Genomic DNA, 57193 nt, shown 5'->3' on the forward strand with positions numbered 1-57193 from the left:
CGGCTGCGCAGGGCGGCGCGGCTGGCGCCCTGCGCTCGGGCGCGGCGGCGGTGACGGCGCAGGCGGTAGCGCCACGCCGCAGCGACACACAGGAATCCGTGCAGCGGCCCGCGCAAGCGCTGGACGCGGGCCGCGCGCCGGCGTCGCAAGCGCCGGAATCAGCCGAGGCAGCGAGCACGACGACGGCCGTTGACGTATCCGTTGGCGACGCGTCGAGCAAGCCGGCGCACGAAGAGCACGAAACACACGCAGCGCCCGCGTCGTCCGCTACCGGCCGTGCCGATCATCTTCGGGAACCGACGGCTGGACACGACTCGTCGGCAGCCGCAGGCACCGCCGCCTCGATGCCGCAACAGGCGACCGACGGGACCGTGCCGGCGCCTGCCGACCGCGCGTCGGATCTCGCTGAAAGAAATTTGACTGCCGGCGATGTTGCTGAGGCCGGCGTTGTTGACGGCGCAACTGAATCTGCGGCGGCGTCGGTTCCAGCCTCAACCGCGTCGGCTTCGTCCGAGTTGCCGCGCCAGCCGCGTGCGGCCGACGTGCCGTCAACGCAATCGTCAACGCAGCAAGCTGACGAGCCGCGTCGCGCGAGTGGCGCGAGCGCAGCGCTCGATGTGTTGCGCAATGCCGGCCTGAAAGTGTCGGGCGAGCGCAGCCGTCCCGCCTCGGGCGCGTCTGCGAAAGCCGCGCCCGACGTGCCGCCGAAACCCGCCGCGCCGCGCGTGGTGGTGCCGACACCGAACCCCACGCGCCGCGCGCAGCAGCCCGCTGCCGCGCCCGCTCGCGATGCGGTGTTGCGCGCGAATTCGAGTGGCGCGACCGTGCCGCCCTGGGAAGACATTCCGCCGGACGCACCCGGTGCGCTCGACGACTACGTGCCGGCGTCGGCGGACGATGCATTCTTCGCGCCGCCGGACGACAGCTTCGCACCGGTCTTCGACATCGGCCACAACGATGTTCGCGTGAGCCCGGCTGCCGCGCCCGCGGTCGACACGCGTCCGTTGCCGCCCGCGGTGCCGCTTGATGCACTGGGTTTCGACCGTGACTGGCCGGCGCTCGCGGCCAGCCTGCCGTTGAAGGGCATTTCATATCAGCTTGCATTCAACAGCGAACTGATGGCGCTCGACGGCGCCACCTTGAAACTGAACGTGCCGGTGCCGCAGTACGCGGACGCCGCACAGGTGGCCAAACTGAAAGCGGCGCTGGCTGAGCGGCTCGCGCAGCCAGTGGAGGTGGTCGTCGAGGTCGGGCCGGCGCGTCGCACTGCCGCCGCGCTCGATGCGGCCGAGCGCGCGCAGCGGCAGCAGGAGGCCGAGCGCGAGATCGGCTCGGATCCGTTCGTGCAATCGCTGATTCGCGAGTTCGGCGCGAGCATCGTGCCGGGCTCGGTTCGTCCGTTGATGCCGGCCGCGCCGGGCCCGGACGCCGCGAGCGCCGCCCATTGATTTACCACGCGTGACGAGCGCGGCACCGCTTCGAGAAACGGGAGCCGACGCAAAGCTGAAGCGTTCTGCGCAATCCATACGATCAAGAAGGAGCATGTCCATGATGAAAGGCCAACTCGCCGGGCTGATGAAGCAGGCCCAGCAGATGCAGGAAAACATGAAGAAGATGCAGGAAGAGCTCGCGAAGATCGAGGTCGAGGGCCAGTCGGGCGCCGGTCTCGTGAAGGTGACGATGACCTGCAAGAACGACGTGCGTCGCGTGTCGATCGATCCGTCGCTGCTCGCCGACGACAAGGACATGCTCGAGGACCTGGTCGCCGCTGCGTTCAACGATGCGGTCCGCAAGGCCGAAACGACCGCCCAGGAGAAGATGGGCGGCATGACCGCGGGTCTGCCGTTGCCGCCGGGCTTCAAGCTGCCTTTCTAGAAAGCCGGGGGCCGTCGTTATTCCCGCCGTTGTCCGTGCGGTTGCTCCCGCAGTTGGCCCCGCGGTTGGCCCCGCGGTTGGCTCCTCAGCGGGCCCCTTCGTGATCCCTTTCGAGCCCGGCATTCGCGCCCAGGACCCGCATGAAACAACCCTCCGCCTTGTCGGCGCTCGTCGAAGCGCTGCGCGCACTGCCCGGTGTCGGGCCGAAGTCCGCGCAGCGCATCGCGTATCACCTGATGCAGCATGACCGCGACGGCGCGCAGAAGCTCGGTCGCTCGTTGCTCTATGCAACCGAGCATCTGCAGCACTGCGAGAGGTGCAATACGTTCACTGAAGCGCAGATCTGCGAGGTCTGCAGCGACCCGCAACGCGATCCGACGCTGTTGTGCGTCGTTGAAACGCCGGCCGATCAGGTGATGCTCGAGCAGACCATGACCTACCGCGGCCTCTATTTCGTGCTGATGGGACGCCTGAGTCCGCTCGACGGGATCGGCCCGAAGGAGATCCATTTCGACCGGCTGGTCAGGCGCGCGTCGGACGGTGTCGTCAAGGAAGTGGTGCTGGCGACCAATTTCACGAATGAAGGCGAAGCGACTGCCCATTATCTCGGGCAGACGCTCAAGGCGCGCGGCCTGGCGGTGACGCGTCTCGCGCGCGGCGTGCCGGTCGGCGGCGAACTCGAGTACGTCGATGCGGGCACGATCGCCCGTGCGATGCTCGACCGGCGCTCGATGTAACTCGATATTGTGCGGGCACGCGCTCGCCGTGCCGGTGCCGCTGAGCGCGTGCAGCTGACGTGACGGTAGCAGCCACCGCGGCAACTGAGGCGGTCGCGGCAATCGCGGTAACCCCGGCAACCGTGGCAGAAGAAAGTCGAAGGAGACACATGAGCGCAACGAACCCAGCGCAGACAACCCAGACCGGCGGCCCGCTCGCGGGCGTGAAGGTGCTCGAGCTCGGCACGCTGATCGCCGGCCCGTTTGCCGCACGCTTTCTCGGTGAGTTCGGCGCGGACGTGATCAAGATCGAAGACCCGCAGGGCGGCGACCCGCTGCGCAAATGGCGCAAGCTGTATCCGGAGGTCGGCGGCACGTCGCTGTGGTGGGCGGTGCAGGCGCGCAACAAAAAATCGGTGACCGTGAACCTGAAGGCCGACGAGGGTAAGGAGATTGTCCGGCGTCTCGCGAAGGAAGCGGACATCGTGATCGAGAATTTCCGTCCGGGGCTGCTCGAAAAGCTCGATCTCGGCTACGACGTGCTCGCGGCGGAAAACCCCGGTCTCGTGATGGTACGGTTGTCGGGTTACGGCCAGACTGGTCCGTATCGCGATCGCCCGGGGTTCGGCGCCATTGCCGAAGCGATGGGCGGTTTGCGGCATATCACCGGCTATCCGGATCTGCCGCCGCCGCGCATCGGCATTTCGATCGGCGATTCGATCGCGGCGCTGCACGGCGTGATCGGCGCGCTAATGGCGCTGCATCATCGGCAGGTCAATGGCGGCAAGGGGCAGGTCGTCGATGTCGCGTTGTACGAGGCGGTCTTCAACATGATGGAAAGCGTGGTGCCCGAGTATGGCGTGTACGGGATGGTGCGCGAGCGCACCGGCGCGTCGCTGCCGGGCATCGTGCCGTCGAATACCTATCCGTGCCGCGACGGCAGCATTGTGATCGGCGGCAATAGCGATCCGATTTTCAGGCGGCTGATGAGCGCGATCGGCCGCGACGATCTCGCGAACGATCCCGCGCTCGCCCATAACGATGGCCGCGTGCCGCGCACGCAGGACATTGACGGCGCAATCGCCGCATGGCTATCGACACGCACGATCGACGACGCGCTCGCGGTGCTGAACGCGGCCGACGTGCCGGCTGGCCGCATCTACAGCGTCGCGGACATGTTCACCGATCCGCAATTCATCGCGCGCCAGATGATCCAGACTTTCAAATGGCAGGACGGTGGTGAAATTCCGTTGCCCGCGGTGTCGCCGAAGATGTCGGACACGCCCGGCGCCACGCGCTGGCTCGGGCCGGCACTGGGCGCCCATACCGATGAAGTCCTGCGATCGCTGGGTTATGATGCGGGCCACATCGCAAGGTTGCATGCGCAACAGGTTGTGTGACCGGTTGCGCGCACCATAAGTACAACGAGAACCGGAGCTTGCAACGATGCAACGTAGAACCTTTCTGACCGGCACCGCGGCGCTCGCGGGCGCCGCGCTCGCGGCACAGACGCCGCTCGCCTTCGGACAGGCCAAACTCGAAACGCGCAAGGTCGCGATCGCAGTGGGCGGCAAGAACCTCTTTTACTACCTGCCGTTGACGATCGCCGAGCGGCGCAACTACTTCAAGGACGAAGGCCTCGACGTCGAGATTTCCGATTTCGCGGGCGGCTCGCAGGCGTTGAAAGCGGCGGTCGGCGGCAGCGCGGACGTCGTGTCCGGTGCGTTCGAGCATACGCTGCTGCTGCAGGCGCAACACCAGATGTTTCGCGAATTCGTGCTGCAAGGGCGTGCGCCGCAAATCGTGCTCGCGGTGTCGAAGAAAACGATGCCGAACTACAAGTCGATCGCGGATCTGAAGGGCAAGAAGATCGGCGTGACGGCGCCTGGTTCGTCGACGTCGATCATGGCGAGCTTCGTGCTCGCGAAGGGCGGGTTGACCGCGAAGGATGTGTCGTTTATCGGCGTCGGCGCGGGCGCGGGTGCGGTGGCCGCGATGGAGTCCGGGCAGATCGACGCGCTGGCGAATCTCGATCCGGTGATGACGAAGCTCGAACGCGCGGGTCAGATTCGCGTGATCTCCGACACACGCACGCTTGCCGATACGCATAACGTGTTCGGTGGCGACATGCCCGCCGGTTGCCTGTACGCGTCGCAAAGCTTTATCGACAAGAACCCGAACACGACGCAGGCGCTGACCAATGCGATGGTGCGCGCGCTCAAATGGCTGCAGACGGCAAGCGACAACGACGTGGCCAACACGGTGCCCGAGTCGTACCTGCTCGGCGACCGTGCGCTTTATCTCGCCGCGTGGGCACACGTCAAGCCGGCCATCTCGCCGGACGGGCTGATGCCGGCCGACGGTCCTGCGACGTCGCTGAGAACGCTGCAGGCGTTCGATGCGACCGTGCAGGGCAAGCCGATCGACCTGTCGAAGACGTGGACCAACGACTTCGTCAAACAGGCGCTCGCGACAGTCAAGGCCTAGGTGCGCGACGATGACGGTTTCCGCACTCGCGCTCGAGAACATCACCTGCACATTCGTATCGCGCGATGAGCGTGACGCACGCTATACCGCGATCAAGGATGCGACGCTGCGCGTTGCGCCGGGCGAGTTCGTGTCGGTCGTCGGCCCGACCGGCTGCGGCAAGTCGACCTTGCTGAACGTTGGCGCCGGGCTGCTCGCGCCGTCGGCGGGCACGGTCAGCGTATTTGGCGAACCGTTGAGCGGGCTCAACCGGCGCGCGGGCTACATGTTCCAGGCCGATGCGCTGATGCCATGGCGCTCCGCGCTCGATAACGTGACGGCCGGACTGTCGTTTCGCCACGTGCCGCGCGCCGAAGCCCGCGAGCGCGCGCAAGCGTGGCTCAAGCGCGTCGGTCTCGGCGGCTTCGGCGACCGCTATCCGCATCAATTGTCGGGCGGCATGCGCAAGCGCGTCGCGATGGCGCAGACGCTGATTCTCGACCCGGACATCGTGCTGATGGACGAACCGTTCTCGGCGCTCGATATCCAGACACGCCAGCTGATGGAAAACGAACTGCTCGATCTGTGGGCCGCGAAACGCAAGGCGGTCCTGTTCATCACGCACGATCTCGATGAAGCGATCGCGATGTCCGATCGTGTCGTGGTGTTGTCGGCGGGACCGGCGACGCGGCCGATCGGCGAGTTCACGATCGATTTGCCGCGCCCGCGCGACGTCGCCGAAATCCGTTCAGAGCCGCGCTTCGTCGACCTGCATGCGCAGATCTGGAGCGTGCTGCGCGACGAGGTATTGAAGGGCTATCAGCAGCAGCTGAAAGCGGTGTGAGCCGCAAGCAAGCCGGTGGAGTGCGCATGAATAGCGAAAGGACCTGACGACCGATGTGGAAAACACTCCGTCCGAACCGGGCGAACCTCGTGATCTGGCAATGGCTGCTGCTCGTGCTGTGCTTCGTGCTGTGGTACGTGCTGACGAGTCCGACGCTTTTGCCCGCGTTCTATTTCGATGACCCGAACAAGGCCGCGTTCCTGTTCGGCGAGCCGCAGAAAGTGCTGGTGCGGATCTGGCAATGGTTCACATCGGGTGAGATCTACATTCATCTGTGGATCACGCTCGTCGAGACGGTCCTCGCGTTCGTGATCGGCACGGTGCTCGGTCTCGCCGTGGGCCTGTGGCTCGCGTTGGCGCCGATCGCGAGCGCGCTGTTCGATCCGTACGTCAAGGCGGCGAATTCGATGCCGCGTGTGATTCTCGCGCCGATCTTCGGCGTCTGGTTCGGTTTGGGCATCGGGTCGAAAGTCGCGCTTGGCGTCACGCTGGTGTTCTTTATCGTGTTCTTCAACGTCTATCAAGGCGTGAAGGAAGTGAGCCCCGTCGTGCTCGCGAACGCGCGGATGCTCGGCGCGAATCGCCAGCAGTTATTGCGCAGCGTGTATCTGCCGAGCGCGATGAGCTGGGTGTTTTCGAGCCTGCATACCTCGATCGGGCTCGCGTTCGTCGGCTCCGTGGTCGGTGAGTATCTCGGCTCCGCGCGCGGCGTCGGCTACCTGATCCTGCAGGCCGAAGGCACGTTCGATATCAACACCGTCTTTGCCGGCATTCTCGTCTTGACCGCGTTCGCGCTGATTCTCGATGCGCTTGTCGGCGTGATCGAGCGGCGCTTCATGAAGTGGCAGCCGAAGAGCGGCGAGACCGAGCGGCTTTGAACCCGCCGCTGCGCAACCGCTCGTGACGCCCGCGCGAGCGGCACGCATTCACGGGGTGATGACCACCTTGCCGACCACGCGGCGCTGCGCGATATCGTTGAGCGCCTGCGCGGCCTGTTCCAGCGGGTAGTGCGCCGATACATACGGCCGCAGCTTGCCGCTCCTGATCCAGCCGGTCATTTCGGCGAACGCGGCCGTATTGCGATCGGCTTCGCGCTTCGCAAACTCTCCCCAGAACACGCCGACAATGCTTGCGCCCTTGAGCAGCGCGAGATTGAGCGGCAGCTTCGGTATTTCGCCGTTCGCAAAGCCGACCACCAGATAACGGCCGCGCCAGCCGATACTGCGAAACGCGGGCTCGGCATAGATGCCGCCGACCGGATCGTAGATCACGTCGGGGCCGCGGCCGTCGGTGAGCGCCTTGATGCGCTCGCGCAAGTCTTCGGTCGAGTAATTAATGGTCGCATCGGCGCCGTGCGCGACACACACGTCGAGCTTCGCATCACTCGACGCCGCGGCAATCACGCGCGCGCCGAGCGCCTTGCCGATTTCGACCGCGGCGAGGCCGACGCCGCCTGCCGCGCCGAGCACGAGCATCGTTTCGCCGGCCTGCAACCCGGCGCGATCGACCACCGCATGGTGTGACGTGCCATACGCAAGCGTAAACGCGGCAGCGATATCGAAGGGCGCATCGTCGGGCAGCGGCACGCATGCGTCGGCTGCCGCGCGCGCCTGTTCCGCATAGCCGCCATGCGCGACGTAGGCAACCACCCGCATCCCGGCATGCAACTGCGTGACGCCCGCACCCACCGCGCGCACGACACCCGCGACTTCAGCGCCGGGCGTGAACGGCAGGGGCGGCTTCAGCTGATACTTGTTCTCGATGATCAGCAGATCCGGAAAGTTGACCGCGGCGGCCTTCACGTCGATCACGACCTCGCCGGCCTCGGGCTGTAGAGGCGGGAGTTCGTCCAGCGTGAGCGTCTCGGGCGGTCCGAATCGATGACAACGGATAGCGCGCATTGCGTCTCCTTCTAGCGGTGTTCGCAAACAGGCGTTCGAGTGTAAAGCATGCTCGAACGACCGTGCGCTTCGTTGTGTCAGGTTTTGTGACATCGCGTGGTGAACCGGCATCGTGTCGAACCGCGCAGGCGGGTCGTGCATCGCTCGTGCCGCAGGCGGCACGCCGCAAAAGAGGCGATCGCACGTGGCACGCGAGGGGGCACGCGAGCGCGTGCGCGAGATCGCCGCCGGTCGCGCTGCACACGAGCGCGAGACCACCACGGCGTGTCGTCCGCGCGCCTTGTTTCCTCGGTTACAATCGCCGCATGCGAATCCTACTCAGCAACGACGACGGTTACCTCGCGCCCGGTCTCGCGGCGCTGCACGAAGCGTTAAAACCGCTTGCCGACGTCACCGTGATGGCGCCGGAGCAGAACTGCAGCGGCGCATCGAATTCGTTGACGCTGTGGCGGCCGCTGTCGGTGCTGCGTTCGGCGAACGGCTTCTACTACGTGAACGGCACGCCCACCGATTCCGTTCACATCGCATTGACCGGCATGCTCGACCATCAGCCCGATCTCGTCGTGTCGGGCATCAACAACGGCCAGAACATGGGTGAAGACACACTGTACTCGGGGACGGTCGCCGCCGCGACCGAAGGCGTCATGTTCAACGTGCCCGCCATTGCGTTCTCGCTGGTCGACAAGGACTGGGCCCATCTCGAATCGGCAGCGCGCGTCGCTGCGGAAATAGTCAAACATTATCTCGACGCGCCGTTGCCGGGGCATCCGCTACTGAACGTCAACATTCCGAACCTGCCTTACGATCAGCTGGGCGAGTGGCGTATCACGCGGCTTGGCAAGCGGCATCCGTCGCAGCCGGTGGTCCGCCAGACCAACCCGCGCGGCGAGCCGATCTACTGGATCGGCCCATCGGGTAGTGCGCGCGACGCGAGCGAAGGCACCGATTTCCACGCGGTCGCACAAGGTCATGTGTCGATCACGCCGTTGCAGCTCGATCTGACCCACACCGCGATGCTGTCCGCGACGCGCGACTGGGCAAGCGCCGGGAGCGGCGCTTCATGACGGGCGAGCGCGCAAAGCGCTTTCCGCTAGGCCTCGAAGACCTGGTGCGCGAACCGCGCCGAAGCGAAGTGCGCTCGGGTGACGCGCGCGTCACGAAGGTCGCGGCAGTCGAAAGCCGGGCGTCCGGTGCTTCAGGCGTCGCAGGACCGCAAGGTGCGCGTGCGGCTGCCGCCGGCAAGCGCAATGATGCTGCGCGGCAACCGGCGCTGCGCCTGCCGGCGACGCTCGAGCGTGCCGGCGCGCCGAACGTCCCACTGAACCGCGCGCATGCGCTGACGTCGGAACGGGTACGCGAGCGGATGGTCGAACGGCTGCGAGCGAACGGGGTTGCCGATCCGCGCGTGTTGAACGCGATGGCGACCGTGCCGCGCCATATGTTCGTCGATCCGGGGCTTGCGACGCAGGCTTACGAAGACGCGGCGCTGCCGATCGGCCATCACCAGACCATTTCGAAGCCGTCGGTGGTCGCGCGGATGATCGAGCTGGCCGCGGCGGGGCGCGAGCTCAACAGCGTGCTCGAGATCGGCACCGGCTGCGGTTACCAGGCGGCGGTGTTAAGCCAGGTCGCGCGCGACGTGTATTCGATCGAGCGGGTCAGGCCGTTATACGAACGCGCGAAGACGAACCTGCGGCCATTGCGCATTCCGAATATTCGCTTGCATTACGGCGACGGCCGCATCGGCTTGCCGGCGGCGGCGCCGTTCGATGCGATTGTGATCGCCGCCGCCGGGCTCGATGTGCCGCAGGCGTTGCTCGAACAACTGGCGATCGGTGCGCGCCTCGTCGCGCCGGTCGGCACGCAGGACGGTCAGACGCAGGTGCTCACGCTCGTCGAACGTACGGGGCCCACGCAGTGGCGGGAGTCGCGGCTTGATCGCGTTTTCTTTGTACCCTTAAAATCCGGAGTGATTTGAATCCGATGACTATCAGCAAGCTGCGCACGATGCAAAGAACCAGCACGAATGTCAGTCTTACCGTGGCTCAACGGGGTGTGTGCATACTCGCACTGTCGCTGCTCGCGGCCTGCGCGACGCGACTGGACAATGCGCCGGTCGTCGATCGGTCGGGCGCGCTCGGCACCGCGGCCACGCAACAGCCGGCGCAGCCTCCGGTGCCGCTCGGCCCGCCGCCTCCGGGTTATTACCGGGTAAAGCCGGGCGATACGCTGTATCGGATTGCGCTTGAAAACGGTCAAAACTATCGCGACATCGCCACGTGGAACAATCTGACGAACCCGAATCAGATCGAGGTCGACCAGTTGCTGCGGGTCGCGCCGCCGGGCGCGAATCCGACGGCGGTCACGCCGGGTGTCGCCACTGCGCCGATCGCCGGTGGTGCGGTGCAAAGCGCGCCGATCGGCCAGGCGCCGGGCGCCGGCACTTCGCCTGCGCCGGCTGCGGCGGGCGTCGCGCAGCCGCCGCTCTACGGCGCGACCAGCAACGCGCCGGGTGCGACCGCCACGACCATTCCGCCGCAGCCGCCGGCCGCGACCAGCGACGCCGCCGCCGGTCCCAGCGCGGTGACATTTGCATGGCCGGTGCGCGGTCCTTTGCTCAACACGTTTGACGATTCGAAAAACAAAGGTTTGAATATCGGCGGAAGCCTGGGTGAGCCGGTCAAGGCTTCTGCCGACGGCCGGGTCGTTTATGCGGGAAATGGGCTGCGCGGTTACGGCAATCTCATTATCATCAAACATGATGCAACGTACCTTACCGCCTATGCACATAACAGTGCTTTGATGGTAAAAGAGGGGGATGCGGTTACGAAGGGGCAGAAGATCGCCGAGATGGGAAACAGCGATTCGGACCGTGTGATGTTGCATTTCGAAGTTCGCCGGCAGGGTAAGCCTGTCGACCCACTGAAGTACTTGCCGCCGCAATAAGCGATTACGACCATGCCGAAATCGAAGCGCCGACCACCGCAAGCCGAGACTGAGACGATCAGCCGTGCCACGCATGCATCGGTGGAGGAGGCTGGCGCTTCGGATCTGGAAGATGACAGCATCGACGACCTCGACAATGGGGCCGCCGAGTCCGAAGACCGCCATGCAGCCGACGACGGCGAAGGCGGCGCGGACGCGCGCGAAGGCGCAAACGATGCCCCGTCGGACGCGGACGATTTCCGTGCGCTGCTGCAGGCCGAACTGACCGCGGACACCATTCAGCACTATCTGAACCGGATCAGCGTCAAGCCGCTCCTGACCGTCGAGGAAGAACAGCGTTTTTCGCGACTGGCGAAGGCCGGTGAGTTCGAGGCGCGGCAGGTGATGATCGAGCGCAATCTGCGGCTGGTCGTGAGCATTGCGAAGGGGTATCTGAACCGCGGTGTACCGCTGCTCGATCTGATCGAGGAAGGCAATCTCGGCCTGATGCACGCGATCGAGAAATTCGATCCGACGCGCGGGTTCCGTTTCTCGACCTATGCCACGTGGTGGATTCGCCAGAGCATTGAGCGCGCGATCATGAATCAGGCGCGCACCGTGCGGCTGCCGGTGCACGTGATTCGCGAACTGAACCAGGTGCTGCGCGCGAAGCGGCATCTGGAAAAGAACTCGATGAATTCGGGCGAAGCGGCGGACCGGCGCGACGCGAGCATTGACGACATCGCGTACCTCACCGGTAAAACCAGCGATGAAGTCACCGACATCCTCGCGCTGAACGAGCACACCGCATCGCTCGACGCGCCGCTCGATCTCGATCCGGCGAGCAGCCTGCTCGATCTGCTGTCCGACGACCAGAGCCAGTCGCCGGATGCCGAAGTGCAGCATCGCGAGCTGGAAACGCTGACGCGCGCATGGCTGGCGCGGTTGTCCGACAAACACCGCCATGTGATCGAACGGCGTTTCGGTCTGAACCATATCGAGCCGGCCACGCTCGAGGAACTCGCCGACGAAATGGGCCTGACACGCGAACGCGTGCGGCAGATCCAGCAGGAGGCGCTGGTCCGGCTGAAGCGCTTCTTCGCGTCCAACGGCGTACGCAAGGACGCTGTTCTCTAACCTGATGACTCCGATTCTCGTATTCGACATCGAGACGATTCCCGATGTCGCCGGCATTCGTCGGCTTGAAGATCTTCCCGCCACGCTATCGGATGCCGAAGTCGCCGAATTCGCTTTCGCGGCGCGCCGCGAAAAGACCGGCGGCGATTTCCTGCCGCATCATTTGCAGCGCATCGCGGCTATTTCATGCGTATTCCGCGACAACACCGGCTTTCGCGTGCGTTCGCTCGGCACGCCGACCGACGGCGAAGCGGTGCTCGTGCAATCGTTTTTCCGGGTGATCGAGAAGTACACGCCGCAACTCGTGTCGTGGAACGGCGGCGGCTTCGATTTGCCGGTGCTGCACTACCGCGCGCTGGTCAATGGCGTCACCGCGAGCCGTTACTGGGACCTCGGCGAAGACGACCGCGAGTTCAAATGGAATAACTACATCAGCCGCTATCACTCGCGTCACACGGACTTGATGGACGTGCTCGCGATGTATCAGGCGCGCGCGAATGCGCCGCTCGATGCGCTCGCGAAGCTGTGCGGCTTTCCCGGCAAGCTCGGGATGGATGGCGGCCAGGTCTGGCAGGCGTTTCAGCAGGGGCGTATTGAGGAAATACGCAATTATTGCGAAACCGATGTGGTCAATACCTATTTGCTGTATTGCCGGTTTCAGTTGATGCGCGGCGGTTTTTCGGCCGAAGAGTACGCCGATGAGATCGCGTTCGTGAAGAACTCGCTCGTGCAGGAGCCGGCGCCGCACTGGGCTCAGTATCTCGCGGCGTTCGACAGCTAATCTTTCGCGGCCGTATCGCGTTTGCGTTTTCAATCTTTTCTCTGGAGAGCGCGGCGGCATGGTTCGATGCTGCGGCGCGGCTCAATCGGCCTGCGAGCGGCCGTGATCACGCGGATCGCGCCGCTGCCCGAAGCGGTGCGATCCGCATTCCCGCACCGCAGCGGTGCGCGCGCCGTGTCCTTCGCGCTCGAACGCTCAGTCGATCTCCAGCACAATCGGCTGGTGGTCCGACGCGCGTGTCGCGCCGTCGATCTCACAGCTGCGTAGCCTGCCGCGCAAATCTTCAGTGACGAACACGAAGTCGCAGCTGAGCGGCCCGTCCTGCCATTGCTCGGTGTCGTAGACGCCGGCGGTGGGCGGCGGTGTCGCGCCCGGATGCAGCGTCGTCCACGCGTCGATCAACGACGGGCTGCCGTCGAGCGGTGCGAGCATGCGCCGATAGGCGTCGCTGCCGTACGCACTGTTGAAATCGCCGCAGACGATGGCGCTGACTGGCCGCGCGGTATCGACGAACGGCCCGATCGCGTTTTCCGCCGGCGCCGGGCGCGCCGCATGCGCAGCCGCCTCCTGCTGGAGGCGGCGCAACGCATCGACCTGCGCGAGCCGCTGGGGCAGCGAATAAAACTCGAGATGCGTGACGATCACGCGTAACGGCCCGCTCGGCGCACGCAATACGGCTTCGAGCGCGACGCGTTGCATCGACGGCGCCTCCGGGTCGGCGGGCCATGGCAGCGAATGGCGCAACACGCGCTCGACCGGCAGCCGCGTCGCGAGCGCATTGCCGAACTGCCGGCGCGGCGCGCTCGGCCCGTCGAGCTTCAACGGCGCCAGGTCCGCGCCGATCGCGTCGAGCACCGTGAAGCCCGGCAGCTCGTCGGCCAGTTCGGCGAACTGGTCGTCGCCCGGATGGCCGGCCAGCACGTTGAAGCCGCGTGTGACCTCCTGCATGCACAGCACGTCGAAGTCGGCAAGGCGCCGCGCCTCGCTCAGCATACGCGGCAGGCTGACGTCGCCGCGCGCGCCACGTCCCCACTGGACATTCCAGCTAATCAGTCGCATCGTCAAATCTCCGTCCGAGGTTGCCGTTCGTCTACAATCTCGCCTTCACTTCACAGTCTGTCAGGAAGTTGCTGGTGTCTCAAACCGTCCCTCGCCAAGCCTCACCTGCCGAAGCGCAAACCCGTGCGAATCAGGCAGCAAAACGCAAACCCGCTGCCGCGGGCGTCACCGCGCTGCCGCTCCCGCCAGCCACGCTACCGGTGCTCGACATCGAGTCGCTCGACATGGAAGCGCGCGGTGTTGGCCGCACCGTCACCGAAGACGGCACGCCGGGCAAGGTCATCTTCGTCGAGGGCGCGCTGCCCGGCGAACGCGTCACCTATTCGAGTTATAGAAGGAAGCCAAGTTTCGAGCAGGCGGTTGCGGTCGATATCCTGCGCGAAAGCGTGATTCGTACCAGGCCGCAGTGCCGCTTCTTTGGCACGTGCGGCGGCTGTTCAATGCAGCATCTGGATGTGCGTGCGCAGATCGCGGTCAAGCAGCGCGTGCTCGAAGACAACCTCGCGCACCTTGCGAAACTGCGCGCAGAGACGGTTTTCCGGCCGATCCATGGGCCGTCGTGGGGCTACCGCTACCGTGCGCGCCTGACGGTGCGCCATGTCGTGAAGAAGGGTGGCGTGCTGGTCGGTTTCCATGAACGCAAGAGCAGCTACGTAGCCGACATGACGAGCTGCGAAGTGCTGCCCCAGCCTGTTTCCGACCTGCTCGTGCCGCTGCGCAAACTGGTCGAAGGCCTGTCGATTCGCGATCGCATGCCGCAAATCGAACTCGCGGTCGGCGCGTCGGTCACGGCGCTCGTGCTGCGTGTGCTCGAGCCGATCAACGACGCCGACGAACAGCTGCTGCGCGAATTCGCCGACGCGCACAACGTGCAGTTCTGGCTGCAGCCGAAGGGACCGGACTCGGTCGTGCCGTTCTATCCGCTGGACGTGCAGCTCGATTACACGCTGCCGGAGTTCGGCATCCGCATGCCGTTTCTGCCGACCGATTTCACGCAGGTGAATCACCAGATCAACCGCGTGCTGGTTGGACGGGCGTTGCGACTGCTTGCGCCGGCGCGGTCCGATCGCGTGCTCGATCTGTTCTGCGGCATCGGCAACTTCACGCTGCCGCTCGCGAAACTCGCACGCGAAGTGGTCGGCATCGAAGGCAGCGAGACGCTGATCGCGCGTGCGTTGGCGAATGCGAAGGAAAACGGCGTCGACGGGCATACGTCGTTTGCGTGCCGCAACCTGTTCGAAGTCAGCGCCGACGATATGCGTGCACTGGGACACTTCGATAAATTCCTGATCGATCCGCCGCGCGAGGGGGCGCTCGCCGTATCGAAGGCGCTGGCCGATATCGCGCAAAGCGGGAGTGGTCCGTTGCCGCAGCGTATCGTGTACGTGTCGTGCAATCCGGCGACGCTCGCTCGCGACGCGGGTCTGCTCGTGCATGAAGCGGGTTATCGGCTGAAGGGCGCGGGCGTCGTGAACATGTTCCCGCATACGTCGCATGTCGAATCGATCGCGCTTTTCGAGCGGGACTGATCGCGCAACGGCGCACACCGCGCGACTGACAGCGCGGCGGCCGCTACGGTCTGCAAACAAAAACGCCACGGCATGCCGTGGCGTTTTTGTTTATACAGGTCAGTGTGGCTGCTTCAGAACTGCCACCATGACTTTTCCTTGCCTGGGCGCGCATGACCCGTGATGTACGGACTATCCGGGAACGTGCCTGCGAGTATGCGTTTCGTATCGTCGGCCAGCTGCGGCTGGTTGAGCTTGTCATACGACAGCCACATGATATGCAGCGCGTCTTCGATTGCCGGAGCGTTCTTGTACTCCTTGATCGCGAGTTGCGCGCGATTGATCGCGGCCACATACGCGCCGCGACGGTAGTAGTAGTCGGCGGCGTGCACCTCGTGCGAAGCGAGCGCGTTCACGATATAGCGCATGCGCTGCGCGGCATCCGGTGCGTACTTGCTTTGTGGGTACTTGTCGACGACGACCTTGAAGGCGTCATAGGACTCGCGCAGCGACTTCGGGTCGCGTTCGCTCATGTCCTGACCGGAGAAACGGCCAAAAAGGCCGAGGTCGTCGTTGAAGTGGATCATGCCCTTCAAATAGTACGCATAGGCGATATCGGGGTGATCCGGGTGGAGCTGGATAAAGCGGTCGATCGCCTGATCAGCCGCGGCGGTTTCACTGTCCTTCCAGTTGCAATACGCGACGTTGATCTGCGCCTGCTGCGCGAAATGGCCAAACGGGTCGCGACCCTCGAGCGCTTCGAAATACTTGGCGCACTTGCCCCAGTCACCACCGCTCAAGGCGTCTTGCGCCTCCGTATATAATTTGTTATTCGTCCATGTGGCCGTTTCATCGGTCTTCTCCGGCAGGCCGTGACACGCTGCGACCAGCGCGACCGCGCAGACGCACGCGATGTAACGCACGATACGCAGCGTCACGTGGCGCGGTTGTGCCGCCGCTCTTTGGGCCGTTTGGGTAATCATATTCAAGGCTCGCATTGTCCAGTCAAGCTTCACGTCAAGCGCTTTACGTCAGGTAACCAGTCTCGATGACCCGTTCTCATACTCCGGGTGCCACAGCCGGCGCGCGGAATAGCGACAAAGATTATAGCCGATGCGAAGCGCGCTCCGACGCTGCCGCGTCCGATCCCACCGATGCGCTCGACGACGATCTCGCTGCGGATGACGTACTTCGCCCGCCGCTCGCCCCCTCCATCGCAGGACGCGACGCGGGTGGTGCGATGGCCGGCGAAGCACCGCGCGTCGTCACCGTGCCGCCCGAACTCGCCGGCGAGCGGCTCGACAAGGTGCTCGCAAAGGTATTCCCCGAGTTCTCGCGCAGCCGGCTGCAAAGCTGGATCGAAGCACAGCGCGTGCAGGTTGACGGCATGCCGGCGAAAGTGCGGCAGCCGGTGCCACTGAACGCGACGATCGAACTCGTGCCGGATCTGCTGCCCGAGCAGCTTGCGTTTATACCGGAGCCGATACCGCTCGACATCGTCCATGAAGACGAGACCATCGTCGTGATCAACAAGCCCGCGGGGCTCGTCGTGCATCCGGCGGCGGGCAACTGGAGCGGCACCGTGTTGAACGGGCTGTTGCATCGCTACGGCGAGGCCGCTGCCGGCTTGCCGCGCGCGGGCATCGTGCATCGGCTCGACAAGGACACGTCGGGCCTGATGGTCGTCGCGCGCACGCTTGCCGCGCAGACGGATCTCGTGCGGCAGTTGCAGGCGCGTACGGTGAAGCGCCGTTATCTCGCGCTGGTATGGGGTGGCATGCCGGACGAAGGGACGATCGACGCGCCGATTGGGCGCGATCCGCGTGAGCGCACGCGCATGGCGGTCGTCAGCGGCGCGTCGGGCAAGCCTGCGCGGACGCATTTCCGGCGCGTCGCGACGATCGTGTGGGAACGGCAGCCGGTGTCGGCGATTCACTGCGATCTCGAAACCGGTCGCACGCATCAGATTCGCGTGCATTGTGCGCATACGGGCCACCCGCTGCTCGGCGATCCGGTGTATGGGCGCGCACGCGGCAAGCGTTCGGTGACGCCGCTGCCCGGCGGCTTCGCACGTCAGGCTTTGCACGCGTGGCGCCTTGGGCTGGTCCACCCTGAAACGCGCCGCACGATGCAATGGCGCGCCGAGGTGCCCGACGACCTGGCGGAACTCTGCGCGGCGCTCGGCTTTGACCGCGAGGAAGCGGACGATTTCGACGATGCCGACGATGATGCTTTCGATTCGATGCTCGACGATGATGACTCGACCGAACGGGAGGGCGAGTCCGAGGGCGAGGGGAGCGACGACGGGCATGATGCCGGCCACGCAGACTCGCCGCACGATGAAGACGATCGCGAAGCGCGCAACGACCCGCGCAACGACCCGCGCAACAAGAAGGATTCCCGCCGATGACATTCGCCGCGCTGACGTTTGCCGACGTGCTGCAACCCGACTGGCGCGTCGCGCCTCATGTGCGCGCGCTCGTCACGACCCGCAATGGGGGCGTGAGCCTGCCGCCGTTCGGCGGATGGCGTGACGGCGTCGACCAGCCGGGCGGCCTCAATCTTGGCTGGCGCACCGGCGACGATCCGGCGCATGTCGAAGCGAACCGTGCGCGGTTGAGCGCGCTCGTGGGCATTGCCGAGCCGGCATGGCTGTCACAGGTACATGGCGCGCATGTCGTGAGTGCGGACGATGTGCTCGCGAATGCGCGCGCAGGCGGCGCGCCGATACCAGCCGACGCGAGCGTGACCGACCGGCCGGGGACCGTATCGATTGTGATGATCGCCGACTGCATGCCGGTTCTGCTTTGCGACGCCGCCGGCCGCGCGGTCGGCGCCGCACATGCGGGCTGGCGCGGGCTCGCCGCGGGTGTCGTCGAGAACACGGCGCGGCGTGTCGCGGCGTTAGCCGGCGTCGCACCGTCGTCACTGCATGCGTACCTTGGACCGTGCATTGGGCCATCCACGTTCGAGGTGGGCGACGATGTGCGCGATGCATTTGTCGATGCGGCGGATGCGGCGCGGCGCGATGCGGTCGCAAGCGCGTTCGCGCCGCGCGCGCAGACCGCCGGCAAGTACCTTGCGGACTTGCCGGCGCTCGCGCGCGAGCGGCTTGCGCAACTCGGCGTGACGCAAGTCACCGGCGGGGATCAATGCACGTTCACGCAACGCGAGCGTTACTACTCATATCGGCGCGATCGCGTGACGGGCCGCATGGCCGCTCTGATCTGGCTCGCGAGCTAACGCACCGGGCGCGCCGCGGGTGGGCGTTGCCGGGCCGCGCGGCCCGCACTGGCGGGCTGCACACTGAGCGGGCCATGCGGCCGGCAACGGGCGGCTGAAGTGCGGAATTGCTGCGCCGCGACAACGCCTGCGCATCGCGGCGGAGGGGCTGGCTCCTGCTGGGTGACGCAGGGCGGCCGACCATCGGCACCCCCCGGAAAACCCTGATCTCACGGGCCGACTGTTTGATCAGCACGATTCGCATGGTGCGCTTGCGAAGACTCGTTCCCTTACATGGGGAAAACGATAATGAAAAAGATATCGCACTGCGGCAAAATCGGGATCAAGCATTGACATGCCTTGCAATGGGGCGCAAGAATGTTCCCCAACAATGGGACAGGGCGTAAGTGGCCGCGAGCTTTTCGCCGCCCGTGCGCGAAGGCACCTGCCTCTCAACCCGTCCGCGAGGACTCACCGGTCAAAAGCAGGGTATGGTGGCAGCTCAACACTCGTCGACTTCCTCACGCACGCACACTTCATCGGATCGCACGCAACAACAGTCGGGCGCGAATGCCGCCGGAGTTCATCAGTTATTTGACGCATGGTTGAACGCATGGCGTTCAATCGGCGCCCAGGCCGCGGCGAGCGGTAATCCGTTCTCGGTGCCGGGGATGTTCGCGGGGATGCCTGCGGGTGCGCCTGATTTCACGCAGGCGGCAGCAAGCATGCCGCAGTTCGCGGAACAGTTCTCCAAACAGTTCGTCCAGCCGTTCGCGCAAGCCGCGCAGGCGCCGGCGCTTCCCCAGGCTTTCACACAACCGTTTGCCGCGCTTGCTGGCATGAAGCTGCCGAGCGCGGCAATTCCGCCAGAGCGTCTTCACCAGTTGCAGGCCGACTATTCGCGTGACGCGATGCAGTTGTTCCAGCAGGCCACGCAGGCTTCGTCGGACGCCCCCGATCTGAAGGACAGGCGCTTCAGCGCGCAAGCGTGGAAGGCGACGCCGATCTATGCGTACATGGCGGCGTGGTATCTGCTGAACGCGCGTTATCTGCAGGAACTGGTCGATGCGCTCGACACCGATCCGAAGACCCGCGAGCGGATTCGTTTTGCGGTTCAGCAATGGACCGCGGCTGCTTCGCCGAGCAATTTTCTCGCGCTCAACCCCGAGGCGCAAAAGACGCTGCTCGAAAGTCATGGTGAAAGCCTGCGCCAGGGGGTGTTAAACCTGCTTGCCGATATGCAGCGCGGCAAGATATCGCAGACGGACGAGTCAGGTTTCGTGGTCGGCAAGAATCTCGCGACCACCGAAGGCTCGGTCGTGTTCGAGAACGATCTGATGCAACTGATCCAGTACAAGCCGCTCACCGCGTCGGTGCGCGAGCGGCCGCTGCTGATCGTGCCGCCTTGCATCAACAAGTTTTATATTCTCGATCTGCAGCCTGAGAACTCGCTGGTCGCGCATGCGCTCGAAGCGGGTCACCAGGTGTTTCTGATTTCATGGCGCAATGCGGATGCGTCGATCGCGCACAAGACGTGGGACGACTACGTCGAAGAGGGCGTGCTCGCCGCGATCAATACTGTGCGGCAGATCAGCGGGCGCGAGCAGATCAACACGCTCGGCTTTTGTGTCGGCGGCACGATGCTCGCCACTGCGCTCGCGGTGGCTGCGGCGCGCGGCGAACATCCGTGTGCGTCGATGACGCTGCTCACTGCGATGCTCGACTTTTGCGACACAGGCGTGCTCGATGTCTTCGTCGACGACGCGCATGTGCAGATGCGCGAGCAGACCATCGGTGGCAAGAACGGCACGCCGCCGGGGCTGATGCGCGGCATCGAGTTCGCAAACACGTTCTCGTTCCTGCGGCCTAACGACCTCGTCTGGAACTACGTGGTCGACAACTATCTGAAGGGCCGCACGCCGGTGCCGTTCGATCTGCTGTACTGGAACAGCGATTCGACCAGTCTGCCGGGCCCGATGTATGTCTGGTATCTGCGCAACACGTATCTCGAGAACAGCCTGCGCGAGCCGGGCAAGCTGACGGTGTGCGGCGAGCCGGTGGATCTGTCGCGCATCGATGTGCCGACATTTATCTACGGTTCGCGCGAAGACCATATCGTGCCGTGGCAAACCGCGTATGCATCGGTGCCGCTGCTCACTGGGCCGCTGAAGTTCGTGCTCGGCGCGTCCGGGCATATCGCAGGCGTCATCAATCCGCCGGCGAAGAAAAAGCGCAGCTACTGGGTATTGAGCGGCGACGAAAAAGCGTTGCCCGCCGGTGCGGATGAATGGTTTGGGCACGCCACCGAAACGCCCGGCAGCTGGTGGCCGGAATGGACTGCATGGCTCGACCATTACGCGGGCAAGAAAGTGAAGCCGCGCGCCGAAGCCGGTTCGGCCGAGTTTCCGGTGATCGAACCGGCGCCGGGGCGCTACGTGCAGCAACGTGAGTAGTGTCAGGGTGGTGCCCGACGCGCATGTGTCTGTGCATGAGGTCGGGCAGCAAAAGCAGTCGACGACTGAGCGGATCTTTAACTTGACGGGACACCGTGGCGTAAGCGGTCGCGGTACCGGAGGAAATCGAAATGACTGACGTAGTGATCGTATCGGCGGCCCGCACGGGCGTCGGCAAATTTGGCGGTTCGCTCGCGAAGATTCCCGCGCCCGAGCTCGGCGCCACGGTGATTCGCGCGGTGCTCGAACGCGCGGGCGTGAAGCCCGACCAGATTAGCGAAGTCATCATGGGCCAGGTGCTGACGGGCGGTTCCGGCCAGAACCCGGCACGCCAGGCGCTGATCAAGGCGGGCCTGCCGACGGCGGTGCCGGGCATGACGATCAACAAGGTGTGCGGCTCGGGCCTGAAGGCGGTGATGCTCGCGGCCAACGCGATCATCGCGGGGGAGGCGGAGATCATCGTCGCGGGCGGCCAGGAGAACATGAGCGCGGCGCCGCACGTGCTGCCGAATTCGCGCGACGGGTTCCGCATGGGCGACGTGAAGCTGATCGACAGCATGATCCATGACGGGCTGTGGGACGTGTACAACCAGTACCACATGGGCGTGACGGCGGAAAATGTCGCGCAGGAGTACGGCATTACGCGCGAGCAGCAGGACGCGTTCGCCGCGCTTTCGCAGAATAAGGCGGAAGCCGCACAGAAGTCCGGGCGTTTCAATGATGAGATCGTGCCGGTGCTGATTCCGCAGAAGAAGGGCGACCCGCTGGCGTTCGCGTCCGACGAGTTCGTGCGCCACGGCGTGACGGCAGAGGCGCTCGCGGGGTTGAAGCCGGCGTTTTCGAAGGAAGGGACGGTGACGGCCGCGAACGCGTCAGGCATCAACGACGGCGCCGCGGCAGTGGTGGTGATGTCGGCGAAGAAGGCCGAGGCGCTGGGCCTCAAGCCGCTCGCGCGGATCAAGGCGTACGCGAATGCGGGTGTCGATCCGAAGGTGATGGGCATGGGCCCGGTGCCGGCGTCGCGTCGCTGCCTTGAGCGGGCGGGCTGGAGCATCAACGATCTGGACCTCGCGGAAATCAACGAGGCGTTTGCGGCGCAGGCGCTTGCCGTGCACAAGCAGATGGGCTGGGACACGTCGAAGATCAACGTGAATGGCGGTGCGATCGCGATCGGTCACCCGATCGGCGCATCGGGCTGCCGGGTGCTCGTCACGCTGCTGCATGAAATGCAGAAGCGCGATGCGAAGCGCGGCCTTGCGTCGTTGTGTATTGGCGGCGGGATGGGCGTGGCGCTCGCGGTCGAGCGTCCCTGACGCAGTGAGCGCCGGCGGCGCCATGCAACATGCGTGGCCGCCGGCGCGGATCGCCGCAATAGGCCGGTTAGCCCGCTGGCCGGTCGACGGCGAACAGGGAGTAGCAACGCAGGAGGTGGCCGGCCGGCGCTTCCGCAAACGATAATGGAGTCAGATTTATGTCACAGCGAATCGCGTACGTAACAGGCGGCATGGGCGGTATCGGCACGGCTATCTGCCAGCGCCTCAACAAGCAAGGCTTCAAGGTGATCGCCGGCTGTGGCCCGAACTCGCCGCGCCGGACCAAATGGCTCGAAGACCAGAAGGCGCTCGGGTTCGATTTCGTTGCGTCGGAAGGTAACGTCGGCGACTGGGATTCGACGAAGGCGGCGTTCGACAAGGTCAAGAGCGAATGTGGCGAGATTGACGTGCTGGTCAACAATGCGGGCATTACGCGCGACGTCGTGTTCCGCAAGATGACGCACGAAGACTGGACCGCGGTGATCGACACGAACCTGACGAGCCTCTTCAATGTCACGAAGCAGGTGATCGACGGCATGGTCGAGCGTGGCTTTGGCCGCATCATCAATATTTCGTCGGTGAATGGCCAGAAAGGTCAGTTCGGTCAAACGAACTACTCGACCGCGAAGGCCGGCATTCACGGCTTCACGATGTCGCTCGCGCAGGAAGTGGCCACCAAGGGCGTGACGGTCAATACCGTTTCGCCCGGCTACATCGGCACGGACATGGTGAAGTCGATTCGCCCCGACGTGCTGGAGAAAATCGTCGCGACGATTCCGGTGCGCCGGCTCGGCTCGCCGGATGAAATCGCGTCAATCGTCGCGTGGCTGGCTTCGGAAGAATCCGGCTTTGCAACAGGCGCCGACTTCTCGTTGAACGGCGGCCTGCATATGGGCTGATCCGCGCGGACTTCCGCTCGCACGAGCGGAGGACTGCATGGTTCAGGTGTGTCTGGCGGCGTCCCGCGCAGGCAGCTGCATTGCTTTCGAGGGGCGCCGTTTCCGCGCTGCACTGGCGCTCAAAGGCGTTACATGACCACTACTACAAAGAAAACAGCCGAACGACTCATCAAGAAATATCCGAACCGTCGACTGTACGATACGGAGACCAGCACCTATATCACGCTGACCGACGTCAAGCAGCTGGTGCTGGATCAGGAGGAATTCAAGGTCATCGATGCCAAGAGCAACGAAGACCTGACGCGCAGCATTCTGCTGCAGATCATTCTTGAAGAGGAGAGCGGCGGCTTACCGATGTTCTCGTCGCTGATGCTGTCGCAGATCATCCGCTTCTACGGCCATGCGATGCAGGGGATGATGGGCACGTATCTGGAAAAGAACATCCAGGCGTTCATCGACATCCAGAACAAGCTCGCGGACCAGTCGAAGGGCCTTTACGAAGGCAAGACGATGAACCCCGAGGTGTGGTCGCAGTTCATGAACATGCAGGCGCCGATGATGCAGGGCATGATGACGAGCTACATCGAGCAATCGAAGAACATGTTCGTGCAGATGCAGGAGCAGATGCAGAACCAGGCGAAGACGATGTTCAGCTCGTTCCCGTTTACGCAGGCTACGCCGAACCCGGAGCCGGAGAAGAAGTAGTGCGCCCCGCGGCCGCCCCGTGACGCATACGGCCGCGGCCCGTGATCGGCGCGCGGCACCGCCGCCGCGCGTGGTGGTTATGCGAACGAAATGACGAGTCTCTTGCCGCACGCGGCGGCATACTTGCGCAGCGTCGCGAATGACGGCGAGTGTTTTTCACTGGTGAGCGAAGCTTCGAGGCGCGACACGGCGGACGCGGTCGTGCCCATGCGTTCGGCGATTTGTGCCTGCGTGAGTCCCGCCTCACGGCGCGCCGACAAAATTACGCGCAGCGCCGAATATTCGTCGTCCAACGCATCGTAGGCGGCGCGCACGCCGGGCTTCTCGAGCAATTGCTCGGTGTCGGCCTTCGTATGAGCGACCGGGACGAACGCGCCGGGATCGCTATCGCGCCGTGTTGTTGCCTTAGCTATTACCTTGGCGAGTGCCTTGGCCATTGCGTACCTCCTTCAAACGCTTGCGAGCCGTGCGCAGTTCGTCCTGAGGCGTTTCCTCCGTTTTCTTGACGAAGGAATGCAGGACGACGACTTGCCGGTCCACATGCATACAGTAAAACACGCGCCCGATGCCTTCCTGGCCACGCGGGCGCAACTCGAACAGACCGTCGCCCATGGCGCGCGAGTGCGGCATACGCAAGTCCGCGCCGAACTCTTCCATGACTTCGACGAGCCGCAGATAGCTTGCGAGAATACCGTCTGGCAGTGCAAAGACGTCACGTTTGACCCGGTCGTTAAAATAGACAACGTTCCAGGTCATGGGCATATATTAGCAAATTTGCTATCTACACGCAAGCACTGCGCGTGGATCAGGCAAGTAAGGAAAGCGGGCTGACTCATTCGAACTCTGTCCTTCCGCAGCGGCGGCTGCGGGTAAAATGCGGTCAGCCAGTCTATCTTCGGGGCGATTTTTGCGCCCCTCGTCCGGAAGTACTAAGTTGAATACCCTAAGTTGAATACCATTACACACCCCAGCAATAAGCCGTCGGCGACGCCGAAGGTAGGATTCGTCTCACTCGGCTGCCCGAAAGCCTTGGTCGATTCCGAACAGATCATCACGCAGCTGCGTGCCGAAGGTTACGAAATCTCCGGCACCTACGATGGTGCGGACCTTGTCGTCGTCAATACCTGCGGCTTTATCGACGAAGCCGTGCAGGAAAGCCTCGATGCGATCGGCGAAGCGCTGACCGAAAACGGCAAGGTGATCGTCACCGGCTGTCTCGGCGCGAAAAAGAGTGCGAGCGGCTCGGGCCTCATCGAGGAGGTGCATCCGAAGGTGCTGGCGGTGACCGGTCCTCATGCAGTCGGCGAAGTGATGCAGGCGGTGCACAGCCATTTGCCGAAGCCGCATGACCCCTTTGTCGATCTGGTGCCCGCGGCCGGCGTGAAGCTCACGCCGCGTCACTACGCCTATCTGAAGATCTCCGAGGGCTGCAACCACCGCTGCACGTTCTGCATCATTCCGTCGATGCGCGGCGACCTCGTGTCGCGGCCGGTCGCCGAGGTGATGCTCGAGGCGGAGAATCTGTTCAAGTCCGGCGTGAAGGAACTGCTCGTCATATCGCAAGATACGAGCGCCTACGGAGTCGACGTCAAATACCGCACCGGCTTCTGGAACGGCAAGCCGATCAAGACGCGCATGACGGACCTCGTCGCCGCGCTCGGCGAACTGGCCGCGCAATATGGTGCATGGGTGCGGCTGCACTATGTCTATCCGTACCCGAGCGTCGACGACGTCATTCCGATGATGGCCGAAGGGCCGTTCAAGGGCCATGTGTTGCCGTATCTCGACGTGCCGTTCCAGCACGCGCACCCGGAGGTGCTCAAGCGGATGAAACGGCCGGCCAACGCGGAGAAGGTCCTCGAGCGGGTGCGCGCCTGGCGCGAGATCTGCCCGGATCTGACCATCCGCAGTACCTTCATCGCCGGCTTTCCGGGCGAGACCGACGAGCAGTTCGAAACGCTGCTCGACTTTATCCGCGAGGCGGAATTGGACCGCGTCGGCTGCTTTGCATATTCGCCGGTCGAGGGCGCGAGCGCGAACGAGCTCGATGGCGCGCTGCCCGACGACGTCCGCGAAGCGCGTCGCGCGCGCTTTATGGAAGTGGCGGAACAGGTGTCCGCGAAGCGGATCGCACGCAAGGTCGGCAAGACGCTGAAAGTGCTCGTCGACGAAATCAATGCCGACGGTGGCATCGGCCGCACCGCGGCGGATGCGCCGGAAATCGACGGCGTCGTCTATATCGCGCCGGCCACGAAGGCGTCGAAGCGCTACAAGGTCGGCGATTTCGTGTCGGTGAAAATCTCCGGTGCGGACGGCCACGATCTGTGGGGCGAGGTCTGAGCCATGGCGAGTCTCGCGCAAACCGACGCGCCGGACATTCTCGCGCTCGGCGAGGCGATGGTCGAATTCAACCAGGCGCAGCCCGGCGAGCCCCGCTGGCTACAAGGCTTCGGCGGCGATACCTCGAACTTCTGCATCGCCGCCGCGCGACAGGGCGCGGCGGTGGGTTTCGTGTCGGCCGTCGGCCGCGACCGGTTCGGCGAGTTACTACTCGACCTGTGGCGAAGCGAACGGGTCGACACGTCGTGTGTGCGCGTCGATGAAAGCGCGCCGACCGGTGTGTACTTCGTGTCGCATGGTCCCACCGGTCACCAGTTCGACTATCTGCGCGCCGGTTCCGCCGCAAGCCGCTATGCGCCGCACGATCTGCCACTCGATACGCTTACCGCGGCGAAGGTCGTGCATCTATCGGGCATCAGCCTTGCAATCAGTGTGAGCGCTTGCGATGCGGCGTTCGCCGCGCTTGACCATGCACGCACGCGCGGCGTGCGCGTCAGCTTCGATACGAACCTGAGGCTCAAGCTGTGGCCGCTCGCGCGCGCACGCGCGGTGATGCTCGAAGCGATACGTCAGTGCGACATCTGCCTGCCGAGCTGGGATGATGTCACGGCGCTCACGGGTTTGGCGCAGCGCGACGAGATCGTCGATTTCCTTCTCACGCAGGGCCCGCACATCGTCGCCTTGAAGCTCGGCCGCGACGGCGCCTATGTGGCGACGCGCGACGAACGGCGCGTCGTGCCCGCGTTCGAGGTGAACGCAGTCGATGCGACCGGCGCGGGCGACTGTTTCGGCGGCGCATTCGTCGCGCGCCTCGTGGCCGGCGACGACCCGTTTGCCGCCGCGCGTTATGCGAATGCGGCGGCCGCGCTGTCGACGCAAGGTTACGGCGCGGTCGCGCCGATTCCATTTCGCGCGACCGTCGAGCGGTTGCTCGCCGCATAGCCAGGCGGCGCGGCATCGGCGTGTCATGGGTCCGTCATCGGTTGACTGGCGCGCGTAGCCCGGTCGGCGCGATATCCGCGTGGCCCGCAACGGGCGTCGGCAGACATTCAGGACATACCAGGGAGGAGCAAGCGATGCAACGTGAAGTGATAGTGGCAAGCGGCGTGCGCACGGCGATCGGCGACTTCGGCGGCAGTCTGAAGGATATCGCCCCCACCGACCTCGCGGCGCGCGTCGTGCGGGAAGCATTGTCGCGCGCGAGCGTCGCTGGCGACGAGGTCGGCCACGTCGTCTTCGGCAATGTGATCCACACCGAACCGAAGGATATGTACCTCGCGCGCGTGGCGGCACTCGATGGCGGCGTCGCGCAGCATGCGCCCGCGCTGACCGTGAACCGGCTATGCGGGTCGGGGCTGCAGGCGGTCGTCTCCGCCGCGCAAAGCGTGCTGCTCGGCGACGCGGACATCGCGATCGCCGGCGGTGCTGAAAGCATGAGCCGCGCGCCGTACGTGTTGCCGGCTGCGCGTTTGGGCCAGCGGATGGGAGACGCACGCGTGGTCGACATGATGCTTGGTGCGCTCAACGATCCGTTCCAGGCGATTCACATGGGTGTCACCGCGGAAAACGTCGCGCGCCAATACGGCATCACGCGCGATGCGCAGGATGCGCTCGCACTGGAATCGCATCGACGCGCGGCACGCGCGACGGCCGGCGGTTATTTCAAGGAACAGATCCTGCCGGTCACCATCGCATCGAAGAAAGGCGAGACCGTGTTCGACACCGACGAGCATGTGCGCGTCGACGCGAAAGCGGAAGACTTCGCGAAACTGAAGCCGGTGTTCGCAAAGGAGAACGGCACAGTGACGGCCGGTAACGCGTCGGGTCTGAACGACGCGGCCGCCGCGCTCGTGCTGATGGAGCGCGAGGTCGCGCACCAACGCGGAGTACAGCCGCTCGGGCGGCTGGTCGCGTATGCGCATGCCGGGGTCGATCCGGCGTATATGGGCATCGGGCCGGTACCGGCCACGCGCAAGGCGCTCGCGCGCGCCGGCCTGACGGTTGCGGATCTCGATGTGATCGAGGCGAACGAAGCGTTCGCTGCGCAAGCGTGCGCGGTCAGCAACGAACTTGGACTTGATCCCGCGAAGGTCAACCCGAACGGCTCGGGCATTTCGCTTGGCCACCCAATCGGTGCGACCGGCGCGTTGCTGACCGTAAAGGCGCTATATGAGCTGCGGCGCACCGGCGGCCGCTATGCGCTCGTGACAATGTGCATCGGCGGCGGCCAGGGCATTGCCGCGATTTTCGAGCGTCTTTAGCGCAGCGAGCAGGCGCCGCCCGCTCGACTCCACCGCGGCGCCGTATGACCAGCAGGGCACGCATCACAAGGAACGACGAATGCAGCATATCAAGCCGAACGGCGCCCGTGCACGCACGCGCGGCACACTCCGGATAGCGGCGACCGCAGTGATCGTTGCGCTCGCATCGATCGCGCCCGCAGCCCATGCGCAAAGCAACGCGGTGAAGGAACTGGCCGCGCCGCCGCCGATCCAGCTACCGCTCAAGCCGAACGCGGAGTACGCGAAATTCCCACGCTATGCTGGCATGCTTGGCGCCCGGCAGATCGTCTTGCGACTCGGGCCGAAAACGGACGATCCGTCCGGCGTGCATGGCGAATATCAGTTTACCGATACAGGCGAGGTGATCCTGATCGCAGGCGACCGTGAGGACACGACGCTCGAAGTCGAAGAGTCGAACGATGGTACGCATATCACGGGTAATTGGGTCGGCAAGTTCGCGGCCGATGGCACGCTGTCGGGCGAACGGATGAACGTCGACGATTCGAATCCGCAGGAGTTCGATCTGCGTCCGTTGGCAGCGGGTGCGCCGGTGCCGCCGCCAGGCGCGCCCGCCACGCAGGGCAACGCGCAGTCGGCCACCTCGACATCCGCAAGCACGCCGGCCGGGGCTACGACGCCTTCCGGCGCAGCAGGCGGCGGCCAGGCCGGTGGGCAGCCGGTCAATGGCGTGAGCAACCTGCGTACCGGCGAGTGACGCCGCTCAACGGGGCGGCGTCCGGTCACACCCGGCCGCGCGCCGCCCTTCAACCCTTTCCCACCAACAGACGCGAAAACGGGAAGCCGACATGACTCAATCCCCTCCGAAGCACGGCCTGCAAACGCGCATCGTCCATCCGCACGATGATCTGACGCCGGGTTTCGAATCGTTCTCCGTACCGGTCGCGCGGGCGTCGACGGTGATCTTTCCGGACCTCGCGACGATGCGCGCCCTCGACTGGCGCAATGACGCGCAGTGGCGCTACGGCCTGCACGCGACGCCGACCTCGATCGCGCTCGCGCAGCGGCTCGCGGCGCTCGAAGGCGGCCATCATGCGTTGTTGCAGCCGTCCGGACTGTCGTCGATCTCCAACGTTTACTTCGCATTCGTCAAGTCGGGCGACGACGTGCTGATTCCGGATAACGCCTACTCGCCGAACCGCGACCATGGAGACTGGCTCGCACGCGATTTCGGCGTCAGCGCGCGGTACTACGACCCGATGATCGGCGCGCGCATCGCCGATCTGATCCAGCCGAATACCCGCCTGATCTGGCTCGAGGCGCCGGGCTCGGTGACGATGGAAGTGCCCGACATTCCTGCGATTACCGCAGTGGCGCGGGCGCGCAACGTCGTGACCGCGATCGACAATACATGGTCAGCGGGCATTGCGTTCCGGCCGTTCGAGCATGGCGTCGATATCTCGGTGCAGGCGCTGACCAAGTATCAGTCAGGCGGCGCCGACGTGCTGATGGGCGCGACCATCACGGCCGAGCAGACGTTGCACCACAAGCTGAAGCTGGCGCGGATGCGCATGGGGATCGGCGTTTCGTCGGATGACTGCTCGCTGATTCTGCGTAGCCTGCCCACCATGCAGGTGCGTTTTCAGCAGCACGACCGCACGGCGCTCGCGCTCGCGACATGGCTAAAGACGCGGCCCGAAATTGCGGCGGTGCTGCATCCGGCGTTGCCGGACTGCCCCGGCCACGCGTTTTATCAGCGCGATTTCACGGGCGCCGGCGGACTTTTCTCGGTGGTGTTCGATAAGCGCTACAGCCCCGCGCAGATCGACACGTTCTGCGAGTCGCTCGAACTCTTTGCGATCGGCTGGAGCTGGGGCGGCGCCGCGAGCCTTGTGATGCCGTACGACATCGCGTCGATGCGCAGCGCGTCCGACTGGCCACACGGCGGCACGCTGGTGCGCTTTTATATGGGCCTCGAGGAAGAGGCGGACTTGCGCGCGGATATCGAACATTGCCTCAACGCGCTGGCGGGCTGAGGCCTGTCGGCACCGCATCGCGCAGCAAGGGGTTGCGACCGTCGCCCCGACCGGCCGCGGTCGCGTCGTACGTTCGAGCCGCAATTCGCGCCGAGGCATTAGGCCGAAATTCGGGCCGAGAATTCAGGCCGAGCGCTCAGGCGGAAAAGAGCCGCAGCAATCCGTCCAGTCCGACGAAATTGAACGCGACGTTCGCTGCCTCGCGCACCACCGGCTTCGCGCGAAACGCGACAGACAACCCCGCGAGTTCCATCATTTTCAGGTCGTTTGAGCCGTCGCCGAGCGCAATCGCGCGGCGCGGTTCGATGCCGAGTTTCGCGCACGCGTCGCGCAGCGTACGCGCCTTCACATCCGCATTGACGATCTCGCCGAGCACGCGTCCAGTCAGCTTGCCGTCGACGATTTCCAGCGTATTGGCGCGCGTGAAATCGAGGGCGAGGCGCGCCTGCAGTTTTTCGGTGAAAAACGTGAAGCCGCCCGATACCAGCAGCGTTTTGAGTCCGGCTGCCTTCGCGCCCGCGAGCATTCGTTCGGCGCCCGGAGACAATTGCAGACGCTCTTCGTAAACCCGTTCAAGCGCGCTCGCGTCGAGTCCCTTCAGCAACGCGACGCGGCGTGTCAGACTTTCGTTGAAGTCCTTGATCTCGCCACGCATCGACGCTTCGGTGATCGCGGCCACCTCTGCCTTGAGCCCGCAGAAGTCCGCGACCTCATCGATGCATTCGATGGTGATGAGCGTCGAATCCATGTCCATCGCAACGAGGCCGAAATCGGTGAGACGCAAGCCTGGCTTGATAAACGCGTAGTCAAGCTGGTGTGTGCCGCAGTACACGTCGAGGTCGGCACGCTGCGCCGGATTCACGTTGTCGATGCGGATCGCGTGCTCATCGATGACGATGGCGGGTGAGCCGTGCGCGAGCGCGACGAGCGGCCTGCGATGATCGTCGGAAAGCGGGGCGGGGCTTTGGATAACGAGGTTCATGTCGACGCGCAATGGGCGCTGATGAGGATGCGGAAGAGGGCGCGGAAAATGCCGGTATTGTAGCGGGTCTGCGCCGCGCGCCGAACCTGGCCGGGTTCGCGTTCATACTGATCGCTCATACAGGCCCGCCAGCCGCACCGGCGTGCCTACGCGCGGCGGCCGCGCGCGCTTTCGTGGCTTCGCACCGGCGTGCTGCGAGGTCGGCGTTTCGAACCGTTCGTGACATAACGAGTGACGCAAACGCCCCCGCTGTGCTACGCCCGTATCTTTTGCCGCAGGCGAAGCAAGACTTACAGGCCATTCAAAGCCGCTGCGCGCACGAGGTGCACATGCGCTACGCGTCGCGCGCCTGCAGCCGCGTGGCATGTTTGCTGCTTCTGCTGAAGTCTGAACGTGGGGAGCGCACGATGGCACACATGATCTGGAAAGGCGCGATCAGCTTCGGACTTGTACACGTGCCGGTGCAGTTGTACCCGGCGACGCAGTCGGAGAAGGTTGGCTTCAATCTGCTCGACAAGCGTTCGATCGATCCGATCGGGTACAAGCAGATCAACAAGCGCACCGGCAAGGAGGTGGCGCGTGACAACATCGTGCGCGGCGTCGAATACGAAAAGGGCAAGTATGTCGTGATGTCGGATGCGGAAATCCGCGCGGCGAACCCCGAATCGACGCAGACCGTCGATATCCTCGCGTTTGTTGAAGCGCCTGAGATTTCATTTCTGTATCTCGATACGCCGTACTATCTCGCGCCCGATCGCAAGGGCGAAAAGGTGTACGCGCTGCTGCGCGAGGCGCTAAAAGACAGCGGCAAGGTCGGTATCGCGCAGGTCGTGATACACAACAAGCAGCACCTCGCGGTGCTGATTCCGCTCGGGCGGGTACTTGCGCTGAATACGCTGCGCTGGTCCGCCGAGGTACGTTCGTACGACGAACTGAAATTGCCCGGCGAAAATCCGAAGCAGGCAGGCATCAGCGCACGGGAGCTCAATATGGCGAAGAAGCTGATCGACGACATGAGCGACAGGTGGGACCCATCCGCGTATCACGATACGTTTCACGACGACATCATGGCGCTCGTTGATCGCAAGCTGCGCGCGGGCAAGACCGAGGAGGTCGGCGAGGTCGAGGAATCGCGCGAAAGACCGCGCAGCGCCGATATTCTGGATCTGTCGGATTTGCTCAAACGCAGCCTCGGGCGTGATCGACGAAAGCCGACGCGCAAGGCGGCGGCCGTCGGCGCGAGCAATGAAGAGGACGCCGCCGAGGCCGGTGCGCATCCCGCGTCGCGCCGCACCAGGAACAACGCGCAGGCGCGGCGCGCCACGAGCGGTTCGGCGGCACGTAAGCGCCGCGCGGCATGACTGCGTGGCCGAATAGGCCAACGCGCGCATACCCGTACACGCACGACGCAACGAAGCAAACCGCGAAGCAAACCGCGAAGCAAACCGTCACGATGAATCATGGCCGACAAACTCGAGACCTATCAGCGCAAACGACGCTTCGATGAAACACCGGAGCCTTCCGGCACGGCGGCGCGGCGCCGCGCGACGGGCCGGACCGCCGCGCGCAAGTCCGCGCACGGGCTCGCCTATGTGATCCAGGAACACGACGCACGGCGTCTTCACTACGACTTCCGGCTCGAGCTCGACGGCACGCTGAAATCATGGGCGGTGCCGAAGGGCCCGAGCCTGGATCCGTCGGTCAAGCGGCTCGCCGTGCACGTCGAGGACCATCCGCTCGAGTACGGTTCATTCGAAGGTACGATTCCGGAGGGCCACTACGGAGCCGGCACGGTGATCGTCTGGGATCGCGGGACGTGGGAACCCGCCGGCGGCGAAGACGACGCGCGCGCGGCCTACGAAGCCGGCAAGCTCAAGTTCCAGTTGCACGGTGACAAGCTGCACGGCGGCTGGACGCTCGTGCGTAGCCACATGCGTGGCAGCGGCGACAAGGAGCAATGGCTGCTGATCAAGGAGCGCGATAGCGATGCGCATAGCGAAAGCGAATTCGACGTGCTCGACGCGTTGCCGGGCAGCGTGCTGTCCGATGCGCCCGGTGCGCGCAGTGCAAAGGGCGAAGGCGCGAAGCGCGCGGCCGCGGACACGCGCCGCACGGCCACTGCGCTTGCGAAGCCCAACGCGACCCGACGCACCAGGCGCGCCACCCGCGGCGAACATCCGGACATCGTCGCGACCCGCAATAGCGAATCACTGCGCGAGCTCGCCAACCATCCGTCGATCGAAGGCGCGCTCAAGACCGCGCTGCCCGCGACGCTCAAGCCGCAACTCGCGACGCTGGTCGACGCGCCGCCTGCCGGCGATACATGGCGCTACGAGATCAAATTCGACGGCTATCGGGTGCTCGCGCGCATCGACCATCGCAGAGCGAAGGACCCGGTGCGAATTGACACCCGCGCGGGCAACGACTGGACTGCAAAGTTCAGCAGGCAGGCGCAAGCGCTCGCTGCGCTCGAGCTCGATACCGCGTGGCTCGATGGCGAAGCGGTCGTGCTCGACAAGCACGGCATACCGAACTTCCAGGCGCTGCAGAACGCGTTCGATACCCATCGCGAGCGCGAGATTACGTTATTCCTGTTCGATGTGCCGTATCTGAACGGCTACGACTTGCGCGGCGTGCCGCTCGAGCAGCGCCGCGCGCTGCTGCGCGCGCTGCTCGAACCGCTCGATGACGACTCGCTGCGCTATTCCGCCGACTTCGGCTCCGACGCCGATCAACTGCTGAAAAGCGCGTGCGAGATGTCGCTCGAAGGGATCATTGGCAAGCGGGGCGACAGCCGCTACACGTCCGGTCGCACGTCGGCATGGATCAAGCTCAAGTGCCGGCGCCGTCAGGAGTTCGTGATCGGCGGCTATACGGAGCCGGGCGGCAGTCGCACGGACTTCGGTGCACTGCTGCTCGGCGTTCATGACGCGCACGGCAAGCTTCGTTACGCCGGTCGCGTCGGCACGGGTTTCGACGCTGCGCGGCTGCGCTCGCTGAAAAAGGAACTCGACGCGCTTGAGACTGCGCGGATGCCGTTTGCGAGCGCGCCCAGCGAGCGCAGCCGCACGCCGGTGCACTGGGTGAAGCCGCAACTCGTTGCCGAATGCCACTACGCGGAATGGACCGATGAGGGCATCGTCCGCCAGGCGTCGTTTGTCAGCCTGCGCCGCGATAAGCCCGCGCGGCAGATCGTCATCGAAGCACCGCGAACAGGAGTCGACGTGCAACAGTCCACTGACGAACAAGGCCCTGCATCGGCATCGGCATCGGCATCGCGCACGAAGGCACGCGCGGCGAAATCGCGGGTTGCGCCGGAAGAGGACGCCGCCTCGCCACGCGCGCCGAAAGTGAAGCGCGTGTCATCAGAGACGGTGGCCGGCGTGCGCATCTCGCATCCGGACCGGGTCATCGACCCGCGTACCGATACGCGCAAGATCGATCTGGTCCGCTACTACGAATCGGTGGCCGACTGGATCCTGCCGCACCTGCGCGACCGGCCGGTCGCGCTCGTGCGCGCGCCGGAGGATATCGGCGGTGAGCTGTTCTTCCAGAAGCATGCGCAGAAGCTGTCGATTCCGCACGTGACGCAGCATGAGGGGCTCGACCCGGGTCACGCATCGCTGATCACGATCGATACCGTCGACGCTCTGGTTGGCGCCGCGCAGATGGGCACGATCGAGCTGCACACGTGGAACGCAGTCGCGTCGAACATCGAAAAGCCGGACCGCGTCGTGTTCGATCTCGACCCGGACCCGTCGCTCGGCTGGGAACGGATGATCGAAGCCGCGCAACTGACGCGCACGCTACTCGACGAGCTGGGCCTCGTGTCGTTCTGCAAGACGAGCGGCGGCAAGGGCCTGCATGTGGTGGTGCCGCTCGCGAAACAGGCCGGCTGGGACGAAGTGAAGGATTTTTCGCAGGCGGTCGCGCAGCACATGGCCGAGACGCTGCCGAAGCATTTTGCCGCGAAGATGGGCGCGCAGAACCGCAAGGGCAAGATTTTCGTCGACTACCTGCGCAACAACCGCGGTTCGAGCACGGTGGCCGCGTATTCGGCGCGCGCACGGCCCGGCCTTGGCGTATCGGTGCCGCTCGGATGGGACGAAGTCGGCGACACGACCGCCGGCGATCAGTGGACCGTGGCCAACCTGCACGAGCGGACGCAGACGCTGCGCGACGATCCGTGGGCCGCTTACGCGAAGACCCGCCAGCGCATCACCGCGACGATGAAGAAGCGGCTCGCGGGCGAACGCGGGTAGGCGTTGTCAAGCGGGACCAAGCGGGACCAAGCGGGACCAAGCGGGACCAAGCGGGACCAAGCGGGACCAAGCGGGACGATAGGGAGGACGCACAATGAAGACTTCGACTGAACGCGCGACGGGCGACCAGAAGCCGCCGGTTAAGCGCGATAAGCAACACACTGGCAAGCAGCCTGCATCGCAGGAGGCGTCGGCGCCGCTGCCGCACGAGACTGATCAGAACGCGGAATCACAGCATGAGGATGAACCGCGCGGCGTCGGCAAACAGGCGCATCGCGATATCGAACGCGGTCTCAAAGACACGGATCGGCGTGGCGGCGACGAGTATCAGGAGCGCACGCAGAACGACGCGCATGCGAACCGCAATTCGCAGCACAAGGGCGACGACGATGGCTCGCGTTAGTGGGCGCGTCGTGCGGCTGCGGTTGCCGTCGTCCTTGCCGTCGGCGCGGCATAACAATACAGCGGATCGCCGAACCGCTCGGCCAGGAAGTCGATAAACGCGAGCGTCTCTGGTGGCGCGATCACGCTGTTCAAGGTCGACGATCCGGCGTTCCATGCAGTCCGCATCGCGCGGCCGGGTGCGGACAGCGAGCTTCATCGGGTCGACGAACGGACCGTCGGCCGCACGCCCGCGTTACTCGATTTCACGCATGCAGCCGCGCTGCCGCTTACCCCGCTTACCGCGTGGTAAGTGTTATTCGCGCGTATGAAAACCGGCGTCGTGCACATCAGTGACCCGAAGCAGGGCGCGCGCGATCGGCAAGCGGATGCCAGGCGGGTTCTAACCGGCCGTGTGAGCGCATGGCGGGGTGCGTCAGCGTGCGCCCCCAGGCGGGGTAATACCCGATCCGCCCGATGCACGCATGCGCCGCGTGCCGCGTTAGACTGACTGGCAGGGCGCTTCGCGACAGGTTGCCGCCACGCGAGCCGCGCCGCCCGCCAGCACAACAACGAGGTGACAGTATGAGCCAAAGCCTGCGCATCAGCTTGAGTCTCTCCGCCGTTTCCGTTGCTGCTTCCTTCGCCTGCGCGCTCGCTGCGCTGCCCACCGCGAGCTTCGCCGCGACGCCGATCACGGTGACGTCGAAAGCGGCCACCGATGGACCGATCCGCTACACGGTGAAGGTCACATCGAAGCAGTTTGGCAACTCGCAGGAAACCCGCACCATCCGCTCCGGCGAGTCCGACGACTTCACGTGGAAAACCGTGCCGCCGGGCGGCCCGGTGCCGGCGACCAGCGACTGTCCGGACTACGCATCGCTACCGGTCGATTCGAACGGTGCGATGATCCGCCAGACGCAGATCCGGTTCGCGCCGATTGTCGCGAAGGATGGCGTGGCCACCGTGCAGATGAATTTCCAGGCGCAAACGCCGCACGGCACGAAGGACATAACGAGCGAAGGCAAGACGCTCAAATGTCCGAATTACACGGCAGTGAGCCAGGTAGTGCGGTTCACGATGCCGACCAACGGCAGCACGAAGACGCTCACGCTGAACGACGGATCGCAGGTGGCGGTCAGCGCGAAGCGTTGAACGGGCCGCGTTCCACGCGGCGTGCGCGATGCGTCACGCCGCCGGGTGTGATTGCGTGACACGCGCGTGACGGACGGGTGACAGGCGGCTGACAGGCGGGTTTGGCGCAGCCGGATAAAACCGGCCTATTGCGCGGCGCGCGTGCGTTGCGTTCGCTCGATCAGCCGTGACGCAAGAAAGCGGTGCTCCGCGGAGAACAGTCGGCGATACGTCAGCAGCACGGCGCCGACCGTGCCGAGCGCCGACGCGGCCGCGATCAGAAACATGATCACGATCTGATAGCGGACCGCCTGCAGCGGCGATTGGCCCGCGAGCACCTGACCCGTCATCATCCCTGGCAGGCTGACTACGCCGACCACGGCCATCTGATTGAGCGTCGGGATCATGCCGGCGCGCACCGCGTCGCGCGCGGGACCCTGCGCGGCTTCCCAACGGGTCGCGCCGAGCGCCAGCGCCATTTCGACGCGATCGCGGCGCGCGGTCAATTCCTCGGTCATTCGTTCGATACCAAGCGATACGCCGGTCAGCGTATTGCCGAGGATCATGCCGAGTATCGGAATCGCGTACTGCGGCTCGTACCACGGATGAATGCGGATCACGACAAACAGCCCCACCGCCGCGACGAGCCACGAGCCCGCCCAGATCGACAGCACGCTGTCCACGCGCTGGCCCGCATACGTTCGCTTGCCGCGCTGCGCGCCCGCGAAGCCGGCAATCAGCGTCATCAGGATCATCAGCGGCAGCACGATCGTCCAGTGCGCGTGGCTGAATACCCAGCCGAGCACGTAGCCGACCGCCAGCAACTGGACGATCGTGCGCACGGCCGCCCACGCGAGCTTGCGTTCGAGATCGAGCTTGAGCAGTACCGACAGTGCGCCGTTGACGAGGATCAGCAGCGCCGCGACGCCGACTTCCCACAGGTGCAGGTCACGCAATGTCATGGGGTGGACTCCCTGCTGGATTTGCTGGCGCTTGCGTTGCCGGGTGCGACCGCGTTCGCGTTCGCGTCCGGCAGACCGGCGGCAGACTCGCTCAACACACCGGCGCGCAGGCTCAACTGTCGCTTGCCGACGCGCGCGGCCTGAGCCATATCGTGCGACACCCAGACCGATGCGCGCGCCGCTGGCGCGTCTGCGAACCACGCATCGAGCAGCGCCTCGGTGGCGTGCGTCGACTCGGGGTCGAGCGAGGCGGTCGGCTCGTCGAGCAACAGCACTTCGGGGGCGAGTTGCAGCACGCGAAGCAGCGCGACGATCTGCGCTTCGCCGCCCGACAGCTCGCTCGCCTGACGCTCGAGAAAGTCCGCGCCGCGGCCGGCGCGCATCGCGAGCGCTTCGACGGTTGCGCGGTCGAAGCGTGCGTCGCGATAGACGTGCAATGAAAAGGGATAGCGCAGATTGTCTTCGACGGTGCCGTCAAGCAGCGCGGGACGCTGCCGGATATAGGCAACCGCACGGCGATAGCGCGGTATCGCGGTCCGTGACACCGCGTTGCCGTGCCAGCGCACGCGCCCGCCCTGCAGCGGGTCGAGCAACGCAAGCGCGCGCAGCAGCACGCTTTTGCCCGAGCCCGACGGACCGGTGATCGCGACGCGGTCGCCGCCCGCGAGCACGAAGTCGGTCGGCTGCAGTAGCGTCCTGTTGTCGCGTAGCGCGTCGCGCCGTACGATACCGTCGGCCTGCACGAGCGGGGTAGCCGTCATCATGTTCTGTCTGTGGGGGTTGCCGGCGCCGCGATGCATGGCGCAACACGGCGGCGCGGCTGCCATGGTAAGCCGCGCCGCGCGTTCGGGCAAACCGGGCACGGCATCTGCTGACCGAACAGCGACAGTGCAGGGAACAGGACCGGAGCCCTCATGAATGTCTCGAGGAAGACCCAACCGTCACTGGCACGACGCATCGGCAAGATCGTCGCATGGTGTGTCGCCGTGCTGGTCTTCCTGATTGCCGCGCTGACGGTTTTCATTCTGACATTTGACTGGAACCGCGCGCGTCCCTGGGTCAACGAAAAGGTTAGCGAAGCCATCGGGCGGCCGTTTGCGATCGAAGGCGACCTGAAGGTCGGTTTGCGGCATCCGACCGGCGAGACCGGCTGGCGCGCGTGGGTGCCGTGGCCGCGTTTTTCCGCAGCCAACATCACGATTGCGAATCCCGACTGGACCAAACAGCCGCACTTCGCAACACTCGACGAGATCAACTTTCAGGTCAAGGTGCTGCCGTTAATCGCACATGACATCGTGATTCCGGCGATCCACCTGGTGAACCCGTCGGTCGACGTCGAGCGGCTTATCGACGGTCGCAACAACTGGACGTTCAAGCTCCAGTCGTCCGCGGGGCCTTCGGAATGGAAGCTCGATCTGCACGATATCGCGTTCGACAAAGGGCGCATCTCGGTGAGCGACGAGCAGAAGAAGGTCGATATGCAGGTGATCGTCGATACGCTCGGTCAACCGGTTCCGCTCGGCGAAGCGCTGCGGCAACAGCAGGCGAAGTCGCGCCGCGAGGCGGCGCACGAGGTCGGCGAGGCGGGCGCAAACCGGTTTGCGCAGCAGGCGAAAGCGGCCGAAGCGTCGGCTGCGGCCACCGCGTCGGGTACGAGCGCCGCGCTGGAGCCGCGGGCGCAGCGTGGCGCAAGTGCAAGCGCAGTCGCATCGGGTGCATCGACGGTGGTGGTCGCGCCGGGCGCCGCCCGTTCGGCGAGCGGTTCGCTCGCCAACGCAGCGAGTGCAGGCAGTGCGGCGGTTGCGGCCAGTGGCGCAAGCGCGCCATCAGCCACGGGCCTGCGGCGTCAGGTGATCGCGCCGTACGCGATCGGCTGGACCGTGAAGGGCACCTATAACCGGATGCCGGTATCGGGCGCGGGCAAGGTCGGCGGCGTGCTTGCGCTGCAGGACCCGGGCCGCCCATTTCCGGTTCAGGCGGACGTGCAGGCCGGCGACCTGTACGTTGCGCTGGTCGGCACGCTGACCGACCCCGCGCATCTGGCGGCGGTCGATCTGCGGCTGTGGCTGCGCGGCACGAGCCTCGACCATCTGTACGGGCTGACCGGCATCACGCTGCCGCAGACGCCGCCCTATGCGACCGAAGGTCATCTGATCGGTCAGTTCAAGGCGAGCGGAAACGTGTTCACGTATGAAAATTTTACAGGTCGCGTCGGCGGCAGCGACCTGAACGGCACGGTCACCTACGTCGGCCGCGAGCCGCGTCCCCTGTTGCAAGGTGAGCTCGTATCGAACCTGCTTCGCTTTGCGGACCTCGCGCCGATCATCGGCGCCGACAGCAACGCGAGCAAGGCCAGACGCGGCGACACTGTCAAGCAGCCATCGGACAAGGTGTTGCCGGTCGAGCCGTTTCACACGGATCGCTGGAAGGCGGTCGATGCGGACGTCAGGCTGACCGGCCGCCGCATGATCAAGGATCCGAGCCTGCCGATCACCGACCTCTATACGCACGTCGTGATGAAAGACGGCGTGCTGACGCTCGAGCCGCTCAAATTCGGCATCGCGGGCGGGTCACTGGCGTCGAACATCGTGCTCGACGGCAGCGGTACGCCGCTGAAGGGGCGTTTCTCGACGTCCGCGCGTCACGTCAAGCTCAAGCAGTTGTTCCCGAAAGCGCAGACGATGCAAAGCGCACTGGGCGAGATCAACGGCGACGCGGCGTTGTCGGCTACCGGCAATTCGCCGGCGGCGCTGGCGGGAACGTCCAATGGCGAAGTGAAACTGCTTGTCACCGACGGTACCGTGAGCCTTCTGCTATTGGAAGCGGCGGGGCTGAACGTCGCGAATGTGATCTACGAGAAGCTGTTCGGCACGCACGACGTGAAGATCAACTGCGCGGCAGCGGACTTCGTCGTGACCGACGGCGTGCTCGATTCCCGGGTGTTCGCGCTCGATACGGCCGATGCGGTGATCAACATCGACGGCCAGGTGAATCTGCGCGATGAGACGTTCGACCTGGGCATCCATCCGCATACGAAGGGCTTCCGGATCTTCACGCTGCGCTCGCCGCTGTATGCGAAGGGCACGTTCAAGAACCCGCATGTCGGTGTGAACGCCGCCGCGCTTGCGCTGCGCGGCGGTGCGATGGTCGGCCTTGGCCTGATCAATCCGTTTGCCGCGCTGTTGCCGCTGATCGCGCCGAGCAACAACAAGCCGCTACCTTGTCAGGAATTGCTGGCGAGCGTAGGCACAAAGCCGGTTGCGCCACCGCCGGGCGAGAAAGAGCGCGCCCAGGGGCCGTTGCTGACGCCCGATAACACACCGGCCTCGGCGGCGTCATCCAGTAGGGGCAAGCCGCCGGCGACGCAAGCGCCGAAGACGAAGACGCCTGAAAATGCCGCGGAGTACAAAGGCAGTTGAATGGCGGTTGAACCGGCCAGGTGCGTTTGACGGGTGAGGGCGCGACTCGTCGCGGTGAGCGTGGGCCGCGAACAATACTCAAAAAAACACGGCGCATCAATGAATAAGGCCGCGCAGTGCTTTGCGCGGCCTTTTATCGTAGCGAACGGGAAGCGCTCGGGTTATGTCGTCGCAACACCTCGCGCCTAGCGCAACGAGCGCGGCGTTGTGTCGCCTGCGTCTTGCCTTCGCATGCGCCGCACGCCCGCGGCAGAACGCGACGCACCGAACTCCGGCAGAATGCGCGTCCGCGCGCGGCTCGCAAATACCAGGAAGCCAAAGCCGTCGGCCTCGTACCAGTAACCGCCGTTCTCGAGTCCGTCGAGCGGTTGCTCCAGCGCGTTCGCGATCGATTCGATGCAGCGGCGGCGCAGCTCGGCCGTCGCCGGATACGGCGGCTGTGCGCCACGCACGCAGCATAGCAACACGTCGAGCCCGGGCAGCACGTGCGCGTACAGCACCGGCTCGTCCTGCGCGCGGGCGCGCGCAATCTTCGTATCGAGCTGACCGAATGCCTTGAAATGCCGTAGTACCGCGAGGAACGACTCATCGCCGTCCACCTTCGCGCGTCTACGCTTTTTCGGGAAGGACATAAAAATTCGCCTGAAAAAGAATTGCAAGAAACGCAGCGTCCTCATGCGACCACTCCCGGCTTCGCGCGCCGCACGTCGATCTTTTATAGCATACGAAAATGCCGGATTCACGGTGATTCGACATTCTGCCCGTCTGACACCGGCCCGTACGGAACATGCCGAATCGTGTCGCCGTGCGCTTTCGCTTTCGGTGCATCTGTCTCCATGATAGACGCATGGGCCGCGCGAATGATTCCGTCACCGATAAAAAAGGCATTTTTGTGTGCGCCAGCACTTCTCCTGCCTCATTTCGCCGCGCAACATGCCACATCGCTTCGCATGCGCCATGTTGCCCGGCCGGGCCGCGTTGAAATCTGGCCAATTCACGTCGATAATTGCCTGATTCCAGCCGCGCAGCTTCGTCGCGCCGGTGCTGCCCGGTCTTCAGGCTACTCGAGGTCGTTGAGGTTGCCTACCCGTGCATCTCCCGATGCTCTGTCTGCGCGCGTCGTCGCTGTTTATCGTCGCGGCCGGATCGTTTGCCAGGCGACTATGAAACTATTCACAAAGGGTCTGCTGCTAATCGCGCTGCCGAGCTTGGTCGAGCTCGCGTTGCTCGGGGTGGTGTTCGATACACAGGAGCAAACCGCGCAAGCGGTGCAATCGGCCGCCGACAGCAAGCAGATTCTCTATCAGGCTGCCGCGCTTGGGGATCCGCTGCTGCGTCAGGCGGCGCGTGTGCGTACCGGCCTGATCGTCGGCGATGCGGCGTTTATCGATCGTCATGCGGCATGGGTCGATCTGTCGGACCGGCTGATGCATCTTGATCAACTGGTTGCCGATACGCCGCAACAGGCTGCGCGCGTGCGCACGATGCGCGACGCGATCGACCGTTATCACGCACAGGCGCTCGATGCCGCACAGGCGCTACGCGAAGGGCGCAGCGTGAAAACGTATGTTTCGCTCGAGGCGAATGCGATGCCCGCGCAAATCGAAATCGTGCGCCACGAGCTCGACGCGTTTATCGAGGAAGCGACCCGTCTGGATGCGCAGCGCAGCGCATCGGTGATGCAGACGCGCGCGCGCCAGCAATATGCGCTGATCTTCGCCGTGGTCGGGTCGATGCTGGTGTGGGCGGTCACCGCGCTCGTCTTCGCGCGCAATATCGCCCGGCGTCTCGAAGTGCTGACCGACAATGCCGAGCGGCTCGGCAATGGCCAGCCATTGAGCGCGCCGCTTGCCGGCAACGACGAGATCGCCGCGCTCGACGCCGCGCTGCACCAGACGAGTGCCCGTCTGCGCATCGCCGAACAGGAGCAGGTGACGCTGCAAAAGCGGCTGCAGGCGCGCGCGGCCGAACTGGCCGGCGTCAACGAGGCGCTGCGCCAGGAGACGCAGGACAACGAGATGTTCATCTATAGCGTGTCGCATGATCTGCGTTCGCCGCTGGTCAACCTGCAGGGCTTCTCGAAAGAGCTGCAGGTATCGTGCGAGGACGTGCGCGCCACGATTGACGCTGCCGGCCTGCCCGAAGCCGAAGAGCGGCGTCTTACCCGGGTGCTCGACGGCGATATGCGGGAGTCGTTGCAGTTTCTGCGCTCGTCGGTCACCCGCTCGGCGGCGATCATCGACGCGTTATTGCGCATCTCGCGCGCGGGCCGCCTCGAATATCAATGGCAGCGCGTGAGCGTCGGTCGCGTGGTCGCGCGGGCGGTCGACGCATTGCAGACGCAGATTCGCGAACGGCTCGCGATCGTCACGGTGCGCGATCTGCCGTCCGCATGGGGCGATCCGGCCGCGATCGAGCAGGTGTTCAGCAATCTGATCAGCAATGCGCTGAACTTCCTCGATCCGAGCCGGCCCGGTCGCATCGAAGTGGGCGCGCTCGCCGCGGAACCCGAAGATGACGCGCAAGCGCCAACCCAGCCGCAAGCGCCGACGACGCGAACCTTCTATGTGCGAGACAATGGGCTCGGTATTCCGGCTGCCTATATGCCGAAGATGTTCCGCGCATTCCAGCGGCTGCACGGCGATGTATCGAAAGGCGACGGAATTGGCCTCGCGCTCGTGCGGCGCACCGTCGAGCGGCACGGCGGCCGGGTGTGGGTCGAGTCGGCGGAAGGCGCGGGCTCCACGTTCTTCGTCGTGCTGCCGGACCAGCCGGTGCGCTCGACGTGAGCGTATCGTGATACATAACAGGCGGTTATCGTTGGAGGAAACATGACAGGTTCGGAAGCGGTCGGCAAGACGGTGGGCATCGTGCTCGTCGAGGATGACGACGGGCACGCGACGCTGGTCGAGCGCAACCTGCGCCGGGCCGGAATTTCCAATGGTTTCGTAAGATTCGCGGATGGCCAGCAGGCGCTCGATTATTTCTTCGGCGACCGGCCGCTCGGCGAAAACGTCGGCAAGTATCCGCCGCGCGACGATCTGACGAACTACGTCGTGCTGCTCGATCTGAAGATGCCGCGCGTCGACGGTTTTGAGGTGCTGCGGCGGCTGAAGGAGTCGCCGGCGACCGCCGCGATGCCGGTTATCGTGTTGACCACGACGGACGATCCGCGGGAAATCGAGCGGTGCTACGAGCTCGGCTGCAACGTCTACATCACGAAGCCGGTCGAATACGATGCGTTTATCGAGGCGGTGCGCCGGCTCGGGTTTTTCCTGCAGGTGGTTAAACTGCCACCCGGGCACCGGATGATCGTCGCATGACGGCGTCCGCTTGACCCTCGGGAGACGGCCACTCCCACGCAGCGAAGCAGCCTTGCGACCTGAATCTGGACCTGACGCTGGTCATCGACAGCACAGACAACGAAGAACCAGCATGACACAAGACGTATCCACGTTGCCCACGGCGCATGTGCTCGTCGTCGACGACGACGAGGGCATCCTGCGGCTTGCGCGCAAGTCGCTCGAGCGCGCGGGCTGCAAGGTCGCGCTGTGCGCGGGCGTCGGTGCGGCGCGCGCGCGCATTGCCGAGAGCGCGCCGGATCTGCTCGTGCTCGACTACCAACTGACCGGCGCGGAGACGGGGCTCGACTTTTTCCGCCGGCTGCGCAGCGAGGGCGTACGCGTGCCGGCCATTCTCGTCACGGGCTTCACCGACGAATCGCGCGTAATCGAGGCATTGCGCTCGGGGGTATCCGATGTCGTGCCGAAGGCCGGCGACTATCTCGACTACCTGCCGGAAGCGGTCGAGCGCGTGCTGTCGCAGGTGCGCTTGCAACGGGCATCGGCCGAAGCGCTGATGCTACGCGATCGCGAAGAGCACTACAGAACGCTCTCCGAAGCGCTGCCGCACCTCGTGCTCACCTGCAATGCGAGCGGCGCATGCGACTTCGTGTCGAAGCAGTGGCTCGACTACACGGGCCTTGACAGTGCCGGCTCGCTCGGGCTCGCGTGGCTCGACGCGGTCCATCCGGACGATCGCGAGGAAGTCCGCCGCACATGGCTGAAGACGGTGCGCAGCGGCACCTCCGAGTACCGGCACGAACTGCGCATCCGCCGGCACGATGGCGCGTGGCGCTGGTTCGATACGCGCATCGTCGCGATGCGCGATGCGGACGGCACGGTCAGCAAATGGTTTGGCAGTTGCACGGACATCCACTCGCAGCGCGAGGCGACCGAAGAGCGCGAGCGGCTGCTCGAGTCGGAGCAGACCGCGCGTCAGGCCGCCGAAGAAGCGAACCGCGCGAAGGACCGCTTTCTCGCGATGCTGTCGCACGAACTGCGCACGCCGCTGACGCCGGTGCTCGCCGGCGCGCGGATGGTCGAGATGATTCCGGGGCTGCCCGAAGCGGCGCGCTCGGGCATCGCGATGATCCGCCGCAACGTCGAACTGGAAGCGCGGCTGATCGACGATCTGCTCGATCTGACGCGTGTCGCGAACGGCAAGCTGCGCCTTGCGCACGAAACCGTCGACGCGCACGAGGTGATCGACAGCGTGCTCGAACTGTTTCGCAGCGAGATTCAGGTCAAGCAGCAGGATGTGCACGTCGACAAGGCGGCCCGTCATCACTACGTGCTCGGCGACCGCGCGCGGCTGCAGCAGATGCTATGGAATCTGATTCGCAATGCGGCCAAGTTCACACCGGACGGCGGCCATATCTACGTGCGCACTCGCGACGAGCGAATGCACGTGCAGATTTCGGTCGAGGATACCGGTGTGGGCATCGAGCCCGCGCAGATCGGCAAGCTGTTTAACGCGTTCGAGCAGGGCAGCGAGAATATGTCGCGGCAATTTGGCGGCCTTGGGCTCGGACTGGCGATCACCAAAGCGCTGACCGACGCGCACGGCGGCACGGTTACCGCGTATAGCCCAGGCGCGCATTGCGGCGCGACCTTCACGATTACGTTGCCGACCGCCGAACCGCCGGCGGACAAGCCGGTCGTTGCGGACGCATCGACCGGTCATCCGGCCGGTGCGCTGTCGATCCTGATGATTGAAGATCACGAGGATACCGCCGAGGTGATGGCGCAGCTGATTCGCACACTCGGGCACGAAGTGACCGTCGTCGGACGCGTGGCGGACGCGCTTGCGGCGACGCAGTCGGCGTCGTTCGATCTGATCGTCAGCGATGTGGGCTTGCCGGATGGCACCGGCATCGATTTCATCCGCGCGTTTCGCGAGCGCTCCGAAGTGCCAGCCATTGCGTTGACCGGCTTCGGCACCGATGAGGATATCCGGCGTTGCCTCGACGCCGGCTTTAACGCGCATCTGACCAAACCGGTTAACTTCACGCAACTCGAGAAGGCGATCGAGAGCGCGGCGGACGCCAAGGCGAAAAAGACCGCGAACGACGGCGCGAGCGCCTAGCGCGGCGCGTTCTTCAGCGCATCGCGGATCTCGCGCAGCAGCACCGTATCTTCCGGCGTTGCCGGCGCCGCCGCCGCCTCGGCCGGCCTGCGCAGGTTGTTGATGAACTTCACCATCAGAAAGATGATGAACGCGAGAATCGCGAAGTTGATGACGGCCGTGATGAACGAGCCATAGCCGAACACCGCGACGCCCGCGGTCTGCAGGTCCTTATACGAACTGGGATTGCCCCTGTAGTTCTCGGGAATATGCCCGAGCAGAATGAACAGGTTCGAGAAGTCGAGGCCACCGGTTACGACGCCGATGACCGGCATGATCAGGTCTTTCACCACAGAATTGACGATGGTGGAAAACGCGCCGCCGATAATCACGCCGACTGCCAGATCCATCACGTTGCCCTTGAGGGCGAATTCCTTGAATTCCTTGATCATGCTCATAAGGCATCTCTCCTGGTGGTCAATGCACGCATGATAGCGAACGATCAGGCAGGCGGGGTAGAGGCGTTGACAGCCGCGCCTACCGTGTCTCCTCTCCTATGCCTGCGCCGAGCGTGCGCGCTCAATATGCGTCGCGAACGTGAGCGTATCGGTATTGGTGCCGCACAGCAGGACGCCGACGCGTTTGCCTTGCAGCGTTTCGCGCAGCGGTCCGAGCAGTGCGGCGGTCGCCGCCGCGCAAGCGGGTTCGACCGCCAGTTTCAGTTGTGAGAACAACGTGAGCATCGCCGCGCGCAGCTGGTCATCGGAAACGGTCACGAGCCGATCGATATGCCGGCGGCACAGCTCGTAGCTGTATTGCTCGGTATGCGGTGACATCAGCGAATCGGCGATCGACTGCATATGCCCCATCTTGACCGTATGGTTCGCCGCGAAGCTGCGATTCATCACGTCGGCGCCTTCCGGCTCGACGCCGTACAAATGAACGCGCGGATTCGCGAGCCGCAATGCGGTCGATACGCCGGCCGCGAGCCCGCCGCCGCCGATCGGCACGATCACCGCGTCGAGATCGGGTGTTTGCGTCGCCCATTCATAGCCGAGCGTCGCCGTGCCGAGCACGGTCCGGTAGCCATTGAACGGGTGCACGAAATAGCGGCCTTCTTCCGCTTCGATCCGGCGCACGATCTCGAATGCTTCGACGGCATTTTCCGCGATCACCACTTCGGCGCGAAACTGCCGGCATAGCGCGATACGCGCCGGGTTCGCCGAACGGAACACGACCACCTTCGCGCTGATGCCCAGCCGCATGGACGCATAAGCGACCGCGATCGCGTGATTGCCGCCGGACACGCAGGTCACGCCCGCGCTGCGTTGCGGTTCATCGAGCGCGAGCAGATTCGTAAACGCGCCGCGCGCCTTGAAGCTGCCGCCTGCCTGGAGCAATTCGAACTTGAAGTTGAGGAGCGTGCCTTCGAGCGTCGGGAAGTCCATCCGGTCGAACACCGGCGTTCGCACAACCCACGGCGTCAACGCGAAATGCTGCGAGGCGATGGCATCGAGCGTCGGAATCGGCTCGCCGTCGATCGTGTGGTCGGTGTGCTGCTGGATGGCGGTGGACATGGCGTGAGCGTATCTGGGTTGTGTTCGTGGGGACGTGTGCAGGTTGAACCGGAGTCAGCGCGCGTGTGCGTCGACCGACATGCTGTGTATGAACTTGCCGAGAAAGCGCTCGCACTGCGCGAGCTGATCGAGCGCGACGAATTCGTTGGCCTTGTGCGCCTGCTGAATGTCGCCGGGTCCGCAGACGATGCTCGGAATGCCCGCGCGCGAGAACAGGCCGGCTTCGGTGCCGTAGGCGACCTTGTGCTTGTCGCGATTCGCGGTGAGCGCGCGCACCAGTTGCGTAATCGCGGCCTGCTCGGCCGCATCGAGCCCAGGCGCCGCGGCGACCTTGGTGAATTCGATTGCCGCCGCCTCATGCTCACGCTTCATTTTCGGCAGCAGTGTTTCGTGCGCGTACTGCTCGATGCGCGCGAAGATCGGCTCGGGGTCGAGCGTCGGCAGATTGCGGAACTCGAACGCAAAGCGGCATTCGGCCGGTACCGTGTTGACCGCGTTGCCACCTTCGATCGTGCTCGTTTGCGCAGTCGTAAACGGCACGTCGTAGAACTCGTCGAACGGCCCTTGTTCGCGGAACTGATCGGCCATGTCGCGGATATGGCAGATCAGTCGGGCCGCATATTCGATCGCATTCAAGCCCTTTGGCGTCAGCGACGAGTGTGCGGCCTGGCCACGCACGCAGCATTGATAGACGTTGCTGCCCTTGTGCGCAATGATGGGCCGCATGCTGGTCGGCTCGCCGACGATGCAACCTTCGGGCTTGATGCCGCGTTTGATCAGATCTTCGATCATCAGCGGTGCGCCGACGCATCCGACTTCTTCGCCGAACGAGAGCGCGAGATGGATCGGGCGCGCGAGCTTCGTGCGTTGCATATCGGGCACAGCCGTGAGCGCCGCGCCGATAAAACCCTTCATATCGCAGGTGCCGCGGCCGTATAGCTTGCCGTCGCGCACTTCCGGCTTGAATGGATCGCTGTCCCATTTCTGGCCGTCGACCGGCACGACGTCGGTATGTCCGGACAACACGACACCGCCATTCGTTTGGCCATCGTGCGCGGGGATCGTCGCGAACAGATTCGCCCATGTGCCGTCGTCGCCATGCGTGAGCGTCGCATCGATGCCTTGTTTGCGCAATGCATCGCGCACGGTCTCGATCAGACCGCGATTCGGATTGCGACTGACCGTGTCGAATGACACGAGACGCTCGACCCACGGCAACGAAAGCGGGGCGGCGGGGGAAGTCGTTTGAGAAGAGAGGCCGGAAGAAGCGTCGGAGAAAGCGGAGGCTGATGGAGAAGACATTCGTGCGGGCTGAGCTGATGATTCAGCGACCTGGGACATGACGGGGCTCCGGCTTGTTGTCTGCCCGATCATACCGAAAAACCCTTAATAAGCCAAAACGCCGCCTGTTACGCGGCTCGTTTGCGCGTCGCAGCATGAATCACCGATCGCACGATTTAACTGCGCAGCAAATCGAATAATGCGTCTTCGTAGATTTGACAGACCGGCGCGATGCTCGACAGATCGACACGCTCATCATTTGCGTGCAATTGTGCGCCACGTGGGCCAAAACCGCATAACGCCGGGATCGACAGCGACGCAAGATAGTTGCCGATATTCGAAGGCCCGGCCACTTCGCATGACGGCGCCGCACCGAATCTGTGCTGTGCGGCTTTGCACAACGCAGTGACCATTGGATTCGCATCAGGCACCCGATATGCGGGCCAACCGTCGATCCATTCGATGTCCGTCAATAGATTATTTGCAGGACTAGCGGTATAGGCGATGTCGTGCGCGCGGACCGCATCGGCAATCAGGCGGCGTGCGCGTGGTGCATCGAAACGGGGTGTGAGCCGGATATCGATCGTGAGTTCGCAGCGATCCGGTACCGCGGTGAAGCCACCGTCTCCAGATCGGATTCCAGTGACCGTCAATTGTGCGTGGCGGTCAAAAGTCGCGTCGTCGAGGGCCGGCAGCGGCATGTCGTGCAATGCGTTCGCGAGTGCGGCGCCGCGCACCGCCGCGTTGAGTCCGCATGAGCTGCCGCTGCCCGAATGGGCCGCGATGCCATGCACGACGAGGCGCGCCCGCAGGAAGCCGCGCGCACCGACCATCAGACGCTCGTGCCCGGGGTAGCCGATCAATACGCCATCGGGGCGGGGCGGATCACCGGCAGTTCGATTGTCAAGGCTGTCAATAATGCCGGGGTTGTCGAAAAACGCACGGGCGCCGCCGAAGCGGCCGGTATGTTCGTCGAGATCTAGCAGCAGGCCGACGTGTCCCGCGAATTGCGCAGTACGTTGTGAAAGCGCTACCAGTAGATGCGCAAACAGCGCGGCGCCTGCTTTGCTATCGGCCGCGCCGCGGCCGTACAGCCAGCCATCGATGATATGCGCACCAAGCGGCGGGGATGTCCACAGCGTTTCATCGCCGAACCCCGCGGTGTCGAGGGTTGCGTTCAGTACGTAATAACGCGTGCTGCGCGAGGTTTGATCAGATGAATGATCTGAAGCCGTCGTTGCGGCCGTGCCACGAACTTCCGCATACAGGCCTAGTGCTTCACCACACGCCGACATGACGCGTCTGCGCGGCAACATGGGCGCATGCCGCGCAAACCATTCTTCGATGCACTCAAGTACCGGCGTGGCGGGGTCGATCCCGCCCCGGCTCGGTATGCGTACGAGGCGTGTCAGCAGGTCGACAATTGAAGCGGTCCGCGCGTCGACCGGTTCATCCGCGCGTGCGGTCGGGTTCGCAACCGGGTTTGCAACGTCTGCGTGCTGAGTCTGTCTGCCGTCGCCGCGCGTATCTGTCATGACGGCTTCACTGGACGGTCACGCGCTGACCGGCCGCGCCTTTCGACGATGGACCGAGCGCACGCAGTGTCTCCTTGACGGTCGCGACGCGTACCGCGAGATCGGGGCTGCGTGTCTCGATACGCAGCTTGTCCTGGCCGGCAAGTTTGATGTGCTTGTGCTTGTGCACCATTTCGATAATGCGCATCGCGTCGACCGGCGGATTCGGAATGAATTGCAGCGCGATCACCGCTTCACCCGCGTCGATCTTCGAAATACCGAGTGGCCGCGCGGCGAGACGCAGCCGATGCGTTTCGACGAGCGCATGCGCCTGCGGCGGCAGCTTGCCGAAGCGGTCGATCAGTTCTTCCTGGATGCTATCGATTGCATCGTTGTGTTCGCAGTTGGCAAGGCGCTTGTACAGCGACAGCCGTTCCTGCACGTCGCCGCAATAGTCGGCCGGCAGGATCGCGGGAGCGTGCAGATTGATTTCGGTGGTGGCCGCAAGCGGCGCGGTGAGATCGGGTTCCTTGCCGTTCTTCAGCGCTTTCACCGCGTCGTTCAGCATGTCGGAATACAACTGGAAGCCGATTTCGTGAATCTCCCCGGACTGCTTGTCGCCGAGCACTTCGCCGGTGCCGCGAATCTCGAGGTCGTGCATCGCGAGATAGAAGCCCGCGCCGAGCTCTTCCATCTGCTGGATCGCCTCGAGCCGCCGCTGCGCCTGCTTCGTGAGCCCTTGCGGATCATGCACGAGCAGATAGCCGTATGCCTGGTGGTGCGAGCGGCCGACCCGTCCGCGCAACTGGTGCAATTGCGCGAGGCCGAATTTGTCGGCGCGGTGAATCAGAATGGTGTTCGCGCTCGGCACGTCGATGCCGGTTTCGATAATCGTCGTACACAGCAGCACGTTCGCGCGCTGCGCGACGAAATCGCGCATCACGCGTTCGAGTTCGCGCTCGTGCATCTGCCCGTGCGCGACGGCGATGCGCGCTTCGGGTACGAGCGCCTCGAGCATCGCGCGGCGATTCTCGATCGTCTCCACTTCGTTATGCAGAAAGTACACCTGGCCGCCGCGTTTTAACTCGCGCAGCATCGCCTCGCGGATCACGCTGTCTTCCTCGCGCCGCACGAAGGTTTTGATCGCGAGCCGCTTTTGCGGCGCGGTTGCGATCACCGAGAAGTCGCGCAGCCCTTCGAGCGCCATCCCGAGTGTGCGCGGAATCGGGGTCGCGGTGAGCGTGAGCACGTCCACTTCGGCGCGCAGCGCCTTGAGCGATTCCTTTTGACGCACACCAAAGCGATGCTCTTCGTCGATGATGACGAGCCCGAGCCGCTTGAACTGCACTTCCGATGAAAGCAGCTTGTGCGTGCCGATCACGATGTCGACCGTGCCGTCGTTGATCTGCTGGATCGCCGTGCTCACTTCCTTCGCCGACCTGAAGCGCGACAGCTCGACGATGCGCACCGGCCAGTCGGAAAAGCGGTCGGAGAAGGTCTGCGTATGTTGCTCGGCGAGCAGCGTGGTCGGCGACAGCAGCGCGACCTGCTTGCCGCCCATCACCGCGATAAAGGCCGCGCGCAACGCGACTTCGGTCTTGCCGAAGCCGACGTCGCCGCAGACGAGCCGGTCCATCGGTTTGCCGATCGTCATGTCGCCGATCACCGCCGCGATTGCCGCGGCCTGGTCCGGCGTTTCCTCGAAGCCGAAACTTTCCGCGAACTTTACGTAGTCGCGCGGATCGAGCTTGAACGCGTGGCCTTCGCGCGCCGCGCGCCGCGCATACAGATTGAGCAGCTCGGCGGCCGTATCGCGAATCTGTTGCGCGGCGCGGCGCTTGGCCTTTTCCCATTGGCCCGAGCCCAGCGAATGCAGCGGCGCGCTGTCCGGGTCCGCGCCGCTATAGCGCGAGATCACGTGCAATTGCGCAACCGGTACGTAGAGTTTGCTTTCGCCCGCGTATTCGAGGTGCAGAAATTCGGTTTCACCCTCGCCGAGATCCATCGTCACGAGGCCCATATAGCGGCCGATGCCGTGCTGCGAGTGCACGACCGGATCGCCGACCTTGAGCTCGGACAGGTCGCGCACCATCGAGTCGACGTTGCTCGCCTGTTCCTGGCGGCGGCGTCCCGCGCGGCGCGCAAGCGGACCGTACAGTTCGGTTTCGGTGATGATCGCGATGCCTTCGCCCGGCAGCGCGAACCCGCTCGCAAGCGGCGCCACGCCGAGCGCGAAGCGCGTATCCTCGGCACGCCATGCGTCGAAGCTGTCGGTGGAAGCCGCGTGCACATCGTTTTCCGCGAGCAACTGCGCGATCGTTTCGCGGCGACCGGCGGATTCGACCGCGAACAGCACCCGGTTCGGGGTCGTGTCCAGATACGCGCGCAACGCGGCGACCGGGTCATCCGCGTGCCGGTCAAGCGCGAGATCCGGAAGCGGCACGGCCCAGCCGCCTTCCGCTTGCGACGGCAGCGCGAGGCGCGCGAACGGCTTGGCGAGCGTAAAGAAGTCTTCGTCCGACAGAAAGAGGCGCTGCGGCTCGAGAATCGGCCGGTCGCGATCGTGCGACAGGAAGCCGAAGCGCTGCCGGGTGTCCGCGGTGAAGCGCTTGATGGCCGCGTCGAGGTCGCCCGTCAGGACCAGATGCGAGCCTTCGGGCAGATAGTGGAAGAGCGTTGCGGTTTCTTCGAAGAAGAGCGGCAGGTAATACTCGATGCCCGCCGACGGGACGCCGTTGCCGATGTCCTTGTAGATGGATGCCCGGCTCGGGTCGCCTTCGAACACCTCGCGCCAGCGACTGCGGAACGCGGTACGCGATGCTTCGTCGAACGGAAACTCGCGGCCGGGCAGCAGGCGCACGTCGCGCACCGGGTAGAGGCTGCGCTGGGTGTCCGGATCGAACGCGCGGATCGAGTCGACCTGATCGTCGAACAGATCGAGCCGGTATGGCAGCGGCGAGCCCATCGGGAACAGGTCGATCAGCGAGCCGCGGACGCAGTACTCGCCGGGCCGCATCACCTGGCTCACGTGCTCATAGCCGGCGAGGGTGAGCTGCGACTTCAGCTTCGTCTCGTCGAGCCGCTCGCCCTGCGCGAAAGCGAATGTGTACGCGGCCATGAACGACGCCGGCGGCATCCGGTAGAGCGCGGTGGTGGCCGGCACGAGCAGGATGTCGCAGCGGCCTTCGCCCAGGTCGTGCAGCGTCGCGAGCCGCTCCGAGACCAGATCCTGGTGCGGCGAGAAGGTGTCGTACGGAAGCGTTTCCCAGTCCGGCAGCAGCCGCACACGCGCGTTCGGCGCGAAATAGGGGATCTCCTGCGACAGACGCTGCGCGTCCACCGCGCTTGCGCAAACCACCGCGACGAGCGGCAGTCGTTCCCTGCACGCGAGGTGATAGCGGGCGACCAGCAGCGCGTCGGCGGAGCCGTGGGCGCCGTTGAACGCATAGCGCTGGCCGGTTTTGACGGGGGCCACGGGCAGCTTGAACGGTGGCGGATTCGACGACGGGGAAGCGGCGGTGTCGGACATAAATAAGGAGGAACGGCCGTGGATTTGACCGGAGCGTCGGCAGAAACGGCAAGTTTACGCGTGTCGGGACGTGCGGGCGAAAGACCTATTATAAAATCCGACCTTCACTTTGACTGCGCAGCATCCGTTCTGTGACTCCCCGCCTCTTTGCCCTGATTCCCGGTGCGGGCACCGGCAGCCGTTCCGGCGCGCCGATGCCCAAGCAATACCGAAGCGTCGCCGGACGCGACATGCTGCACTACTCGCTCGCGGCGTTCGATGCGTGCAGCGAGTTTACGCAGACGCTGGTCGTGCTCGCGCCGAACGACGAGCATTTCGACGCGCGCCGATTCACGGGCTTGCGCTTCGCGGTACGGCGCTGCGGCGGTGCGTCGCGGCAGGCGTCGGTATTGAACGGTCTGCATGCGCTTGCCGAATTCGGCGCGAACGACAACGACTGGGTGCTCGTGCATGATGCGGCGCGGCCAGGCATCACGCCGCCGCTGATCCGCTCGCTGGTCGACGCGCTGAAAGACGATGCGATCGGCGGCATTATGGCGCTGCCGGTCGCGGATACGCTAAAACGCATTGCGCCGGACACCGACACGCGCATCGCGCGCACCGAGGGCCGCGACGGACTCTGGCAGGCGCAGACGCCACAGATGTTCCGCGTCGGCATGCTGCGCGAGGCGATTCTGCGCGCGCAGCAGGACGGCCACGATCTGACCGACGAGGCGAGCGCGATTGAATGGATCGGGCATGCGCCGCGGCTCGTGCAGGGGAGCCTGCGTAATTTCAAGGTGACCTACCCGGAAGATTTCGATCTGGCGGACGCGATTCTGAGCCAGTCGGCCGCGACGCTGAATGCGGCTTCTTCGTGACGGTTTCTTCGTCATCTGACGTAGCGGACGGCGCCGCATCGCGCGCGTCGCCGGCCGCGCTCAACCTAATCATGGACCCCACCACTATGGATTTCAGAATCGGACAAGGCTACGACGTGCATGCGCTGGTGCCGGGCCGGCCGTTGATTATCGGCGGCGTGACGGTGCCGTATGAGCGCGGGTTGCTCGGTCATTCGGATGCGGACGTGCTGCTGCACGCGATCACCGATGCATTGTTCGGCGCCGCGTCGCTCGGCGATATCGGCCGACATTTTCCCGACACGGACAAGGAGTTCGCGGGCGCCGACAGCCGCGTGCTGCTGCGCGAATGCGCGGCGCGCATCGCGCGCGCAGGCTTTGCGATCGCGAATGTCGACAGCACGGTGATCGCGCAGGCGCCGAAGCTCGCGCCGCACATCGACGCGATGCGTGCGAACCTTGCCGCCGACTTGCAGCTGCCGCTCGAGCGGGTCAACGTGAAGGCGAAGACCAATGAGAAGCTTGGGTATCTCGGGCGAGGCGAGGGCATCGAGGCGCAGGCCGCGGTGTTGCTGGTGCGCAAGTAGGGTGCGCATGGCGTGGATACGGCCGGTGCCGTAAGCCCGGGCACGCCCGGCGCCCACAAGTAGAACGCCACGCAGATCGTGCGTGGCGTTTTTGCATGTGCGCGGCGCTATCGTGTATCGCCGCGCGCGATGACGCACTTCAGGTGCGTATTACTTGCCTTCAGCCGCAATCACCAGCGCGGCGGCATTGATCACCGCGGCGATGCGGCCGACGTCGCGTAGCTGCGTCGAGCTCATGCCTTCCTTGAGCAGCGTCTCGAAGTGGGACTTCACGCAGAAGTGACACTTGCCGATGATCGACGCGGCCAGCGCGTACATTTCGAAGCGGCGCTTGTCGACGCCGCCATGCGACGCGTACGCATTCATCCGCAGACCGGCCGGCTGCGACTTCAAATCCGCGTTGTCCGTCATTTCGACGTACGGATACCACACATTGTTCATGCCCATCAGCGCCGCTGCCGTGAGCGCGCCGTTGGTTTCTTCAGGCGACAGCACGCCGGCATTGCGGATGGCCTCGACCAGCACCGGGCTCTGCGCGGCGAATGCGGCAGCCAGCGCGACGCCGACCGCGTCGTTGCCTTCGAGCGACGAACGCGCGATCGTGCCATCCAGGTTCAGGCGGATGTCCTTCGCGTAGTCGGGTACACGTTCTTTGATCGCGGACAAGAATTCCATAGATATCTCCTATCGAGTTGCCGATAAAAAAGCCCGCCGGCTTTTTCAAGCTTAGCGGGCTTTCTGCTGCGATGACTTACAGCGTTGCGCCGCCGACTGCGCGGTTGCACGGGCACAGTTCGTCCGTTTGCAGGCCGTCCAGAATACGCAGGACTTCTTGCGGGTTGCGGCCGACGTTCAGGTTGTTGACCGACACGTGCTGGATCGTGTTGTCCGGATCGACGA

52 protein-coding genes and 1 pseudogene (1 of these 53 cut by a window edge) are annotated in these 57193 nt (G+C 64.7%); 35 read left to right on the forward strand and 18 right to left on the reverse strand.

Annotated features, from left to right (window positions below):
* The 7 genes from HV796_RS06025 to HV796_RS06055 all read left to right on the forward strand — a co-directional run.
* Positions 1 to 1448 (forward strand): DNA polymerase III subunit gamma/tau C-terminal domain-containing protein (locus HV796_RS06025; RefSeq protein WP_281369762.1); only part of this gene is annotated, 1448 nt, incomplete at its 5' end.
* A 100-nt stretch (positions 1449 to 1548) separates the two neighbouring features.
* Positions 1549 to 1875 carry a YbaB/EbfC family nucleoid-associated protein gene (locus HV796_RS06030; protein WP_175225564.1) on the forward strand — a complete coding sequence of 109 codons (327 nt, stop codon included), beginning with the start codon at positions 1549 to 1551 and terminating at the stop codon, positions 1873 to 1875.
* 140 nt (positions 1876 to 2015) lie between these two features.
* Positions 2016 to 2612, forward strand: a complete 597-nt coding sequence (recR, locus tag HV796_RS06035) for a recombination mediator RecR (RefSeq protein ID WP_175225565.1) — start codon at positions 2016 to 2018, stop codon at positions 2610 to 2612.
* 149 nt (positions 2613 to 2761) lie between these two features.
* Positions 2762 to 3991, forward strand: coding sequence for a CaiB/BaiF CoA transferase family protein (locus HV796_RS06040; RefSeq protein ID WP_175225566.1), 1230 nt, complete (start codon positions 2762 to 2764; stop codon positions 3989 to 3991).
* A gap of 46 nt (positions 3992 to 4037) precedes the next feature.
* The gene (locus HV796_RS06045) at positions 4038 to 5078 is read left to right on the forward strand and encodes an ABC transporter substrate-binding protein (RefSeq protein WP_175225567.1); all 1041 of its coding nucleotides are present in this window, start codon (positions 4038 to 4040) and stop codon (positions 5076 to 5078) included.
* Between the two features lie 10 nt (positions 5079 to 5088).
* Positions 5089 to 5901, forward strand: a complete 813-nt coding sequence (locus HV796_RS06050; RefSeq protein ID WP_175225568.1) for an ABC transporter ATP-binding protein — start codon at positions 5089 to 5091, stop codon at positions 5899 to 5901.
* A 53-nt stretch (positions 5902 to 5954) separates the two neighbouring features.
* Positions 5955 to 6779, forward strand: coding sequence for an ABC transporter permease (locus HV796_RS06055; protein WP_175225569.1), 825 nt, complete (start codon positions 5955 to 5957; stop codon positions 6777 to 6779).
* Between the two features lie 48 nt (positions 6780 to 6827).
* Here the strand turns inward: HV796_RS06055 and HV796_RS06060 are convergent, their stop codons facing one another.
* The gene (locus tag HV796_RS06060; protein WP_175225570.1) at positions 6828 to 7802 is read right to left on the reverse strand and encodes an NADPH:quinone oxidoreductase family protein; all 975 of its coding nucleotides are present in this window, start codon (positions 7800 to 7802) and stop codon (positions 6828 to 6830) included.
* Between the two features lie 305 nt (positions 7803 to 8107).
* Between HV796_RS06060 and surE the strand changes: the two genes are divergently transcribed.
* Genes surE through HV796_RS06085 form a run of 5 tightly spaced genes read left to right on the forward strand, consistent with a single transcriptional unit; the run spans position 8108 to position 12645 of the window.
* Positions 8108 to 8866 carry a 5'/3'-nucleotidase SurE gene (gene surE / locus HV796_RS06065; protein ID WP_175225571.1) on the forward strand — a complete coding sequence of 253 codons (759 nt, stop codon included), beginning with the start codon at positions 8108 to 8110 and terminating at the stop codon, positions 8864 to 8866.
* Complete coding sequence (locus tag HV796_RS06070; protein ID WP_175225572.1) at positions 8863 to 9780, forward strand: protein-L-isoaspartate(D-aspartate) O-methyltransferase; 918 nt, start codon at positions 8863 to 8865, stop codon at positions 9778 to 9780. The genes surE and HV796_RS06070 overlap by 4 nt, the downstream gene beginning before the upstream one ends.
* An 11-nt stretch (positions 9781 to 9791) precedes the next feature.
* A complete protein-coding gene (locus tag HV796_RS06075) occupies positions 9792 to 10748 on the forward strand; it encodes a peptidoglycan DD-metalloendopeptidase family protein (protein ID WP_175225787.1) in 957 nt (318 codons plus the stop codon).
* A gap of 12 nt (positions 10749 to 10760) precedes the next feature.
* Complete coding sequence (gene rpoS / locus HV796_RS06080; RefSeq protein ID WP_175225573.1) at positions 10761 to 11864, forward strand: RNA polymerase sigma factor RpoS; 1104 nt, start codon at positions 10761 to 10763, stop codon at positions 11862 to 11864.
* Positions 11865 to 11868: 4 nt separating this feature from the next.
* Positions 11869 to 12645, forward strand: coding sequence for a 3'-5' exonuclease (locus tag HV796_RS06085; RefSeq protein WP_175225574.1), 777 nt, complete (start codon positions 11869 to 11871; stop codon positions 12643 to 12645).
* 195 nt (positions 12646 to 12840) lie between these two features.
* Here the strand turns inward: HV796_RS06085 and HV796_RS06090 are convergent, their stop codons facing one another.
* Positions 12841 to 13704 carry an endonuclease/exonuclease/phosphatase family protein gene (locus HV796_RS06090; RefSeq protein ID WP_175225575.1) on the reverse strand — a complete coding sequence of 288 codons (864 nt, stop codon included), beginning with the start codon at positions 13702 to 13704 and terminating at the stop codon, positions 12841 to 12843.
* 74 nt (positions 13705 to 13778) lie between these two features.
* On the opposite strand from HV796_RS06090, the gene rlmD reads away from it, so the two are divergent.
* Complete coding sequence (gene rlmD / locus HV796_RS06095; RefSeq protein ID WP_377693509.1) at positions 13779 to 15233, forward strand: 23S rRNA (uracil(1939)-C(5))-methyltransferase RlmD; 1455 nt, start codon at positions 13779 to 13781, stop codon at positions 15231 to 15233.
* 113 nt (positions 15234 to 15346) lie between these two features.
* Here the strand turns inward: rlmD and HV796_RS06100 are convergent, their stop codons facing one another.
* Positions 15347 to 16210 carry an outer membrane protein assembly factor BamD gene (locus HV796_RS06100; RefSeq protein ID WP_175225577.1) on the reverse strand — a complete coding sequence of 288 codons (864 nt, stop codon included), beginning with the start codon at positions 16208 to 16210 and terminating at the stop codon, positions 15347 to 15349.
* Between the two features lie 50 nt (positions 16211 to 16260).
* Here HV796_RS06100 and HV796_RS06105 point away from each other — a divergent pair, with 50 nt between their 5' ends.
* The 6 genes from HV796_RS06105 to phaR all read left to right on the forward strand — a co-directional run bounded on the left by HV796_RS06105 (position 16261) and on the right by phaR (position 23804).
* A complete protein-coding gene (locus HV796_RS06105) occupies positions 16261 to 17622 on the forward strand; it encodes an RluA family pseudouridine synthase (RefSeq protein ID WP_175225578.1) in 1362 nt (453 codons plus the stop codon).
* The gene (gene pgeF, locus HV796_RS06110) at positions 17619 to 18455 is read left to right on the forward strand and encodes a peptidoglycan editing factor PgeF (protein WP_175225579.1); all 837 of its coding nucleotides are present in this window, start codon (positions 17619 to 17621) and stop codon (positions 18453 to 18455) included. The genes HV796_RS06105 and pgeF overlap by 4 nt, the downstream gene beginning before the upstream one ends.
* Positions 18456 to 18925: 470 nt before the next feature.
* The gene (gene phaC, locus HV796_RS06115) at positions 18926 to 20887 is read left to right on the forward strand and encodes a class I poly(R)-hydroxyalkanoic acid synthase (RefSeq protein ID WP_175225580.1); all 1962 of its coding nucleotides are present in this window, start codon (positions 18926 to 18928) and stop codon (positions 20885 to 20887) included.
* A 131-nt stretch (positions 20888 to 21018) separates the two neighbouring features.
* On the forward strand, positions 21019 to 22200 hold the full coding sequence (locus tag HV796_RS06120) for an acetyl-CoA C-acetyltransferase (protein WP_175225581.1): 1182 nt from the start codon (positions 21019 to 21021) through the stop codon (positions 22198 to 22200).
* Positions 22201 to 22358: 158 nt separating this feature from the next.
* Positions 22359 to 23099, forward strand: a complete 741-nt coding sequence (locus tag HV796_RS06125; RefSeq protein WP_175225582.1) for a 3-ketoacyl-ACP reductase — start codon at positions 22359 to 22361, stop codon at positions 23097 to 23099.
* A 132-nt stretch (positions 23100 to 23231) separates the two neighbouring features.
* The gene (gene phaR / locus HV796_RS06130) at positions 23232 to 23804 is read left to right on the forward strand and encodes a polyhydroxyalkanoate synthesis repressor PhaR (protein WP_175225583.1); all 573 of its coding nucleotides are present in this window, start codon (positions 23232 to 23234) and stop codon (positions 23802 to 23804) included.
* Between the two features lie 77 nt (positions 23805 to 23881).
* Here the strand turns inward: phaR and HV796_RS06135 are convergent, their stop codons facing one another.
* Together HV796_RS06135 and HV796_RS06140 are read right to left on the reverse strand one after the other, a co-directional pair.
* Positions 23882 to 24241 (reverse strand): helix-turn-helix domain-containing protein, encoded by a 360-nt coding sequence (locus tag HV796_RS06135; protein ID WP_175225584.1) that lies wholly within the window; start codon positions 24239 to 24241, stop codon positions 23882 to 23884.
* Positions 24210 to 24560 (reverse strand): type II toxin-antitoxin system RelE/ParE family toxin, encoded by a 351-nt coding sequence (locus tag HV796_RS06140; RefSeq protein ID WP_175225585.1) that lies wholly within the window; start codon positions 24558 to 24560, stop codon positions 24210 to 24212. Before HV796_RS06140 ends, HV796_RS06135 begins: the two co-directional genes overlap by 32 nt.
* A gap of 192 nt (positions 24561 to 24752) precedes the next feature.
* On the opposite strand from HV796_RS06140, the gene rimO reads away from it, so the two are divergent.
* From rimO to HV796_RS06165, 5 genes are all read left to right on the forward strand, one after another.
* Positions 24753 to 26144, forward strand: a complete 1392-nt coding sequence (rimO, locus tag HV796_RS06145; RefSeq protein WP_377693505.1) for a 30S ribosomal protein S12 methylthiotransferase RimO — start codon at positions 24753 to 24755, stop codon at positions 26142 to 26144.
* A gap of 3 nt (positions 26145 to 26147) precedes the next feature.
* Entirely contained in the window at positions 26148 to 27086 is a 939-nt protein-coding gene (locus HV796_RS06150; protein WP_175225586.1) for a sugar kinase, read from the forward strand.
* 134 nt (positions 27087 to 27220) lie between these two features.
* A complete protein-coding gene (gene bktB / locus HV796_RS06155) occupies positions 27221 to 28405 on the forward strand; it encodes a beta-ketothiolase BktB (protein WP_175225587.1) in 1185 nt (394 codons plus the stop codon).
* A 79-nt stretch (positions 28406 to 28484) separates the two neighbouring features.
* Positions 28485 to 29141: a hypothetical protein gene (locus tag HV796_RS06160; protein ID WP_175225588.1), complete on the forward strand. Its 657-nt coding sequence runs from the start codon at positions 28485 to 28487 to the stop codon at positions 29139 to 29141.
* Positions 29142 to 29232: 91 nt separating this feature from the next.
* Complete coding sequence (locus tag HV796_RS06165; RefSeq protein ID WP_175225589.1) at positions 29233 to 30420, forward strand: cystathionine beta-lyase; 1188 nt, start codon at positions 29233 to 29235, stop codon at positions 30418 to 30420.
* A gap of 136 nt (positions 30421 to 30556) precedes the next feature.
* Here the strand turns inward: HV796_RS06165 and serB are convergent, their stop codons facing one another.
* Both serB and HV796_RS45370 read right to left on the reverse strand, forming a co-directional pair.
* Positions 30557 to 31402, reverse strand: a complete 846-nt coding sequence (gene serB / locus HV796_RS06170) for a phosphoserine phosphatase SerB (RefSeq protein WP_175225590.1) — start codon at positions 31400 to 31402, stop codon at positions 30557 to 30559.
* A complete protein-coding gene (locus HV796_RS45370; RefSeq protein WP_281369763.1) occupies positions 31399 to 31521 on the reverse strand; it encodes a hypothetical protein in 123 nt (40 codons plus the stop codon). Before HV796_RS45370 ends, serB begins: the two co-directional genes overlap by 4 nt.
* A 288-nt stretch (positions 31522 to 31809) precedes the next feature.
* Between HV796_RS45370 and ku the strand changes: the two genes are divergently transcribed.
* From ku to HV796_RS06185, 3 genes are all read left to right on the forward strand, one after another.
* Positions 31810 to 32763 carry a non-homologous end joining protein Ku gene (gene ku / locus HV796_RS06175; RefSeq protein WP_175225591.1) on the forward strand — a complete coding sequence of 318 codons (954 nt, stop codon included), beginning with the start codon at positions 31810 to 31812 and terminating at the stop codon, positions 32761 to 32763.
* Positions 32764 to 32862: 99 nt separating this feature from the next.
* Positions 32863 to 35664 carry a DNA ligase D gene (ligD, locus tag HV796_RS06180; RefSeq protein WP_175225592.1) on the forward strand — a complete coding sequence of 934 codons (2802 nt, stop codon included), beginning with the start codon at positions 32863 to 32865 and terminating at the stop codon, positions 35662 to 35664.
* 94 nt (positions 35665 to 35758) lie between these two features.
* A complete protein-coding gene (locus HV796_RS06185) occupies positions 35759 to 36067 on the forward strand; it encodes a hypothetical protein (protein WP_175225593.1) in 309 nt (102 codons plus the stop codon).
* On the opposite strand, the gene HV796_RS06190 is transcribed toward HV796_RS06185, so the two are convergent.
* A complete protein-coding gene (locus tag HV796_RS06190; protein ID WP_175225594.1) occupies positions 36064 to 36201 on the reverse strand; it encodes a hypothetical protein in 138 nt (45 codons plus the stop codon). The genes HV796_RS06185 and HV796_RS06190 overlap by 4 nt on opposite strands.
* Here HV796_RS06190 and HV796_RS44025 point away from each other — a divergent pair.
* A pseudogene (locus HV796_RS44025) lies at positions 36176 to 36355 on the forward strand (zinc-binding alcohol dehydrogenase family protein); the annotation flags it as partial. The gene HV796_RS06190 and the pseudogene HV796_RS44025 sit on opposite strands and share 26 nt — an antisense overlap.
* Before the next feature lie 275 nt (positions 36356 to 36630).
* Complete coding sequence (locus HV796_RS06195) at positions 36631 to 37200, forward strand: DUF6013 family protein (RefSeq protein ID WP_175225595.1); 570 nt, start codon at positions 36631 to 36633, stop codon at positions 37198 to 37200.
* Positions 37201 to 37325: 125 nt separating this feature from the next.
* Here the strand turns inward: HV796_RS06195 and HV796_RS06200 are convergent, their stop codons facing one another.
* Positions 37326 to 38141 (reverse strand): ABC transporter permease, encoded by an 816-nt coding sequence (locus HV796_RS06200; RefSeq protein ID WP_175225596.1) that lies wholly within the window; start codon positions 38139 to 38141, stop codon positions 37326 to 37328.
* Entirely contained in the window at positions 38138 to 38902 is a 765-nt protein-coding gene (locus HV796_RS06205) for an ABC transporter ATP-binding protein (RefSeq protein WP_175225789.1), read from the reverse strand. The genes HV796_RS06200 and HV796_RS06205 overlap by 4 nt, the downstream gene beginning before the upstream one ends.
* 153 nt (positions 38903 to 39055) lie before the next feature.
* On the opposite strand from HV796_RS06205, the gene HV796_RS06210 reads away from it, so the two are divergent.
* Positions 39056 to 41560, forward strand: coding sequence for an AsmA family protein (locus HV796_RS06210; protein ID WP_175225597.1), 2505 nt, complete (start codon positions 39056 to 39058; stop codon positions 41558 to 41560).
* A 185-nt stretch (positions 41561 to 41745) separates the two neighbouring features.
* Here HV796_RS06210 and HV796_RS06215 read toward each other — a convergent pair whose 3' ends face one another.
* A complete protein-coding gene (locus HV796_RS06215; RefSeq protein ID WP_134190917.1) occupies positions 41746 to 42237 on the reverse strand; it encodes a hypothetical protein in 492 nt (163 codons plus the stop codon).
* 486 nt (positions 42238 to 42723) lie between these two features.
* Here HV796_RS06215 and HV796_RS06220 point away from each other — a divergent pair, with 486 nt between their 5' ends.
* The 3 genes from HV796_RS06220 to HV796_RS06230 all read left to right on the forward strand — a co-directional run bounded on the left by HV796_RS06220 (position 42724) and on the right by HV796_RS06230 (position 46987).
* A complete protein-coding gene (locus HV796_RS06220) occupies positions 42724 to 44349 on the forward strand; it encodes a sensor histidine kinase (protein WP_175225598.1) in 1626 nt (541 codons plus the stop codon).
* A 42-nt stretch (positions 44350 to 44391) separates the two neighbouring features.
* Positions 44392 to 44883, forward strand: coding sequence for a response regulator (locus HV796_RS06225; RefSeq protein WP_175225599.1), 492 nt, complete (start codon positions 44392 to 44394; stop codon positions 44881 to 44883).
* Between the two features lie 112 nt (positions 44884 to 44995).
* Positions 44996 to 46987 (forward strand): hybrid sensor histidine kinase/response regulator, encoded by a 1992-nt coding sequence (locus HV796_RS06230; protein ID WP_175225600.1) that lies wholly within the window; start codon positions 44996 to 44998, stop codon positions 46985 to 46987.
* On the opposite strand, the gene mscL is transcribed toward HV796_RS06230, so the two are convergent.
* The 5 genes from mscL to mfd form a co-directional block, all read right to left on the reverse strand.
* Positions 46984 to 47424 (reverse strand): large conductance mechanosensitive channel protein MscL, encoded by a 441-nt coding sequence (gene mscL / locus HV796_RS06235; protein ID WP_175225601.1) that lies wholly within the window; start codon positions 47422 to 47424, stop codon positions 46984 to 46986. The genes HV796_RS06230 and mscL overlap by 4 nt on opposite strands.
* Before the next feature lie 96 nt (positions 47425 to 47520).
* Complete coding sequence (locus HV796_RS06240) at positions 47521 to 48543, reverse strand: threonine/serine dehydratase family protein (protein WP_175225602.1); 1023 nt, start codon at positions 48541 to 48543, stop codon at positions 47521 to 47523.
* A 54-nt stretch (positions 48544 to 48597) separates the two neighbouring features.
* Positions 48598 to 49845 carry an acetylornithine deacetylase gene (gene argE, locus HV796_RS06245; protein ID WP_246355719.1) on the reverse strand — a complete coding sequence of 416 codons (1248 nt, stop codon included), beginning with the start codon at positions 49843 to 49845 and terminating at the stop codon, positions 48598 to 48600.
* 155 nt (positions 49846 to 50000) lie between these two features.
* Positions 50001 to 51359, reverse strand: a complete 1359-nt coding sequence (locus HV796_RS06250; RefSeq protein ID WP_175225604.1) for a M20 family metallopeptidase — start codon at positions 51357 to 51359, stop codon at positions 50001 to 50003.
* 7 nt (positions 51360 to 51366) lie between these two features.
* Entirely contained in the window at positions 51367 to 54867 is a 3501-nt protein-coding gene (gene mfd, locus HV796_RS06255; RefSeq protein ID WP_175225605.1) for a transcription-repair coupling factor, read from the reverse strand.
* 131 nt (positions 54868 to 54998) lie between these two features.
* Between mfd and ispD the strand changes: the two genes are divergently transcribed.
* Positions 54999 to 55727 (forward strand): 2-C-methyl-D-erythritol 4-phosphate cytidylyltransferase, encoded by a 729-nt coding sequence (gene ispD, locus HV796_RS06260; RefSeq protein WP_175225606.1) that lies wholly within the window; start codon positions 54999 to 55001, stop codon positions 55725 to 55727.
* Positions 55728 to 55813: 86 nt separating this feature from the next.
* Positions 55814 to 56293 carry a 2-C-methyl-D-erythritol 2,4-cyclodiphosphate synthase gene (gene ispF / locus HV796_RS06265; protein ID WP_175225607.1) on the forward strand — a complete coding sequence of 160 codons (480 nt, stop codon included), beginning with the start codon at positions 55814 to 55816 and terminating at the stop codon, positions 56291 to 56293.
* A gap of 150 nt (positions 56294 to 56443) precedes the next feature.
* Here the strand turns inward: ispF and HV796_RS06270 are convergent, their stop codons facing one another.
* Complete coding sequence (locus HV796_RS06270) at positions 56444 to 56968, reverse strand: carboxymuconolactone decarboxylase family protein (protein ID WP_175225608.1); 525 nt, start codon at positions 56966 to 56968, stop codon at positions 56444 to 56446.
* 76 nt (positions 56969 to 57044) lie between these two features.
* Positions 57045 to 57193 carry the 3' end of a peroxiredoxin gene (locus HV796_RS06275; RefSeq protein WP_175225609.1) on the reverse strand. It continues 400 nt past the right edge of the window, so only the last 149 of its 549 coding nucleotides appear in the window; its start codon lies beyond the right edge, outside the window — the gene reads right to left on this strand; its stop codon occupies positions 57045 to 57047.

The sequence above is a fragment of the Paraburkholderia humisilvae genome, assembly GCF_902859855.1.
GTDB classification, from domain to species: domain Bacteria; phylum Pseudomonadota; class Gammaproteobacteria; order Burkholderiales; family Burkholderiaceae; genus Paraburkholderia; species Paraburkholderia humisilvae.

Excerpts from the sequence above, each read along its gene's own strand:
- HV796_RS06030 (WP_175225564.1), top strand. The coding sequence starts at position 1,549 with ATGATGAAAGGCCAACTCGCCGGGCTGATGAAGCAGGCCCAGCAGATG.
- recR (WP_175225565.1), top strand. The coding sequence starts at position 2,016 with ATGAAACAACCCTCCGCCTTGTCGGCGCTCGTCGAAGCGCTGCGCGCA.
- HV796_RS06040 (WP_175225566.1), top strand. The coding sequence starts at position 2,762 with ATGAGCGCAACGAACCCAGCGCAGACAACCCAGACCGGCGGCCCGCTC.
- HV796_RS06045 (WP_175225567.1), top strand. The coding sequence starts at position 4,038 with ATGCAACGTAGAACCTTTCTGACCGGCACCGCGGCGCTCGCGGGCGCC.
- HV796_RS06050 (WP_175225568.1), top strand. The coding sequence starts at position 5,089 with ATGACGGTTTCCGCACTCGCGCTCGAGAACATCACCTGCACATTCGTA.
- HV796_RS06055 (WP_175225569.1), top strand. The coding sequence starts at position 5,955 with ATGTGGAAAACACTCCGTCCGAACCGGGCGAACCTCGTGATCTGGCAA.
- HV796_RS06060 (WP_175225570.1), bottom strand. The coding sequence starts at position 7,802 with ATGCGCGCTATCCGTTGTCATCGATTCGGACCGCCCGAGACGCTCACG.
- surE (WP_175225571.1), top strand. The coding sequence starts at position 8,108 with ATGCGAATCCTACTCAGCAACGACGACGGTTACCTCGCGCCCGGTCTC.
- HV796_RS06070 (WP_175225572.1), top strand. The coding sequence starts at position 8,863 with ATGACGGGCGAGCGCGCAAAGCGCTTTCCGCTAGGCCTCGAAGACCTG.
- rpoS (WP_175225573.1), top strand. The coding sequence starts at position 10,761 with ATGCCGAAATCGAAGCGCCGACCACCGCAAGCCGAGACTGAGACGATC.
- HV796_RS06085 (WP_175225574.1), top strand. The coding sequence starts at position 11,869 with ATGACTCCGATTCTCGTATTCGACATCGAGACGATTCCCGATGTCGCC.
- HV796_RS06090 (WP_175225575.1), bottom strand. The coding sequence starts at position 13,704 with ATGCGACTGATTAGCTGGAATGTCCAGTGGGGACGTGGCGCGCGCGGC.
- HV796_RS06100 (WP_175225577.1), bottom strand. The coding sequence starts at position 16,210 with ATGCGAGCCTTGAATATGATTACCCAAACGGCCCAAAGAGCGGCGGCA.
- HV796_RS06105 (WP_175225578.1), top strand. The coding sequence starts at position 16,261 with ATGACCCGTTCTCATACTCCGGGTGCCACAGCCGGCGCGCGGAATAGC.
- pgeF (WP_175225579.1), top strand. The coding sequence starts at position 17,619 with ATGACATTCGCCGCGCTGACGTTTGCCGACGTGCTGCAACCCGACTGG.
- phaC (WP_175225580.1), top strand. The coding sequence starts at position 18,926 with ATGGTGGCAGCTCAACACTCGTCGACTTCCTCACGCACGCACACTTCA.
- HV796_RS06120 (WP_175225581.1), top strand. The coding sequence starts at position 21,019 with ATGACTGACGTAGTGATCGTATCGGCGGCCCGCACGGGCGTCGGCAAA.
- HV796_RS06125 (WP_175225582.1), top strand. The coding sequence starts at position 22,359 with ATGTCACAGCGAATCGCGTACGTAACAGGCGGCATGGGCGGTATCGGC.
- phaR (WP_175225583.1), top strand. The coding sequence starts at position 23,232 with ATGACCACTACTACAAAGAAAACAGCCGAACGACTCATCAAGAAATAT.
- HV796_RS06135 (WP_175225584.1), bottom strand. The coding sequence starts at position 24,241 with ATGGCCAAGGCACTCGCCAAGGTAATAGCTAAGGCAACAACACGGCGC.
- HV796_RS06140 (WP_175225585.1), bottom strand. The coding sequence starts at position 24,560 with ATGACCTGGAACGTTGTCTATTTTAACGACCGGGTCAAACGTGACGTC.
- HV796_RS06150 (WP_175225586.1), top strand. The coding sequence starts at position 26,148 with ATGGCGAGTCTCGCGCAAACCGACGCGCCGGACATTCTCGCGCTCGGC.
- bktB (WP_175225587.1), top strand. The coding sequence starts at position 27,221 with ATGCAACGTGAAGTGATAGTGGCAAGCGGCGTGCGCACGGCGATCGGC.
- HV796_RS06160 (WP_175225588.1), top strand. The coding sequence starts at position 28,485 with ATGCAGCATATCAAGCCGAACGGCGCCCGTGCACGCACGCGCGGCACA.
- HV796_RS06165 (WP_175225589.1), top strand. The coding sequence starts at position 29,233 with ATGACTCAATCCCCTCCGAAGCACGGCCTGCAAACGCGCATCGTCCAT.
- serB (WP_175225590.1), bottom strand. The coding sequence starts at position 31,402 with ATGAACCTCGTTATCCAAAGCCCCGCCCCGCTTTCCGACGATCATCGC.
- HV796_RS45370 (WP_281369763.1), bottom strand. The coding sequence starts at position 31,521 with ATGAGCGATCAGTATGAACGCGAACCCGGCCAGGTTCGGCGCGCGGCG.
- ku (WP_175225591.1), top strand. The coding sequence starts at position 31,810 with ATGGCACACATGATCTGGAAAGGCGCGATCAGCTTCGGACTTGTACAC.
- ligD (WP_175225592.1), top strand. The coding sequence starts at position 32,863 with ATGGCCGACAAACTCGAGACCTATCAGCGCAAACGACGCTTCGATGAA.
- HV796_RS06185 (WP_175225593.1), top strand. The coding sequence starts at position 35,759 with ATGAAGACTTCGACTGAACGCGCGACGGGCGACCAGAAGCCGCCGGTT.
- HV796_RS06195 (WP_175225595.1), top strand. The coding sequence starts at position 36,631 with ATGAGCCAAAGCCTGCGCATCAGCTTGAGTCTCTCCGCCGTTTCCGTT.
- HV796_RS06200 (WP_175225596.1), bottom strand. The coding sequence starts at position 38,141 with ATGACATTGCGTGACCTGCACCTGTGGGAAGTCGGCGTCGCGGCGCTG.
- HV796_RS06205 (WP_175225789.1), bottom strand. The coding sequence starts at position 38,902 with ATGACGGCTACCCCGCTCGTGCAGGCCGACGGTATCGTACGGCGCGAC.
- HV796_RS06210 (WP_175225597.1), top strand. The coding sequence starts at position 39,056 with ATGAATGTCTCGAGGAAGACCCAACCGTCACTGGCACGACGCATCGGC.
- HV796_RS06215 (WP_134190917.1), bottom strand. The coding sequence starts at position 42,237 with ATGAGGACGCTGCGTTTCTTGCAATTCTTTTTCAGGCGAATTTTTATG.
- HV796_RS06220 (WP_175225598.1), top strand. The coding sequence starts at position 42,724 with ATGAAACTATTCACAAAGGGTCTGCTGCTAATCGCGCTGCCGAGCTTG.
- HV796_RS06225 (WP_175225599.1), top strand. The coding sequence starts at position 44,392 with ATGACAGGTTCGGAAGCGGTCGGCAAGACGGTGGGCATCGTGCTCGTC.
- HV796_RS06230 (WP_175225600.1), top strand. The coding sequence starts at position 44,996 with ATGACACAAGACGTATCCACGTTGCCCACGGCGCATGTGCTCGTCGTC.
- mscL (WP_175225601.1), bottom strand. The coding sequence starts at position 47,424 with ATGAGCATGATCAAGGAATTCAAGGAATTCGCCCTCAAGGGCAACGTG.
- HV796_RS06240 (WP_175225602.1), bottom strand. The coding sequence starts at position 48,543 with ATGTCCACCGCCATCCAGCAGCACACCGACCACACGATCGACGGCGAG.
- argE (WP_246355719.1), bottom strand. The coding sequence starts at position 49,845 with ATGTCTTCTCCATCAGCCTCCGCTTTCTCCGACGCTTCTTCCGGCCTC.
- HV796_RS06250 (WP_175225604.1), bottom strand. The coding sequence starts at position 51,359 with ATGACAGATACGCGCGGCGACGGCAGACAGACTCAGCACGCAGACGTT.
- mfd (WP_175225605.1), bottom strand. The coding sequence starts at position 54,867 with ATGTCCGACACCGCCGCTTCCCCGTCGTCGAATCCGCCACCGTTCAAG.
- ispF (WP_175225607.1), top strand. The coding sequence starts at position 55,814 with ATGGATTTCAGAATCGGACAAGGCTACGACGTGCATGCGCTGGTGCCG.
- HV796_RS06270 (WP_175225608.1), bottom strand. The coding sequence starts at position 56,968 with ATGGAATTCTTGTCCGCGATCAAAGAACGTGTACCCGACTACGCGAAG.